The sequence below is a fragment of the Actinoplanes auranticolor genome, assembly GCF_018332655.1.
Classification (GTDB): domain Bacteria; phylum Actinomycetota; class Actinomycetes; order Mycobacteriales; family Micromonosporaceae; genus Actinoplanes; species Actinoplanes auranticolor.
The window spans coordinates 55,694-109,353 of sequence record NZ_BOQL01000036.1 but is presented as its reverse complement, the minus strand read 5'-3'; the positions used below and the strand labels follow the sequence as shown (position 1 = coordinate 109,353).

Here is a 53,660-nt window from a genome sequence, read left to right as displayed (position 1 = left end):
CGGCGACCGTGGCGATGGCCCCGGTCCGGCCGATCGAGCCCTTGAGGAAGCGGTAGCCGTCGGCGAACAGCGGCCAGTCCAGCACCGGGTCGAACGACCGGGCCAGCACCGTGAAGAAGCCCATGTCGATGACCTTGATGACGGTCAGCAGCCCCAGCCCGGCGCCGAGCACTCCGGCGGCGGCCCGGCGGGCGCGGGCCGGCAACGCCAGCAGCAGCGCGAGCGCGGCCAGCGCCTCCAACGGGATGCGCACGAACGCGGCCGGGACCGACGCGCCGGGCGGCAGCCGGGTGATCTGGTTGGGCACGACCAGCGCGAGGAAGACCAGAACCGCGGCCAGGACGGTGAGCGCCGCGGCGATGACGCGGCGCCGGCGCAAGCGCGTAAACAACGACAACCCGACGATCCTTACCCAGCTGCGGTGGAGCCCCCTGACGACTGCGAACTGTACCCACCGGCGCGGACACCGCCCGGCGCGCGTCGTGCCGGGCGGTGTCGGGTTGCGGTCAGACAGCCGGGTTCAGAGCAGGGCGGGCACCCCGGTGAGCCGGTCCAGCGTGCCGGTGAGGTCCAGCACCCGCCGCACGATCCCGCGCGGGTTGATCACCGTCAGCTGTACTGCCTGCGCGGCAGCGTCGGCCCGGGCCCGCAGCAGCGCGTCGACGCCGGTCGAGTCGCACAGGCTCAGCCCGGCCAGGTCGATGATCACCTCAGCCGGGCGGGCCGTGGTGAGCACCTCGCCGACCGCGTCGGTGAGCAGGTCGGCGGTGCCCAGGTCGAGCTCGCCGGACACGGCCAGCCGGATCACCCCGTCGTTGACCAGGTGGGTGTCGATGCGCATGGTGCTCAGCCCTTGATCTGCCGTGGGGTTCCGGAGCCGGCGGCCACGCTGATCCGGCGCGGCTTGGCGCTGTCCGAGACGGGGATGCGCAGGTGCAGCACGCCGCTGTCGTACTCGGCCTCGAGCTTGTCGGTGTCCAGTGTGTCGCCGAGGAACAGCTGCCGGGTGAAGACCCCCATCGGCCGCTCGGCGATGACGCTCTCCACGCCGTCGCGGTGGGTGCGCTGCCGCTGGGCGCGGACGGACAGCACGTTGCGCTCGACCGTCAGATCGATGGACCCGGGGTCGACGCCCGGCAGATCGAAGTAGACGTGGAACCAGTCACCGTCGCGCTCGGCGTCGACGTGCATCACCGCGGGGCCCGTCGCGGTGCCGGCGAGCCGGGCGAACATGCGGTCGACGTCGCGGAACGGATCCGTGCGCATGAGCATGGTCATCTCCTCCTTGGTGCTCCCTCACCAGGGTTCTTGAGTCCTGCCGACTCAACTTCCTCTGAGATACAACGACTCTCAGTGTGCTGTCAAGTACCCTGCGCACTTCGCTCACCATAAAACGCTTTGCCGCCGGCGGTCGCGCGCCCGTACCGTGACCGCATGAACCTCAGGTCTGTGACGACGACGCCGGGACGACCCGGCGGAGCATCGCGCTGATCTGATCTGCGACGACGCGGCCCCGGGCATCCGCCCGGGGCCGCGTCGCTGTCCCTGGGTGGTTGCCGGGACCCGGCAACCACCCAGGAGAACCCCATGAACGTCGACCACCGCAAACTCGGACGCGAGCTCGACATCTTCGACTCCGACCCGCTGATCGGCGCCGGCCTGCCGCTCTGGTTGCCGGCCGGCGCCGCCGCCCGCTACGAGGTCGAGTCCTACCTGCGCGAACTCGAACGGCGCGCCGGCTACCAGCACGTCTACTCGCCGGTGCTGGGCAAACGGCAGATGTACGAGCTGTCCGGGCACTGGCGCAACTTCGCCGACGACATGTTCCCGCCCATGCACCTCGGCGACGAACTCGTGCTGCGGCCCAGCCTGTGCCCGCACCACGCGCTGATCTTCAAGGCGCGGGCCCGTTCGTACCGTGATCTGCCATTGCGGATCGCCGAGATCGGCGGCATGTACCGCGCCGAACGCTCCGGGGTCCTCGGCGGGCTCAGCCGGGTCCGCTCGATCTGGCTCAACGACGCGCACACCTTCTGCCCGGTGGCCCAGGTCGGCCGGGAAGTCTCCGCCGTGCTGGAACAGATCGGCCGGGCCCACGCCGCGCTCGGCCTGAAGGTGTCGTCCTACCAGCTGTCGCTGCGCGGCGCCGGCGGCAAGTACGCCGGCGCGGACGCCGACTGGGACCAGGCCGAACGGCTGCTGCGCGAGGCCCTCGACGCCGCTCAGGTCCCCTACGCGGCGGTCGAGGGCGAAGCCGCCTTCTACGGCCCGAAGATCGACATCCAGATCGCCGATCCGGCCGGCCGCGAATCCACCCTGTCGACCATCCAGATCGACTTTCACCAGCCGGCCCGGTTCGACCTGGCCTACACCGACGCCTCCGGCGCGAAGGCCCGCCCGGTGATGGTGCACCGCAGCCTGGTCGGCTCGATGGAGCGGCTGTTCGCCACCCTGCTGGAGCTGCACGCCGGAGTGTTCCCGGTCTGGTACTCGCCGGTGCAGATCAGCGTGGTGCCGCTCGGGGCGCAGCAGCGCAAGGCCGCCGACGACTTCGCCCGCGAGGCGATCGAGGCGGGGCTGCGGGCCCAGGTCGACGGCGAGGGCACCCTCGGGGCGCGGGTCCGGGAGGCCGCCCGGCGCAGGATCCCGTACGTGGCGGTGATCGGGCCGCGGGAGGAGGCCGACGCCCAGGTGGCGCTGCGGCTGCGCGACGGACGGCAGTTGCCGCCGATGGGGTACGCGCGGGCGGTCGCACTGATCAGTGCGGTGGCGGCGGCGCGCTCGCACGAGCTGCTGCCGCTGGTGGTCAGGCCGTAGCCAGGGAGAACCGGACTCCGGTGAGGCGTTCGGAGACCTCCCAGAGCTTTCGCGCGGTGTCATCGTCGAGGGCCGCGCCGGACAGTTCTTCGAGGACGGCGGGGCCGCGTACCCCGAACCGGCTCGGTCCGCAGAAGCCGGCGCCGGGGACGTCGCCGACGGTGGCCAGCAGGGTCGGCCGGGCCCCGCCGTCGGGGCCCTGGGCCAGCAGCCGCGTTCCCAGCGCGAGGGTGCGGTCCAGGAGGCGCCGGCCCGTGGCCATGGTGAACCCGGTAGCCGCCCAGCCGGGGTGAGCCGCGGTGGCCAGGACCGCCGAGCCGGCACCGGTCAGGCGGCGCTGCAGTTCCCGGGTGAACAGCAGATTGGCCAGCTTGCTCTGCCCGTAAGCACCGAACGGCCGATAGGGCCGTCGCTGCCACTGCAGGTCCGCCAAGTCGATGTGGGCGCCGCGGTAGTTGGCGGACGACACGGTGACCACCCGCCGGGTGATCCGGTCCAGGAGCAGGTTCGCCAACGCGAAGTGCCCGAGATGGTTGACGCCGAGCTGGCTCTCGAAACCGTCGGCGGTGTGCCGCAAGGTGGCGGTCATCGCTCCGGCGTTGTTGATCAGGTAGTCGACGGGTCCGTCGACCGTGCGGGCGAACTCCCGCACCGAGGCCAGCGACCCGAGGTCGAGCGAGCGTGACTCGGCGCGTCCGCCGATCTCGGCGGCGGCCGCACGGCCGCGGGTCTGGTCGCGTACGGCGAGGATGACCCGTGCGCCTTTCGCGGCCAGGGCCGCCGCGGTGGCCCGGCCGATGCCACTGCTGCCGCCGGTGACGATGGCGGTCCGGCCGGTCTGATCAGGGATGTTCAAGGTCATGCGGCAATGACAGCAGCGGGCCGGCACGGCCGTCCAAGACCCGTTTCGTACGCCGTCATGCCGGAAACGCATAACGCCGCACTAGCCTGGGGGCATGCTGCCTGATCTGGACCTGCGGCTGGTCCGGTACTTCACGGTCGTCGCCGAGCACCTGAACTTCGCCCGGGCGGCCGAGGAGCTGCGGGTCGCCCAGCCCTCACTGAGCCGCCAGATCCAGCGCCTGGAGAACACGCTGGGCGTACGCCTGCTGGAACGCACCACTCAGGGCAGCCGCCTCACCGCCGCCGGCGCGGCCTTCCTGCCCCAGGCCCAGCAGCTGCTGCACCGCGCTCAGCAGGCGGTCCGCACCGCCCGGGCAGCCGCGCCGGAGCGCACGATCACCATCGGGTACGCCGACGATCTGGTCATCACACCCGCGGTACGCAACCTGCGCCACCGGTATCCCGGCGCCCACGTCCGTACCCGTCACCTCAGCTCGCCGGACGCCTCCGCACTGCTCGATCGGCAGGTCGACGCCCTGGTCACCCGCACACCGCTGCCACTCGCGGCCGATGACATCGACGTGACGGTGCTGTACGCCGAAGACCGCGTGCTGCTCGTGCCCGCGTCGCACCGCCTCGCCGGGAAGGAGTCGGTCACGGCCGACGACATCGCCGCCGAACCACTGGTGGGCTGCACCGGCATGGGTGAGCCATGGACCTCGTTCTGGCGGCTCGAACCCCGTCCGGGCAGCGGACCGGCGCCGGTGGGCCCCACCTTGGCCGAGACCTACGAGGACAAGCTCGAGGCCATCGCCGAGGGCACCGCCATCGCCGTCGTCCCGGCCGGCGACCGGCGCTCCAGCCTGCGGCCCGGCCTGGCCACCGTTGCGCTCGACGGGATCGAACCCTGCCACGTGGTCGTCGCCACCCGGACCACCGACACCGACCCGCTGGTCACCGAGTTCATCCGGTCGGCGAAGGAACTGCTGGTCGGCGCCACACCGACAGCTCGCGGTCGCAGCACGACGACCTGATTCGGGCGCGTGCGCTACCGGGGTGGACGCGGGAGAGCGGCCAGGGCCGTCTCCGCCATGCTCCGCAGGGCGTTCTCGTCGAACCCGGCCTTGCCGAGGGCCTCGATGCCCCGGTGCACGGCCAGCAGCAGGCCGGCGAGTTGCCGCGCATCAGCGGCGGGGTCGATGTCGCCGTTGCGCTGACAGGCTTCGAGGCCGGCGGCGAGGGCCAGCTGAACGTTCTCGAAGGTGATCAGCGAGCGAGCCGAGACCACCTCGTCGTGCTCGGTCAGCTCGGCCGTGGCCTTGGCCACCAGGCAGCCGTGCTGGCGGCGCTCGGCACAGGCGGTCGCGTGACCCAGCAGATAGGCGCTGAGTCGCTCGAACGCCTGCTCGTCGTCATCGGGCTGGCCATCGCGCGGCGGTTCGTCGCCGAGGGGGCGTCGGTCTTCTTCACCGGCCGCCGTCAGGCCAAGATCGACGCGACGGCCGCGGAGCTCGGACCGCAGGCTGTCGGGGTGCGGTGTGACGTGGGGAACCTGGCCGAGCTCGACGCCCTGTACGAGGTCATCAGGCGGCGCGCGGGCCGGATCGACGTCCTGGTGGCCAACGCGGGCGGCGCGGTGCCGGCCGTACTCGGGGACATCACCGAGGAACAGTTCGACAGCATGTTCGCCACGAACGTCAAGGGCGCGGTCTTCGGGGTGCAGAAGGCGATGCCCCTGCTGTCGCGGGGGGCCTCGGTGATCCTCATCGGGTCGAGCACGTCCGTGCGCCCCAGCCGGGGCATGGAGGTCTACGGCGCGACCAAGGCGGCGCTGCGCAACTTCGCCCGCAGCTGGACGCTCAACACCCGGGAGAACGGTTTCCGGGTCAACGTGCTCAGCCCGGGGGCGGTCCGGACCCCCGGCCTGCTCGGCCTCGTCCCCGAGGACCAGCAGGGCGATTTCGCCACGGTGATGGAGAGCGCGCTACCGACCGGGCAGCTCGGCGACCCGGACGACGTCGCGTCGGCGGCCCTGCTCCTGGCCTCGGGCAGCGCTACGCACGTCAACGGCGCCGAGTGGTTCATCGACGGCGGATACACGAGCGTCTGAGGACAACGACTCCTCGCTGTCTTTTTGCGACGACCTGTCGTATCGTTTGCGACAGGTCGTCGTCAAAACTGTGAGGAGCCGACATGGATGATCGCGCGGAGATCTTCGAGCTGATGAGCCGGTACGCCGACATCGCTGACCTGAAGCAGTTCACCGAACTACCCCGGCTCGTCTTCACCGACCCGGTCACCCTCGACTTCGAGTCGGTCGCCGGCATCCCGGAGATGACGTTGCCGGTCGACGTCTACGCGCAGAGCCTGGCCGGGACGTTCTCGGCCTTCGCCGCGACGCACCACGCGATCACCGGCCACGTCATCACGATCGACGGTGACCGGGCGACGATCCACACGCACGTACGGGCCGAGCACTGGCTGCCGGGCCAGCTGGACCGGTGGCTGGTGGTCGGCTTCTACGACAACGAGGCGGTGCGCACGCCGGACGGCTGGCGGCTGAGCCGCGTCAAGCTGACGGCGGCGCACCAGGAGAACGCTCACCTGCTGGCTGCCATGCAGGCGGGCTGACAGTGGCGGCACGCCCGTCCGGGATCAACCGGGATCGGTCGGCCCGGCCCGGTAAGGGAGGATGCCCCCATGCCGCGGATCCGGGGAGCCAGCATTGAGGAACACCACGAGATGGTGTGGACCGATCTGGCCGCGGCCTTACGGGAACTCCTGGCCGAACGCGACTACGACACCATCACGATGGGCCACATAGCGACCCGGGCCGGGCTGGCGCGCAACACGCTCTACAACTACGGCCGGGAAAAGACCGGGCTGGTCGTGGCCCTGACCGAGCGAGCCGGCCGGCCCACGACCGTACGGGTGACGGAGATCGCCGCCCGCGTGGACGAGCCTGCGGCGCAGCGGCTGCGCGAGATCATCGAGCTGGTGCTGGTGGCTTTCACCGACCGGTTGCTGCAGCTGATCTTCCGGCCGGGCGCCGCGCTGCCGGACGTCGCGGCGCCGAAAGGGCCGGACTCGCCGTTCCATGCGGTCGTGGTCGAGCTGGAGAAGGTCGTCCGGGACGGCATCGCACGGGGTGAGTTCCGCGATGTCGACGACGTCGCCCTGACGGTGGAGCTGTTGTCCGGTGTCATGCGGTCCGCGGCCGAACGCATCGGGCGGGACCAGGGCACGCTTACGGCCACCACCCACGCGGCTACGACAATCGTCCTGGGCGCTTTGACACCGGGGAAGGCGTAGCCGGCACCGAGCACCGGCAGCGCCAACGGACAGGCCCAGCCGTAGCCGCGACGCCGCGTGCCACCGCCCCGCGGTGTATCGATCCTGACCAGCGGTGCTGCTGATTCCGGGCCGATGACAACGCGGCGGCCGCGGAGGAACGAAATAGCGTCGTCACGCCCTACCGGCTTGTTTCTTGCTTCAAGAGGCCATCGTCGCGAGGGCCCCAGTCCTCAAGCGCCTGACCGCGTACCTCGGTTATGCGTAGCTGGCGCACGTCGCGCGGGGGACGCCGCCCGCCACCGAGGAGGACCGTGACCGCTACGTCGATCAGGTCTCGCCTGCTCACCGCCTCGGACGCCGGTCAGGAGCGGGTGGTGCCGTAGCGGTCATGTGACGCCACGAGGCTTTCCCTGGTGACCGGTCCGTATGATCCGGCGATGATCAGTGAGTCGTTGCGCCCCGGCCCGGCGGCCACCGGGCGGCGACCGCCCAGCATCACCGCCAGCGTGCTGCTGTTCGCGTTCTGGTGGGTGTACGTGCTTGCCGTTGACATCGCGCTCCTGGCCGAGGTCGGCGGCGCCGGGAACTGGCTCGCCCTGGGCGGCTGCACGGTGGCCGTCGGTGTCCTGCTCCGTGGCCTCCGGCGCGGGGGCCCGACCGTGTGGCGGGTGGCCCAGCGATTCGCCGTGGGCGTCGGGCTTGCTTTTCTCGGTGGTGCCGGGACGATGCTGCTGTTCGGGCCGCGGCTCGGGTCGCTGATCACGCCGCCGGTCGAACCCGTTGTCGTCGTGGGGATCCTGGGTGGGCTGCTGGCAGTGCTGGCCCTGCTCGTCAGCGGGCTGCTGCTCCGCACCGCTTCGGCCCGGGCCTGGTGCAATCGCTGATCGCCCATCGACCAGGATGGCGCCATGCACTCGATCTTCACCGGCCGGCTCCTGCTGCCCCTGCTGTCCCCGCTCCGGCGTACTGCCGCGGTCACCCTGGGGGACGGAACTCCGGTGGCGGTGCTGCGCCGGAAGTTCGTGTCCAAGCGGCACCAGTTCGACGTTCTTGATGGCGGAGCTACGACGCTGCTCGCCACCGGTGCCGCCACCAGCTTCGCGAACGACCATCACCGGCTGGTCGGACCGCGTTCCGAGGTCATCCTGGATTACCTGATCGACTATGCGGGTCGCCGGCGGGGGACGGTGACTCTGCCGGACGGCCGGGTCTTCACGACCGACGGCGACCGCAGTGCCCAGCATTTCACCATCACCGACCGGTCGGGTCGCCCGGTGGCCACGCTGGTGACCACGAGCAGCGCCTTGTCGATGCGGTCGGCGAACCTGGTGCTCGACGTCGGTGCGCCGGTGCTGACGCTGCTCGAAGCGATCGGCATGGCGCAGTGCCTGCTCACCGTGGTCAACTCCCGGAGGGGCGACGCGACCTGACCGGCAGTCGCCGCCGGCGACCTTCAACCAACCCCAGGGGTACGTCGGCGCGAACGCAGACAACCCGGTGGTACGCCCTCGGCAAACTCTGGCCCGAACGACCCGAGGTGAGGAGTGACCTCCTCCGCCATGTCCTCGTACGGCATCGGGGCGAACAGAATACCGCTGCCAGCGGCCGTCGGATCTCCCTGGCCGGCGCTACGCGGCGCTGACCAGGGCGAGTCACCCACCAGGCGGTTTCACTCAGAACATCGAACGTCAGTATCCCTATTTTGGGTCGAGTCTCCCAGGGATGAGCGGAGCCGCTCCAGCAACGGCGGGTCAGCAGGGTGGCCTTGCCGGGCAGGACCGCGGCGTCGCCCCTGCCCTCAGGGTAGTGCCGGTGAAGCGCAGGGGTGGCCGGCCGGTGACGTTCCTGGACGTCGGGATGGTCGGGCGGTTGGCGTCAGGCGCACGGGAATCGGCTGGCTGCGGTGTCGGCGGCGTGCCGGTAGGTGGTGAAACGGCGGATTACCTCGTCGAGGGCATGGGCGAAGGGGAACAGCTCGGTGGTGACGAGTTGGTCGGGGTGGTCGGCGGCGACTGGATGCCAGTACACACCGTCGGCGGTGACGGTGATCTCGGGTAGCAGGGTTTCGACGGTCAGGTCGACGCCGTCGTCGGCGAAGCCGCGGTGGGCGACCGGCCGGATGAGCTGGTCGTCGCGGGTGATGCCCAGACCGTCGAGCAGGTCGTGCAGGGCGGTGGTCTCGGCGCTGTCGTAGGCCGTGACGGTCGCGGCGACGCGGACGCGGAAACCTTCGTCGAGGGCGAGGCGGATGCCGGTCATGGCGCGCTGCCAACTGCCGTCTCCGCGGTGCCGGTCGTGCTGGGTGGCGGTGGCGGAGTCCAAGCTGATCTGTAGGGCGAGTCGGTCGCGGGGCATGGCCCGGAGCAGTTGCAGGCGGCGGCCGCGCCAGAGCATGCCGTTGGTCAGCAGCGTGGTGGGTAGCCGGTCGGTGCAGGCTTGTACGACGGCGTCGATGTCGGGTAGCAGGAACGGTTCACCGCCGGTCAGGAACACCTCCCGGACTCCGGCGGCGGCGCCCTCGGTCACCAGACGGGTGATCCGGTCGAGGCCCAGGGCACGGCGGGGCGCCTTCGGTGATGACCGGGAACAGCAGTAGTCACATGCCAGGTTGCAGTCGAAGTTGGTGTAGAGCCACAGCCGGCTCCCGGGACGGTGCTCGGTGGCGACATCGCGCACCGCCGGTCCCTCGTCGACGCGTCCCCGGCGCACCACGGCGAGTCCACCGGCGGTGGAGACCAGCTCGTTACCGCTGTGGGCACACCAGGCCGACACGATCGGTAGATCGGCGGCGGCGGCGGGCAGCTCGACGATGCCGCCCACCGGCGTCATGCCGAGCCGCTCCACGAGGTCGAGCACGATGCGGCTCACCAGCGTGCCGAGACCTGCTGGTCGCGGACGGCGTCGAACAGCGACTCGTAGCCTTCCAGCCTCGGCGGCACCCACCGGCGCAGACCCTCCAGCTCGAGGATGCGGCGATGGTGGGGGTCGTCCCAGGACATCGCCATCAGCTGCGCTACCCACGGGTCGGTGCGTTCGGCAGGCACGGACGGCAGGGTGGTGAAGTTGCAGTGCGAGTATTGCGGCGATCGCCAGAACTCCTGCAGGGCGCCGGGCATCAGCTCGTCGCGACCGATCGCCTCCCAGGTGGTGATGCCCAGCGCGGCGGCGTCGGCCCGGTCGTCGAGAACCGCCCGGATGGCGTCGAGTTCGCTGCGTCCCGTGTCACCGTGCTTGCCGAGGTCACTGTCGATGCGGAGGAGTTCGACGTCGTCGGCGATACCGGCCTGTCGTAGGTAGTGCACCGGCAGGACGGCTGCCTGCGCGGAGTCGCGGGAGCCGAGGGCGAGACGGCGTCCCTTGAGATCATCCAAACTGCGCAGGCCGGCCCCGGTGCGGGTGACGAAGACGGTGGCGAAGGTGGCGTCGGTGTCGCGCATGGCCAGGGCACGGCATGCGCCGTCGGTCTGCATCACCGTTCGGACCCAGGCCAGGTTGGTGTTCCAGGCGATGTCGACGTGTCCGGCGAGCAGCGCGTCGACCTGACGTCCGTAGTTGGAGAACAGCACGAAGTCCATCTCGGCCGGGCCGCCGGCGAAGTAGTCGCGGATGCCTTCCCAGATCGGTACGACGTTCGGGGTGTAAGCGACGGCGCCCACCAGCAGGGGTTGATTCACGGTAACGAGCCTTTCGGTGTACTTCGGCCAGGACGGAAGGAGACAGTGGTCAAGACGGGCGGGTCAGTGGCGTCAGAACAGGGGTTGGCCGGTGAGGGCTTTGCCGTAGAAGTCGTAGAGCACGTCGGCGGTGGGGGCCATGACGTGCCCGGCGCGGGCGTCGCGGAAGTAGCGGTCGATCTGGAGGTGGGCCGAGAACGCCGCACCGCCGCACATGCGCATCGCGGCGTCGGTGACGTGCAGCGCGGCGTCGTTGGCAACCGCCTTGACCCCCAGAACCTGCAGCATCGTCGTCTCGTCCGGCGTAGCCACACTGACGGCCGCGGCATCGACGTACGCCGTGGTGGCGGCCAGCTCCAGCGCGGCCTTGGCCAGCGCGGCCCGGATCGTCGGCAGAGCCGCCAGCGTGTCGCCGAGGTGTTCCAACTTCGCGCCGGTGACGTGCCGGGTGGCGGCGTCCAGCGCGGCACGGGCCAGCCCGACGCTGACGGCGGCGTTGCCCAGGTTGAACCACGGCAGCACGGCTTGCAGCATCAGGTCCAGACCCGTACCGGCGTCGCCGAGCCGGTCGCCGGCCGACACGGTGAGGCCGAAGGTCATGGGCGCCGAGGCATTGCCGCGTAGCCCGAGGCCCCGCCAGGCGCCGGTGACCTGGACGCCGTCAGCGTCGGCGGGCACGACGTACAGGTCGCACTGTTCCTGCGACGCGCCCGGGGTTCGGGTGGACACCACGTACAGGTCGGCGTACCCGGCAGAGGTCACCCAGCTCTTGCGGACCGTCAGCAGAATCCCGTCGTCGGTCGTCTCGCCCTGCGATGTCGGGGCCCAGAAGTGTGAGCGCGAACCGGCCTCCGACAGCGCCAACGTGGCCAGCAGCTCTCCACCGGCCAATCGCTTGAGCAGGTCGGGACGGCCCGACGGTGAAGCCGCCGCGGTCGCCATCGTGGCGCTGATGTGCATCAGGTAGACCATGGCGGTCGATCCACACTCAGCGGAAAGCCGGCGCAACACATCGACCAGCTCGACTGGTCCTGCGCCGAGGCCGCCGATGTCGGTGGGCAGGGTCAGGCCGAGCAGGCCGCTGTCGCGCAGCGCGGTCACCGCCTCGATCGGGAAACGGCCCTCGGAGTCGACCTGGGTAGACGCGCCGCGGGCAGCGGCCAGCACCGGCTCCAGTCGTTCGGAGAGATTCATCGGTTGCCTTCCTCATGGACGTTGTCGAGACGTGCCGAGGGCACCGGCCAGAGCCGGTCGGTGATGCCCACCGTGATCAGGCCGACTCCGAGGCCGAGCCACCACGCCACGGTGGAGCCGTCACCACCTAGTTCGTTACCGCCGTCGGCCCAACGCGCGACCTGGATCACGGCGGCCACCAGGAACCCGACGCCGGCGATCAGCGCCAGCACCGGGCGGGCGAGTCGGCCGGCGGTCACGGCCAGCGCCCCCAACAGCAGCGACACCGCCACCCCGGCACCGCGTATCTGGACGAACTCGAATGTGCCGCGCAGGAACACGAACGCCGCACCGGTCATGGCCACGACGCCGAGCGTCGCCGCCGTCCGGTCGAGGCTGGAGTAGGCGCTCACGAGGCACGCACCAGCAGCCGCGCCGGCTTGGTTCGTGAGCGCCGCCAGCGTGGCCGCAGCACGCCGTCGATGCCGGCGACGCGACCGGCTGCCGTGGCGAACACCGCAGCGTGCATCAGCAGCATCAGCAAGTACGACCAGGGCCACTCGTGGGGTGCGTTGAGCACCGACAAAGTGATGGCCAGAGTCTGTCCGATGCCCACCAGCGCCCACAGTCGGGTGGCCAATCCGATCAGCAGAAACGCGCCGAGGGACGCCTCGACGAGCAGGGTCGTCCAGCCGAAGAAACTGAAGTTCGGCAGTACGACATGCTCGGTCAACCATGCATACGGACCAAGGACCGGGAACTCCACCGCGTACGAGGTGAACTTGAACAACCCACCGGGCGGATCGCCTCGGCCGAAGTCCGGTGGCGTCTTCCACGATGCGTTCTGAATCCACAGCAATGCCAGCCCGACCCGGATCACGACGATCAGCCCCCGGTTGAGACGTGAGTCCAGCGGTGGCGCCGCAGGTTGCGGCGTAACAGTTTGCGCGACCATGACCGTCCCTAATGGCTGCGGCAGCGGTTAGGGCAAATTAAAGAGCAGACACCGGCGGGCTGGAAGATCGCGAGTCATTACGAACTACTGACATCCGACATCACCACCGGTGGCGACCTGGGCGTGGACGTGTCTCCTACATCTGAACCCAGGTCGCGCAGTCGTGACACGGCGGTGAGCGCGGCAGCGCGAACTCGTCCTGCTGGTCGCCGCCGGATACCTGCTTCACCCGTCGGCAACCATGCCTGGCCGTGGACGCCGTGGCCACCGCCTCGGAGCGCTGATCATCGATCCGGTCTTCAAGCTGCTGGTCGAACGCCTGCGTCCGGTCGTGGACACCCACAACGCGGCCGCAGCAGTGGCTGCGGCGCGTCCCGGTGACCGCCCGGCCGGCGAGCACGTCCAGGACGACGACATGGGCGGCCGGCACACACACGCCCAGGGACACCGCGTCGCGGTCCGGGCGAAGGCAACGGTGAGAAACGGAGCAGCACGACGTTTCCCGGCCGGTCAGGTCTGGGGCGGCCAGATCGAGGCGCCACCGCCACGCCGGCGGTGACAGCCGCTGCTGATCTCGCAGCCCGGTAGCGAACAGGCTGTCGAACTCCGCCGGCCGCAGCGGCCGCGCGGCTGCGGGCAAGGTGCACGCGTCGACCACCCACGCCAGGTCATCACTGGTTCATCCGCTTTCGATGAGATGCTTCAGCTTTGCCAGGTTTCCCGGCATCTCTCTGCGGGCTTCGCGGCGCACCACCATGGGAACAAGGATCCTGCCGATGCCGTGACCTTCGAAGTCGACGGCGATGGTCAGCCGCGATCGGTGGGTGCTGAGGGATTCGACGGTGAGGTCGACGGTGGCTCTGATGGGGCCGTCAATGCCGCGGATGCCCCACGTTGTCGGTGGGCTGAAGTGCGAGATCTCGGAGGCGCTCGTCCGATTGGCGCCGCCGATGCGCCGGGTGGTGCGGCAGATCGCACCCGGTTCGGGTTCACCCGGGGAGTCGAGGTTTCCGTCGACGACTCCGTTCTGCCATTCGTGGAAGCGGGTCGGGTCGGTGGCGTAGACGAATACGTCCAGAGCAGGACGGTCGATCTCAGCGCTCACGGTGATCGGCGGCATCACAGGTCCTGGGTGAACAGAGCGGCGTAGCGGGCTAGGTAGAGCGGCCATCCCTCGTCGTGGGCGACGCCATCGCGGACGGACTCCCAGCCGGGGCCGTGCCGGTCGAGGTGGCGGTGTTCGAGTTCGACGCGGGTGCGGTGCGGGGTCTCGGCGATGAACCGGACCTCGACCTCGCTGGTGTTGCCGGAATCGGTCTTCCCCTGCCATTGCGGGCTGATGTCCCAGCTGAACACGACCCGGTCCGGGGGCTCGTAGGCGAGCATCCGGGCCCAGCGGCACTCGGTGCCGTCGGTGGCACGGTCGTAGATGTAGCCGCCGACCTTCCGCTCGAACACGGTCTCGGCGATCGGCGTGCCGAGCAGGTTGTGTCCCGGCGGCTTGAAGTCGCCGAACCGCTCGGTGAACACGACGAAGGCACGTTCAAACGGTGCTTCGATGACGATTTGCCGCTGGACCACTACGGCCGCTGGCTCTGCCATGACTTTCTCCTCGCTCGCGTTGCCGTCGACCCCGGCCGGGTTGAGCCGGTAGACCCGGCGGGTGCCGGCCGCCTCGTCGGTGACCAGGCCGGCGTCTTTGCGCACCTTCAGATGCTGCGACACCGCGGGCCGGCTGATCGCCAGGTCATCGGCGAGTTCACCGACAGCCCGCGGCCGATCGGCCAGGCAGGTGACGATGGAACGCCGGGACGGGTCAGCAAGCACGTCCCAGCCATCACCCGCTCGGTAAGCTGCCACGAACGGTAAGCTACGGCTAACGGAGCGGCGGGTCAAGACAAGCCCATCAATGGCTGGCTCACCCGAGTTGCGGGACTGCGGCTCAGTCTTCTGAGGTGGCGAGGCGCTGGACGTTGCTGGCACGGGGGTTGACCAGCCAGTGGCCGGCGATGTGCACGGTGGGCACGGTTTCGTTGCCGTCGGCGACGGCCCGGACCGCGGCGGCGGCTTGCGGGTTCTGCCAGATGTCGATCTCGGTGAAGGTGACGCCGCGGCGGCGAAGTCCGCGGCGTAGCAGGTAGCAGTAGGGGCAGCCGGGCCGGCTGTAGACAGTCACCTCGGCCTGGCTCACCGCAGGCCACCGGAGGGCAAAGTGGCGACGCCACGGCTATGCGGGGAGGCGGGGCTGGTCGGGCCGTTCGGTGGGAATGGGAACCGGTCGAGGTGGTCCAGGGTGAATCCGGCGGCGGTGATGGCGGCGACGGTGTCGCGGCTGGTGTGGCAACCGCCGAGCAGCAGCGGCCAGAGGGTGGCGTCGGCGATCTTCTGGGCGCGGCGCAGCGCGCCGGGCCGTTCGGCGCGGACGTGTTCGAGGAACCGTAGTTGGCCGCCAGGGCGTAGGGCCCGGCGGATCTCGGCGAGCGCGGCCGGCTGGTCGGGCACGGTGCACAGCACAAACGCAGTGACGGCGGCGTCGAACTCGCCGTCGCCGGCGGGCAGCGCGTCGGCGACGCCGTCGATGACCCGGATCGGCACCGGCGCGGACCGGGCGGCGGCCTCAGCGGTGGCACGAAGGCGGGGTTCCGGCTCGACGGCGAGGACCTCGGTCACCGTGGCCGGGTAGTGGGCGAACATCAGGCCGTTGCCGGCGCCGACCTCGATCACCCGCCCATGCAGTCCCGCTACCAGGGTGCGGCGGTGTTCGGCGGCTCCGGCGCGGTCCATCTGCACGCTGAGCTTCTCATAGACGCGGGCGAAGATCGGATGTCGCATCGGCTCGTCTCCAACGGTTCGGGATCGGTACGCTACCCACCGGAGGGTATACATAGTGAATGGCATACACAATCTGTCGGCCGGTTGTCCCGAATTCCCGGCCGTGCTGGAGCGGGTGTTCGGGTTCGCGGCGTCGGTGCAGCAGTACATGGAGGCGGGGCTTGCGGCGCACGGGTTGAGCCGGGCCCGGGCGACGGTGGTGTGGCTGGTGCACCGGGGCGGCCCGCAGACGCAGCGCGCGCTGGCGAAGGCGATCGGGGTGACGGCGCGCAATATCACCGCCCTGGTCGACGGACTGGAGGAGTCCGGCTTCGTGCGGCGCACCGCGCACCCCGACGATCGGCGGGCGCTGCTGGTGCAGCTGACCGATCAGGGCAAAGCGGTGACCGCCGGGCTGGCCGCGGAGTACGAGCGGCACTCGGCCTATCTGTTCGCCGGACTGTCGGAGGAGCAGGTGCGGCAGTTCGTGGCCACCATGGACACGGTCATGGGCCGGCTGGCGCAGGTCGCCACGGCGACCGCGGATCGGTGAGCACCGCCGCGCCGACCGGCTGCACTCCGTAGGTGGGGCGTTCGCCGGGCACGGGTCCGAGGTAGGTGTGGCCGGTCAGGTGGCACCAACCGGCAGGTCCAGCGGTGCGGCCGGGTCGGTGGCGATCAGGTGGATGACCGTGTCTGCGGGCACGGTGGTGATCAGCCGGCGCAGTTCGAGCAAGAGCAGCACGCAGCGGCGGTCGCCGCCGTCGAGGACGACCGGCCTCACGCGACGATCGGCAGCTGGTCGCGGCGCCATTCGAGCATGCCGTCGGCGAGCCGCACCGCCGGGCGGCCGTGGTCGGTGAGCAGCCGGACCGCCTCGTGGGAGAGCACGCAGTAGGCGCCCCGGCAGTAGGCGACGACCTCGACGTCGGCGGGCAGTTCGGTGATCCGCTCGGCGAGCTGATCCAGGGGGATGGAGACGGCGCCGGGGATGTGGCCGGCGGCGTACTCCTCGGCCGGGCGCACGTCCACGGCGATCACGTCTCCGGCGGCGAGGCGGCGGCGCAGTTCGTCGCGGTCGACGGCCTCGGTGTCGGCAGGGCCGAGGTAGGCGTCACGGGCGGCGGCCGCTTCGGCGTTGCGGGCGCCGGCGACGTCACGCAGCAGGGCGTAGAGGGCGGCTACGTCGGGTCCGGCCAGTCGGTAGTGGATCTTCGTGCCGTCACGACGGGTCGCGACCAGACCTGCCTGGCGCAGCGCCTGCAGGTGCGCCGAGCAAGTGGTCAGGCCCAGCCCGGCCGCGGTGGCGAGGTGCTCGACGCTGCGTTCGCCCTGCGCCAGCAGGTCCAGCAGTTCCAGGCGCTTGCCACTGCCGAGGGCCTTACCGACGCGGGCCAGCGCGTCGAACAGCGTTGCCTTGTTAGCGGGGTCACCCATCTTGCGCATCCTCCAATGTTTCATGGAATAGTGTAGGAGATCGCGAGGGTGATCGCCACACACGAGGGAGGGTGTCATGCACCTGGTGCCACTGATCGACGAAGGCTTGGGCAACAGCGCCTACCTGCTCGACGTCGGCGACGGCCGCGCCCTAGCCGTGGACGCCCCTCGCGACCTGCGCGCACTGCGCGCCGCAGCCGACCGGTGCGGGCTTAGCATCACGTGGGCGGCCGACACCCATCTGCACGCCGACTTCCTGTCCGGTGCGGTGCAGCTGGCCGCCACCGACGGCGCGCAGATCCTCGCCTCGACCGCCGGTGCACGCGCCTTCGAGCACCGGGGCCTGGCCGACGGCGACGACGTCGACCTCGGCGGCCTCACCCTGCGGGCGCTCGCCACTCCCGGGCACACCGACGAACACCTGTCGTTCCTACTCCTGGACGGGAACACGCCGGTGGGGGTGTTCACCGGCGGCTCGCTGATCGTCGGGTCGGCCGCGCGGACCGACCTGCTCGGCGACGAACGCACCCGGGAACTCGCCCATGCCCAGTACGCCTCGCTGCACCGGCTCGCCGCTCTGCCCGACGCGACCGCGGTGTGGCCCACCCACGGCGGCGGCTCGTTCTGCTCGGCCGTGCCCGGCGCCGCGCGCACCAGCACCATCGGCGCCGAGAAGGCCGGGAACCCGCTGCTGACGGCACCCGATGCCGATACGTTCGCCGCCCGGCTGCTGGCCTCGCTCGGTTCCTACCCGGCCTACTTCCGCCGGCTCGGCGAGATCAACCGGCAAGGTCCCCCCGTCGTACGCACCGCCCCGGTCCTGCCGAGCCTGTCCGTCGAGCAGGTCCGCCGTGCCGCCGCCGCGGGCGCGCTCATCGTCGACGTGCGCCCGGTCGCCGACGTCGCGGCCGGGCACATCCCCGGTGCGGTCGCGATCGCGTTGCGCGACCAGTTCGCCACCTGGCTCGGCTGGATCATCGAGCCCAGCATCCCGATCGTCATCGTCCGCAACCCGGACCAGGACCCGGCCGACATCCTGTGGCCGGCGCTGAACATCGGCGTCGACACCCTGATCGGTGAACTCGCCGGCGGCGTCGGCGCGTGGACCGCCGCCGGCGGCACGCTCGCCAGGACCCCGCTGGTCTCCCCCGACCAGGTCGGCGGAGCGGTGCTCGACATCCGCCAGGACAGCGAATACGCCGCCGGGCACCTCCCGCACGCCCTCCACATCGAGCTCGGTGGCCTCCCCGCCGGCGCTGACCGGATCGCGCCGGAGCCGACCGTGGTGATGTGCGGGCACGGCGAACGTGCCATGACCGCCGCGACTCTGTTGCAGCGCGCCGGTCACCCGGCCGTCTCGGTCCTCGACGGCGGCGCCCACGGCTGGGCGCAGGCCACCGGCACCCCGCTGGAGCAGCAATGACCGGCAACGCCACCAGCCGTACCGGGCTTGCCGGGATGCCGGTCTACCTGGACCACAACGCCACCACCCCGGTCGACCCGCGCTCGACGCAGCCTGACCCTCGCGTCACCCCGCGGGCATGTGCTGAAGCCTGCGCGCGGCGGCGATCCACCTCTCGGCACCATTCATGACCGCCCGGCCACGAGACGAGGAGATGTGGTGCAACCCCGGCACCATCGAGGAGAAAGGACCGTGACCACCATCCGGCTGGGGTTGGCCGCCAACGCCGCCCAGTTCACCCTGCTCGTCGTCGTCAACGCCCTCGTCGGCGGCGTGCTGGGCTCCGAACGCACCGTGCTCACCCCACTGGCTGAACGCGAGTTCCACCTCGACGGCTACACCGCGGCGCTGACCTACATCCTGGCGTTCGGCATCACCAAAGCCGCCACCAACTTCTTCGCCGGCACCCTGTCCGACCGGTACGGCCGCAAACCCGTCCTGCTCGCCGGCTGGCTGGCCGCCATCCCGATCCCCGCCATGCTGATCTGGGCACCGAACTGGGGCTGGATCGTCGCCGCGAACATGCTGCTCGGCGTCAACCAGGGCCTGGCCTGGTCCACCACCGTCATCATGAAGATCGACCTCGCCGGCCCGGAACGTCGCGGCCTCGCCATGGGCTTGAACGAGGCCGCCGGCTACCTCGCCGTCGCCGCCACCGCGATGGCCACCGGAGCCCTCGCCGCGCAGCACGGGCTACGCCCAGTGCCGTTCCTGCTCACCGCCGCCTATATCGCCCTCGGGCTCGGCCTGTCGCTGTTCTTCGTCCGCGAGACCCGCGGCCACGCTCGCCAGGAGGCCGCCACCCGCGCCACCGCCGGCGGTGACCTGGCCACGTCACAGGTGTTCGCGCTGACCAGCTGGCGTGAACCGGCCCTGTCCTCGGCCAGCCAGGCCGGCATGGTCAACAACCTCAACGACGGCCTGGCCTGGGGACTGTTCCCCCTCATGTTCGCGGCCGCCGGGCTGTCGCTCACCCAGATCGGCGTCCTCGCCGCCCTCTACCCCGCCGTGTGGGGCCTCGGCCAACTCGTCACCGGCCCCGCCTCCGACCGGTACGGCCGCAAACCGTTCATCGTCACCGGCATGCTCGCCCAAGCCGCCGCCCTCGCGATCTTCGCGGTCGCCGACACTTCCGGGATGTGGTCGCTGGCCGCGGTACTGCTCGGCGCGGGCACGGCAGCGGTCTACCCGACCCTGCTCGCGTCGATCTCGGATGTCGCCCACCCCGGCTGGCGGGCCCGCGCCGTCGGCGTCTACCGGCTCTGGCGTGACGGCGGCTTCGCCGTCGGTGCCCTGCTCGCCGGGATCGTCGCCGACCTCGCCGGCATCCGCGCCGCCGTCTGGACCGTCGCCGCCCTCACCGCCGCCTCCGGGCTGCTCGTCGCCGCCCGCATGTACGAGACCCATCCCGCAACAGCAAGGAACACTCCCCGTCATGACTTCCACCGATACCCCCGTCACCGCGACAGCTGAACAACAGGATGCCGTCCAGCGGCGCACCCTCGCGGTCGTCATGGGCTCCCAGGTGTTCAGCGGCGCCGGCCTGGCCGCCGGCGCTACTGTCGGTGCCTTGCTCGCCGCCGACATGCTCGGCACCACCACCCTGTCCGGACTACCCACCGCACTGTTCACCGCCGGATCCGCGGCAGCCGCACTGCTCGTCGGACGCCTGTCGCAGCGACTCGGCCGCCGCGCCGGCCTCGCCGCGGGATACGCCACCGGAGCCCTCGGCGGCGCCGGTGTGGTCCTCGCCGCCACCCTGGACAACGTTCTGCTGCTGCTCGCCTCACTGCTCGTCTACGGTGCCGGCACCGCCACCAACCTGCAGGCCCGCTACGCCGGCACCGATCTGGCCCACCCCTCCCGCCGCGGCCGGGCCATCAGCTCCGTCCTGGTCGCCACCACCATCGGCGCCGTCGCCGGTCCCAACCTCGTCGGCCCCGCCGGCACACTCGCCGAACACTGGGGCATCCCGGCGCTGGCCGGACTGTTCGCTCTTGCCGCGATCGCCTACGCCATCGCCGGCACCATCCTGTTCCTGCTGCTACGCCCCGACCCGCTGCTGTTCTCCCGCACCGCACTACCACCAGCCGCCACTACCGCGGGCACCGGACGTGACCGCGGTCGCCGTTTCGCCGGCACCGTCACCGCCGGGACGGTCACCATGGTCCTGACCCAGCTGGTGATGGTTGCCGTGATGACCATGACCCCGGTCCACATGCGCGCCCACGGCCACGACCTGCACGCCACCGGTCTGGTCATCGCCGTGCACATCGGCGCCATGTACCTGCCCTCGCCGATCACCGGCATCCTCGTCGACCGCATCGGCCGCATCCCGGTCGCTGTCGCCGCCGGCATCACCCTGCTCGCCTCCGGCGTCGTGGCAGCCACCACACCCGAGGACTCTGTCGTGCTGCTGACCCTGGCACTGGCCCTGCTCGGGCTCGGCTGGAACCTCGGCCTGGTCGCCGGCACCGCCATGATCACCGACAACGCGCCCAACCACACCCGCGCCAAGACCCAAGGCACCATCGACGTCAGCGTCGCCCTCGCCGGCGCCGGCGGGGGCCTCGCGAGCGGCATGGTCATGGCCGCCACCAGCTACGCCACTCTGTCCATCGTCGGCGGCCTACTGGCACTCGCAGTGATTCCCTTCGTAGCGTTCGGGGCACGGCGGAACTAGGTAGCCGGCCGTCGGAGGCCGCGCAGGAAAGAGGGCCGGCGATCCGTCAAAGGCCGGCTGAATGGTTTGTCGGTGACGTCGACGGCCATGTGTCGGTGACCACCGGCACCGGCCTGCGGCACCGGTGTTCCCGTCAGCGTCCTGCCGCTCGGGGCGCGGCGGCGCAAGGCGGTCGAGGCCGGGCTGCGGGCGCAGGTCGACGCGGAGGGAACCCTCGGAGCGCGGGTCCGGGAAGTGGCCGACGGCTGGGTGGCGCTGCCGGCGATGTCTCGCGGAAAGCGGTGGAGTTTGGTGCGCGCGGTGGCCCAGGCATGCTCACACGAGCGGCTACCGGCCGACCGTCGGTTCCAGACTCCGCACGTTGGCACCAGCGTCTGAGTCAGCGATGCCTCGTGAGGTAGGCGTGTACCGCATCCAGCAGGCCGGGATTGTCTTCCACGGCCCACGTGACCAGATTGCATCGGTGGCATAGCAGCTGGCGCACTGCCCCTGTGCGGTGGTCACGGTCGACCGCCAACCGGCGAGGCCGGCCGCCGCGACCCAGAACCCGTTCGGCCTTGCCGCAGATCGCGCACAAGCCGTCCTGCTCCGCCAGCATCGCGTCGTAGTCTGCGGGCGTTAGCTGATATTTGTCCCGTAATACCTGAGCGTGCGAGATTCGGTCGCCTCCGTTGGTGGCGTACCGGGCTCGCTTGCTCTCCGAGATGCACGTCTTGCACGGCCGTCTCGGTTGAGTGGTGTGCCGAAGGTCGTAGAACGCCGACCGCGGCTTCGTCTCCCCACATCGTCCGCACAGGACGAACTCTTCCCCCATGCACTACACCATACAACTAGTGTGGAAGCACCACATAACTGTCATTATGATGTAGCGATGTTTTGTCCGATTCCATGTGAGCGAGCCAATTAGTGTATTGCCGTTAATAGTAATTCGTTAATCTGGCCAGGCGGCGGTGGCGGGAGCGGGCGGCTGAGGAGCTTCCGCGTTCGGGCCGGCTCGGCGCCGATCCGTGGGCGCGCTGGCCGACTCCGACGGCCCGGCCACCCAGGGTCCGGCGAAGTGGACCACCTGGGCCTGCAGCCGTGAGCGCCGCCCTGCTCGCCGGGATCGCCGGCCCGGCTCTGCTCGACGCGCTGAATCCCGCCACGATCGCCGGGTGGCGTTGCTGCTGCTCGCCCCCATGGCCCATCCCGTACGGGCGGCGGCCGGGTTCGTGGCCGGCGCCTACCTCACCGTGCTCGGACTCGGGGCCATCGTCTACATCGGCGCCGACGCCGCCGGCAACAGCCTCGTCTGGGTACGGCGGGTGGCGGCCGTGGCACTGGCGGTGGCCGGCATCCGCCGCCTGCGGGCACGGGTCCGCCCGGCCGTCACCGTGCCCGGCTGGGTCAACCCGCTGACCGCAGCCCAGCTCGGTCTGGTCATGACCGGGGCGGACCTGCCCAACGCCTTTCCGTACTTCATCGCCATCGAACGCATCGTCAACGCCGACGTCGGTACCACCCGCGCACTGTTGATCATCGCCGGCGTCGCCCGTGGTGATCGGGTCCGCCGCCGCCTCGGCACGCTCTACGAACGCCTCGGCGCGGAGAAGAAGCAGCCGCGCAGCGTGCCGATCGCGGCGGGCTACCTCATCGTCACGCCGGCGTACTGACCATCGCCGTGCCGGCGTGACGCAGGGGGCCTACGACATCGCGCCGAACCAGCGGGAGAGCTGCACGTCGAGCTCCCCCTGGTCGTCGCCGATCCAGGCGACGTGGCCGTCCGGGCGCAGCAGCAGGCCCGGCACGTCCACCGCCGCCGTCCGATCCCCGAGGTAGTCGACCCGGTCCGACCAGCCACCGGCCCTCAGTCGTCCGGTGCGGTCCAGCAGCAGGCCGCGGCCGCGGTGCAGCAGACCGTAGAGGCTGCCCTGCTGCACCGCGATGTCGCGCAGGCGGCGCCCGAGCAGGTCGGGGCCCGCGCCGAAGTCGTAGCGGATGCCGATCGCCGTGATCTTGCCGATCAGGTGGCGGTTCACCTCGTCGAAGTCCATCAGCTCGGTGAGCAGCCGCCGTACCGCCCGCGGGCCCGGCTCGGGCGACGACAGCTCGATCTGGGCGCGGGTGTTGTCCAGCACGTCCTCGGCCACCGGGTGACGTTCGGCGTGGTACGTGTCCAGCAGCGTCTCCGGCGCCCAGCCGCGAATCTGCGCCGCCAGTTTCCAGCCGAGGTTGACCGCGTCCTGTACGCCCAGGTTGAGGCCCTGTCCGCCGGCCGGTGGGTGGATGTGCGCCGCGTCGCCGGCCAGCAGCACCCGGGCGACCCGGTACCGTTCGGCCAGCCGGGTGGCGTCGCCGAAACGGGACAGCCAGCGCGGCGAGTGCACGCCGAAGTCCGTGCCGGCGATGGTGCGCAACTCCTGCCGGAAGTCCTCGATGGTCGGCGGGTCCGCGCGGTCGCTGACTCCCGCGGCGGGGACCACGACGCGATGGATGCCGTTGCCGAAGGGCTGCACGCTGAACGCTTGATGGGTTTCGCGGACGGCGGCCACCGTGGTGGCGATCTCCTGCGGAGGTACGCTGACGTGCATCTCGCCCATCAGCGTCTCGGTCCGTGCGGGCTCACCGGGGAAGCCGACGCCGAGCAGTTTGCGCACGGTGCTGCGGGCGCCGTCACAGCCGACGAGATAGCGCGAGCGCAACCGTTCGCCTTCGGCCAGCTCGACGGTCACCCCGTCGTCGTCCTGCGCGACCCCGGCCACCGCGCACCCGCGCCGGACCTGCGCCCCCAGGGCGATCGCGTGGTCTTCGAGCAGCTGCACGATCACCGGCTGCGGAATGCCCAGCAGGTAGGCGTGGGCGGAATCCAGGTCTTCGGGCGCGGGTTTGTCGATGGCGGCGAAGTAGGCCCCGGCCGGACGCTGCCGGGCGTGCGGGCGTACGCGTTCCAGCAGCCCGCGCATGGCCAGCAGCTCGATGCTGCGGATGTGCAGACCGACGATGCGGACGAACGAGACGGGTTCGGTTTCCCGCTCCAGGACGAGGACTTGTACGTCGTGCAGCCGTAGTTCGGCGGCCAGCATCGCGCCGGTCGGCCCGCATCCGGCGATGATCACGTCGAACTCGCGGGGCGTAGAAGGTGAAGAAAGCACAGGTGGCGCCTTTCGGGAGTGCCGTGGTGGCGAGGCGCTCCCGGCGACACCTACGTCGATCGCCCGGCCGTGACGGACAGGGGGAGCACCCACATCGATCCAGCGTTCATGGGTCTCACCTCCTCGGGCCGTGTCACGTCAGTGGCAAGTTACAGCAGCCCGGCCAGCCGGTCCAGGCCGCTCCTGATCAGCTGCCCGTAGTCGTCGTCGCCGAGGCCCGCCCTGGCGAGTTGCAGCTGCTCGCGGGCGCGTCGGTGTTCGTCACCGGGAAGTTCTGAAATCGGTGGGCTGCGCGTGTCGAGAACGTCAGGGCGGCTGCGTCCCAGGGGACACAGCGGCCGGCGAGGCCCGCCACGACCAGAGAAGGACGACCATGCGACCGGACGAGATCACCGAGGTGCTGCACCGCCCGCTCAGCCAGGAACTGCTGGCCCGCGATCTGACCCGCCTGGCGTACGTCGCCAAGGACGGCACGCCCCGCAACGTGCCCATCGCGTTCACCTGGAACGGCTCGCACATCGTCATGTGCACCACCAAGAACGCCCCGAAGCTCGCGTCGCTGCGGGCCGACCCGGCGGTCGCGCTGACCGTCGACACCGAGGTGCACCCGCCGAAGATCCTGCTCATCCGCGGCCGGGCCGAGCTCGACGTCGTCGACGGCATCCCGCAGGAGTACCTGCAGATGAACGGCTCGTACACGATGACCGCCGAGCAGCGGGTGCAGTGGGAGGCGGAGGTCCGCTCGCTGTACGACGGCATGGTCCGCATCGTGGTGACGCCGACCTGGGCCAAACTGATCGACTTCGAGACGACGTTGCCCAGCGCCGTCGAGGAACTGGTGCGTCAGCGTGAGGAGAGGCAGCGGGTCTGAGCACAATGGGCCCTACTGCCTCAAGGAGACGATGATGGCCAGATATCTGCTGCTCAAGCACTACCGCGGCGCACCGGCGCCGCCCAACGACGTGCCCATGGACCAGTGGACCCCGGAGGAGGTGTCCGCCCACCTGCAGTACATGCGCGACTTCGCCGCCCGGCTCGAGAGCACCGGCGAGTTCGTCAGCGAGCAGGCGCTCTCCCCGCAGGGCACGTTCGTGCGCTCCGACGGCGAGGGGCGCCCGCCGGTCACCGACGGCCCGTTCGCCGAGACCAAGGACCTGATCGCCGGCTGGATGATGATCGACGTCGACAGCTACGAGCGGGCGCTGGAGCTGGCCGCCGAGTTGTCCGCGGCGCCGGGGGCGGGCGGGAAGCCGATCCACGAGTGGCTCGAACTGCGCCCGGCCTACGGTGAGCCCGAGACCATCACGGAGTGAGATGTGGACGAGGCCCTGCTGCGCAGCCTCACCCCCGCGGTGATCGGCGTTCTGGTCCGGCGGGGAGCCGACTTCGCCGCGGCCGAGGACGCCGTGCAGGACGCCCTGCTCGAAGCCGTACGCGGATGGCCCGGCGACCCGCCCCGCGACCCCAAGGGTTGGCTGGTCACCGTGGCCTGGCGCAAGTTCCTCGACGCGACCCGCGCCGACGCGTCCCGGCGGCACCGCGAGGTACGCGTCGAGGCCGAGCCGCCGTCCGGTCCCGGCAAGGCGGCCGACGACACGCTCCAGCTGTACTTCCTGTGCGCGCACCCGTCGCTGACCCCGGCGTCGGCGGTGGCGCTCACGTTGCGGGCGGTCGGCGGGCTGAGCACCCGCCAGATCGCGCAGGCGTACCTCGTGCCGGAGGCGACCATGGCCCAGCGGATCAGCCGGGCCAAGCGGACCGTCTCGGGCGTGCGGTTCGATCAGCCCGGCGACCTCGCCACCGTGCTGCGGGTGCTGTATCTGGTCTTCAACGAGGGCTACTCCGGTGACGTGGACCTCGCGGGCGAGGCGATCCGGCTCACCCGCGAACTGGCCGCCCGCACCCTGGACGAGGAGGTCGCGGGACTGCTCGCGCTCATGCTGCTGCACCACGCCCGCCGCCGGGCGCGCATCGGGCCCGGCGGCCGGCTGGTGCCGCTCGTCGAGCAGGACCGCAGCCGGTGGAACACCCGGCTGATCACCGAGGGCGTCGACGTGCTCCAGGCGGCTCTGGCCCGCGACCGGCTGGGTGAGTTCCAGGCCCAGGCGGCCATCGCCGCGCTGCATGCCGACGCCCGTACGGCTGAGGAGACCGACTGGGTGCAGATCGTCGAGTGGTACGACGAGCTGGTGCGCCTCACCGGCAGCCCGGTCGCCCGCCTCAACCGGGCTGTCGCGGTCGGTGAGGCCGACGGTCCGCGCGCGGGACTCGCCGCCCTGGCCGAGCTGGACCCCGCGTTGCCGCGCCACGCGGCCGTCGCGGCGTACCTGCACGAGCGTGACGGTGACCGGGTCGCCGCGGCGCGGCTTTACGCCGCGGCGGCCGAGGACGCGGCCAGCCTCGCTGAACGCGAGCACCTCACCCGGCAGGCCGCCCGGCTCAACGCCTTGCTGCGCGGCTGATCAGCTTTGCGTCGCCGCCGGGCGGCCCGCTGGTTGCAGCGAACCGGGGATTTCAGCGCGGGTCGCCGAATCCGCTGCTGGCGGCGCGGATGGCGGTGATGAAGGCGGCCACCGCCGGGTGGGTCGCGGCGCCGCGACGGTACGCGATCCGGGTCCGCCGGCGCGTCTGCAACGGCACGAGCCAGACGCCGGTGGGTGGGTTCGCTGTGGCCAGTTCGGGCACCAGCGACACGCCCTGGCCGGCGGCGACCAGCGCGAGCACCGTGGTGAAGTCGTCGGCCTGGTGCCGGGCCCGGGGTGTGAAGCCCGCCGCCCGGCACACGTGCAGAGTCACGTCGTGGCACAGCGTCCCGGGGCTCGCCATGATCCAGTCCGCGTCGCGCTGGTCCCGCAGCGATCCCGCGCCGGTGGACGGCAGCGCCAGGTAGACCGTCTCGTCCAGCAGCGGCACGGCGTCGAGCATCGGGTCGGGCTTGACCGGGACGACGTCGTAGTCGTGCAGCAGGCCCACGTCGAGCCGGTGCTCGCGCAGCGCGTCCGGGACGGCCGCCGGGTCCAGCTCGGTGACCATGAGTTCCAGCCCGGGGTGGCGTTCGGCCAGAGCGACCAGGGTGGCCGGCAGCAGGGTGCGGACCGCGGTGGGGAACGCGCCGATGCGCAGCGGCCCGGACAGGCCGGTGGCCAGCGCGGCTATCGCGGTGGTCGTCTGCTCCAGCGCGGCCAGCACGCTCTCGCCGTGCTGGACCAGGACCCGGCCGGCCGGGGTGAGGGCGACGCGCCGGCCGGTGCGTTCCAGCAGCGGCAGGCCGACTTCGCGTTCCAGGGCCGACAGCTGCTGGGAGACCGCGGACGGCGTGTACATGTGCGCCTGCGCGACAGCGTTGATCGTGTCGAGGCGGGCGAGGTCGCAGAGCAGGCGCAGGCGCCGGACATCCAGCATCAGCTGAGCTTACGGTTCTGCGCAGAAATGTGAACTGGACCTTATGGCATTGGGTGCCAGAGGCTGGGCTCATGACCTTCACCGGTGTGTACGTTCCGCTGATCACCCCGTTCGGCGCCGACGGGTCGGTGGCCCTGGACGCGTTGGAGTCGCTGGCCCGGCAGGTGCTGGCCGACGGTGCCGCCGGTCTGGTGGCGCTGGGCACGACCGGGGAACCGTCGTCGTTGAGTGCGCAGGAGCAGCGGGCGGTGCTGGACGTGGTGGCGCGGGTCTGCCGCGAGCGCGACGCGACCCTGGTGATCGGGGCGAACTCGGTCGAGGCGGTCCGCGCGGTCCGGGACCAGCCCGCGGCCGGTGCCGTGCTGAGCCTGGTGCCGCCGTTCGTCCGGCCCGGGGAGGCGGGTGTGGTCGCGTACTTCGAGGCGCTGGCCGCGGCGAGCCCGGTGCCGGTCCTCGTCTACCACGTGCCGTACCGGACCGGGCAGGTGGTGCCGGCCGCGACGCTGCGCCGGCTCGCGGCGATCCCGAAGGTGGCCGGGGTGAAACTGGCGGCGGGCGGCATCGACGCGGCGACGGTGGAGCTGATGGCCGATCCGCCCGCCGGGTTCGCGGTGCTGGGCGGCGACGACGCGTTCGTTTCGCCGCTGCTGGCGCTGGGGGCGCACGGCGGCATCCTGGCCTCGGCGCACGTGGCCACGGATCGCTTCGCCGAGCTGGTGCGTTCGTGGCGGGCCGGCAACGCGGTCGCGGCGCGGGCGGTGGGTCATCGGCTGACCGGGCTGGCGCTGGCGTTGTTCGCCGAGCCGAATCCGACGGTCATCAAGGGCGTGCTGCACGCGCAGGGGCGGATTCCGACTGCCGCCGTACGGCTGCCGTTGCTGCCGGCCGGCGCCGGCAGTGTCGAGGCGGCGCTCGAACAGCTCTAGCCGAGGGCGTCGCGGACGGCGGCGACGAGGCGGCGCCCGCGCCGGGGATCTCGGCGGTGAGCAGGGCGGGATCGTTCCAGCCGTGCGGTTCGTCCAGGCCGGGGAAGGCGAACGCGCCGTTCATGGTGACCATCCGCATGATCAGCGTCTCCGGGCCGGGCATCGGCGGGCGGCCCGGCGCCTCGCTCAGGCGGGCGAGCCCGCCGAGTTCCTCGCGGGGTACGCCGATCCAGGTCCGCACGCCACGCTCGACGGCGACGGCCGCGCGGAAGTAGGCGCCCGGGGTCAGCCCGGTGATCCGCCGGATCAGCTCACCGAGCCGGTGCGTCGAGGTCGAGGCGGCCCTGCTGGGCAAGCAGGTGGGTGCAGATGCTCACGACGGCCTTGGCGCAGGAGAACACCGGTACGACGGTGTCGCGGGTCCACGCCCGGCCGGTACGCTCGTCGGCGACGCCGCCCCACAGCTCCACCACCTTGCGGCCGCCGGCGTACACGGTGACGCCCGCGCCGAGCTCCTCCCCGTCGTCGAAGGCCCGGGTGAAGACGTCGGCCACCGCGCCGAAGCGCTCGTCGGCCTCTCCGCTGATGTCCACAGCGGGACACGGTAGGCGGCCAGGCCCGGCGCCTCCACCGATGTGGCGCCCACGCTCAGCGGATCAGGGCCAGTGCCTGCTCGGCCAGGCCGTCCGGCGCCGAGTGCGGCGAGCCGGCGGTGAACGGCGGGTCCGGGTCGTACTCCATGGCCAGCTGGACGGCCTGCGCGGTCCGGTCGTCGCGCTCGCGTGCGAGCAGGGTCAGGGCCATGTCGATGCCGGCCGAGACGCCCGCGGCGGTGATCACCGGGCCGTCGGTGACGACGCGCTGCCCGACCGGCTGCGCCCCGAACGCGGCGAGCCCGTCGCGCCAGCCCCAGTGGCTGGTGGCCCGGCGCCCGTCCAGCAGCCCGGCCGCGGCCAGCACGAACGAGCCGCTGCAGACCGAGGTCATCCATCGGGGCCGGGCGGCCAGGAGCCAGTCCCGCAGCTGCGGGTCGCGCATCGCCTCGGCGGTGCCGGGGCCGCCGGGCACGACGATGACGTCGGGGTGCGGCAGGTCGGCGTAGCCGGCGGTGGCCGTCAGGGTCAGGCTGCCGAGGTCGTCGGTGACCGGGCCGGGCTGCGCCGCCACGAAGGTCACGCTGACCTGCGGGGCGAAGCCCAGCACCGTGTACGGGCCGACGGCGTCCAGGGCGGTGAACCGGGGGTAGAGCGGGATGGCGACGTGCATGTCTCAGGCCTCTCTGTGCTGGAACCGGCGGCGGTAGTCGGCCGGGGAGATCCGCCAGCGGCGCCGGAAGGTGCGGTACAGGGTCTCGGGCAGGCCCAGGCCGCAGTCGCGGGCGACCCGGGCCAGCGGCGCGTCGCTGGACTCCAGCAGGCGGCGGGCGGCGTCGGCGCGGCTGTGCTCGACGTAGCGCCCGGGTGACATGCCGATCTCGCGGGTGAAGACGCGGGAGAAGTGCCGTTCGCTCATCGCCGCGCGCCGGGCCAGCGCCGGCACGCTCAGGTCCGCGGCCGGGTTCGCGTCGATGTAGGCGCGCAGCTCGCGCAGGGGCTCGCTGCGGGGGACGCCGGTGCGCATCGGCGTGCTGAACTGGCTCTGCCCGCCCGGGCGGTGCAGGTAGACGACCAGGCCGCGGGCGACGTCGGCGGCCAGGGCGGTGCCGTGGTCGTCGGCCACCAGCGCCAGCGCGAGGTCGATGCCGGCGGTGACCCCGGCCGAGGTCCACACCGTGCCGTCGCGCACGTAGATCGGGTCGGCGTCGACCTCGACCCGTGGATAGGCCGCGGCCAGGTCCTCGGCGACCAGCCAGTGCGTGGTCGCGCGGCGCCCGTCGAGCAGCCCGGCCTCGGCCAGCAGCAGGGCGCCGTTGCACACCGAGGCGACCCGCCGGGCGCGGGCGGCCAGCCCGGCGATCGGGCCGGCCAGGTGCAGGTGCTGCGGCGCGGACAGCCCGCCGGTGACCAGCAGGGTGTCGATGTCGGTGAGGTCGTCGAAGGCGACCGCGGTGGTGGTGACGCCGTTGTGGGCGCGGACCGGGCCGGCCTCGGCGGCCGCCACGTCGAGGCGGTAGCCGCCGCGGGCGATCAGCGCCGCGGTGGCGAACACGTCGGCCGGGCCGGCCAGGTCGAGCAGCTGAAAGCCGTCGTAGACGACGGCGGCGATGCGGCGGTCCCCCATGACGTCGATGATCGGGGGGTGACGGCGGTGGCGTCCACGCCACGACCATGACGATTCCGGCCATCGAAGGCTCAGCCCAGGATGCGGCGGGCCTCCGCGAGCACGGCCGGGGAGGCCAGGGGCGCCCAGGCGGCGAACAGGGCGCGGAAGTAGGCGCCGTGCCGGGTGACGAAGGTGGGATCCTGCTCGGCGACGTCGAGCTCGTTGACGATGCTCAGGTCGGTGAACGGGCGGACCTGCTCGGGGGCCAGGGCGTGGCTGCCGCCGGTGAAGCGGTCCCGGACCTGGCGGGTGTCGGGCAGGGCCGGCCAGGTGCGGGAACGGTCGCAGGCGCCGTACAGGTAGACCAGGTTCTCGGCGCGCTCGCCGACCAGCTCGCGCAGCACGGCCCGGTCCGCGACGGCCAGCAACCTCAGGTCGAAACCGTCGGTGCCGTAGACGGCGTGGGCCAGCCCGGCCAGCTGCACCTGCGGGTCGTGGCCCAGCGCACCGAGCCGGTCGTGGACGCGGCCCAGGTGGGCGTAGAGGGTGCCGCCGGGGTGCTCGATGCTCTCGGCGCCGCGCTCGCGCAGCCAGGCCCGCACGTCCTGCTCGGTGCTCATCGGGCCGCCGCCGCGCTGGTCAGCACCGCGACCTTGCCGATCTCCAGCGCCACCCACAGGTCGCCGTCCGGGCCGATGGTCAGGCCGTGCGGCTCGGACTTCGGGCTGGGCAGTTCGTGCTCGGTGACCGTGCCGTCGGCGCTGAGGTGGGCGACGCGGTTGGCGCCCCATTCGGTGAGCCAGCAGCCGTCGTCGCCCGCGACGATCGCGTGCGGGCGGCAGGCGCGGTCGGGCAGCGCGAACTCGCTCACCGAGCCGTCGGTGGTGATCCGGGCGACCTGCCCGGCGCCGATCTCGACGCACCAGAGCGCGTCGCTGCCGGCGGTGATGCCGACCGGGGCGGCGGCCGGGGTGGGCAGCCCGTGCACGGTGACCGTGCCGTCGGTGGTGATCCGGCCGACCGCGTTCGCCTGGTTGAGGGTGAACCACAGGGCGCCGTCGGGGCCGGTGGTGATGGTCGAGACGAACGCCTGCGAGACCGGCAGGGTGAATTCGCGCAGGTCGCCGGCGGGGGTGAGGCGCCCGATCCGGTCGGCGTTCATCTCGGTGAACCAGAGCGCGCCGTCGGGGCCGGCGGTGATGCCGTACGGCCCGCAGCCCGGCGCCGGCAACGCGAACTCGCTGAGCTCGCCGTCGGTGGTGATCCGGCCGATGCGGTCGTCCTGGGTGCGGGTGAACCACAGCGCGCCGTCCGGGCCGGCGGTGATCAGGCTCGGCCGGCAGGCCGGGGCGCCCAGGTCGTAGGTGCGCAGCTCGCCGGTGGTGCTGAGCCGGGCGATCCGTCCGGCGTGGACGAGGGTCAGCCACAGCGCGCCGTCGGGGCCGGTGGTGATGCCGTACGGGCCGGCGTCCTCGTCGGCGACGGTGATCTCCCGGATGTCCATGCCACCCACCTCTCCTGGGTCAGGGGATCTCGGGGTCGGGCGGGCGCCAGCCGCGGCGACGGCCCCGGCGCACGGCGGCGGCGGCCACCACGACCAGCACCACCACGCCGGCGCCGATGGCCGCGACCAGCAGGGACAGCTCCTGCGCGCGGTCGCGCCGGACGGCCAGGGCCACCGTGGCGGGGTCCTCGGTGTGCACGACCGCCGGTGCCGGCGGCGGCGGGCTCTCCGGCCCGAGGGTCTCGGTCAGCGCCCGGTACGGGTTCAGCACGCCGAAGCCGTACAGCTCGCTGCGCCGCCCGCCGGGGGCCGGGTCGGTGGTGGCCAGGATCCGCCGGGTCACCTGGGCCGAGGTCAGCGACGGGAACCGCTGCTTGAGCAGCGCGGCGGTGGCGGCCACGAACGGTGTCGCGTAGCTGGTGCCGTCGCCCTGGGTGTGCCCGGAGCGGCGGGCGGCGAAGGTGACCGCGACGCCGGGGGCCATCACGTCCACGTAGTCGCCGTGCTGGGAGAAGTCGCCGGCCACCCCGTTCGGGCCGATCGCGCCGACGCCGATCACGTCTGGATAGGACGCCGGGTACGGCCGCGGGTTGCCGTCGTCGGGCCGCCCGTCGTTGCCGGCCGCGGCGACCACGACGACCCCGGCGGCCACGGCCCGGGCGACGGCGGCCCGCACGCGGTTGTCGTCGGTGGTCATCACCAGCGACATGTTGATGACGTCGGCGCCGCCCTCGTCGACCGCCCAGTCGATGGCGGTGGCGAACTTGGCCGGGCTGACCGGCTCGCCGGCGTTCCGGTCGGTGTCGGTCTGCTCGCTGACGCGCACCGGCACGACGGTCGCGTCCGGGGCCAGCCCGCGCAGGCCGGCGCCCTCGACCGGCTCGGCGGCGATGAGGCTGGCCACGGCCGTGCCGTGCCCGACGCAGTCCTGGCGCCCGGACGCGTCGCCGTGCAGGAAGTCACGGCCGGCGGCGACCCGGCCGCGCAGCTGCGGATGGCCGGCGTCCACGCCGGAGTCGATGACCGCGACCCGCACGCCGGCGCCGGTGGCGAACGGGGCGAGGCGGTCGGGGGCGAACAGCTGCGTCTCGTACGGCTTGGCCGCGCTGACCTTGGCCGCACCGGGCAGGGTGGGGCAGACGAAGGCCCGGGCCTGGGCGGGCACGGCCGGCAGCAGCACGGCGACCGCCGCGGTCAGCGCCCCCAGCGCCGCCGTCACCCCGGGCAACCTCATCGCCACTCCCCCGCACCACGACCGGCTTGGATGTTACCGAGCCGGGCCCGGCGGCGGTGACCCGGCGCACCGCGGGCTCGATTGACCGGCTCCGGCGGGCGCCGCTAGGTTGTGGGGACCATCTGCGGCGTCGTGAGGGAAACCGGTGAGAATCCGGTGCGGTCGCGCCACTGTGAACGGATTCCCCCGGGGTTCCGTGAGTCAGGACGCTCACACGTACGCAGGCCTGTTGAACGGGACGCGTCATCCCGGTAGGAGGTCTGACCCAGTCATGTCGAACCCCACTCAGTCGGTACGCCCGCTGAACCCGCCCGCTGTCTCACCGCGGGTGCTCTGGACCGCCGTCAGCGCCGTCACCCTGCTCCTGCTGCTGGCCTACCTGGTCGCCTTCGACCAGGGCGCGGTCTCGCAGAGCGGCATGTACCTGCACGAGCTCATGCACGACGGCCGTCACCTGCTCGGCGTGCCGTGTCACTGAGCTCGGCCCGCACCACCCCCTCCTACGGCGCCATCCTGCTGCGGGGCCTGCTGGCCGGCCTGATCGCGGGTCTGCTGGCGGGCGTCTTCGCGTACGCCACCGGTGAGAGCCGGATCGACGCCGCGATCGCCATCGAGGAGGCCGCGGCCCACGCGGACACCGCCGGGGCGGCCGACGACGGACACCACGACGAGGAGCTCGTCTCGCGCAACGGCCAGAAGGGCGGGCTGTTCCTGGCCACCGCCCTGTACGGCGTGGCGATGGGCGGGTTGCTCGCGACGGCGTACACGTTGCTGCGCCGGCGGCTGCGCACCTCCAGCGACACCCGCGCGGCGTTCGGCCTGGCCGGGGCCGCTCTGCTGGGCATCGTGCTGGTGCCGTTCGTGAAGTATCCGGCCAATCCGCCCGCGGTCGGCGATCCGGCGACGATCAACCAGCGCACCATCGGCTGGCTGTCGATCGTGGTGATCGGCATGGTCGCGGTCTGGGCCGGGGTGCTGGCGTCCCGGTCGCTGCGCGCGGGTGCGCCGGAGTGGCTGCGGGCCACGGCGGCGCTGGCGGGGTTCCTGGTGGTGGTCGCGATCGGCTATGTGCTGCTGCCCTCGTTCGACGAGGTCCCCGACACGTTCCCGGCGAGCCTGCTGTGGACGTTCCGGCTGGCCTCGCTGGGCACCCAGGTCACGTTGTGGGTGGCGCTCGGGCTGGCCTTCGCCGCGCTGCTGCACCGGCTGGGCCGCGAGGTGCCGGCCGAGCGGGCCGGGGCTGAAGCTGTGGCCGGGTGAGCGGCGTACGGCTGCTCGCCGCGGCCACCACGCCGTCGCTGCGCCGGGCGGTCTTCGGTGGTGACGACGACGATCTCGACGAGGGCGGCCTGCGGGCCGCTCTCGCCCTGTGCGACCCGGACGGTCCGGCCGACCTCGGCGGCCGCGGCGATCTGTGGGTGTGCGCGCCGTCGCAGGCGGCGTTGCAGACCGCGCGGGCGCTGGGCCACGACGACCCGGTGGTGGAGAAGGCTCTGGCCGACCCGGGTTACGGCACGTGGAGCGGGCTGGGCCTGGGCGACGTGGCCGGCACCGATCCGGACGGCCTGCAAACCTGGCTGAGCGATCCGGGCGCGGCCCCGCACGGCGGCGAGTCGCTGACGGCCGTGCGGCAGCGGGCCGGCGCGTGGCTGGATTCGCAGCGGGAGCAGCGCACGGTCGCGGTCGCGCATCCGGTGGTGATCCGGGCGGCGCTGACGCACGCGCTGGGGCTGCCGGACGCGGCGGTGTGGCAGCTGGACGTGGCGCCGTTGTCGCTGATCCGGCTGACCCATCGCACCAGCCGCTGGCACGTGTCGTTCCCCCCGGCCGGGTAGCGGTGATGTCGCCGGAGGAGGCGCGCATCGTCGACGAGGTCGCGCGGCTGGGGGTGGCGGATCTCGACCAGCCGTGGGACCGGGCGGTGTTGGAGTTCCGGGCGCTGTCCGGCTCCGCGGAGTTCGGCCGCAGCGTGTACCGCGGCGGCGACCAGCTGGAGGACTTCCCGCCGGACGGCTCCATCTCTCCCCTGTTCGAGCTTCGCCGGCTGATGTACGTCCCGGGGGCGGGAACGTGGTTCAGCGTGGAGGTGGACGTGACGCCGGATCTGCGGGCCGCGACCCGGTTCGGCTACGACACCGAGCCCGCGTGGTACCTGCCCCGGGACGACGAGACGTACGTCGACGACCTCGCGCTGTTCCCCCGGGACGAGGAGCACCTGCCGGACTGGTTGCGGCAGAAGGTGGTCCGGGCCGGGAGCGAGCGTGAGCTGGACTGGTCCGGCCTGCGGTTCCAGGCATCCTTCACCCGGGACGGGCGCCTCTCGACGAGCCTGGACTTTCATCCGCCACCCGGCGCCGGACGCTGGGCGGCGGACATCGTCGGCAGGCTCGCGGCGCAAGGGATCCACGCTCGCGTCGGCCACAGCGTCGACGACGAGAGCGGCGTGACGTACCCGGATGTGCGCGTCCGGCTCGGCGACGGGTACTGCAGCGTGGCGTTCTGGGCGGACGACATCTTCTGGTCGGTCGACGTGGCCGCCTCCCAGTCGGACCCGCACACCGCGCGCCACGCTGTCACCGCCGTGCGTGAGGTGGTCGGGGACGTCACGGGGTGGACCTTCGTCGACGCCAAGGTGACCACCGGCTACGAACGCGCCATGCTCGGTCTGCCGCGATAGCCGCCGTCAGCGGGGGTCAGTCCAGGGCTTCGCGGGCCCAGCGGGTCACCTGGGCCAGCACCGGGGCCCGGCCGGCGAAGACCTCGGCGGTGTCCCGGGAGTCGTAGGCGCCGCGGTTCCTGCCCTGGGCGGCGGCGATCAGCATCCGCGGCGCCAGCCAGTAGTACTTCGCCGCGCCGGTCAGCTTGATCGCCCGGCTGATCGTCGTGTCGTCCAGCACGCCGCCCAGCCCGCGCCGGTAGCCGTCGGCGACCGCGGCCGTCACGTCGTCGATCAGGTTGATGTCGATCAGCCCGTCGAAGAACGTGTCCAGGGTCAGGTTGGCCACGTCCTCACCGATCGCGCCCGGCCCGGTGAACGCCCAGTCCAGCAGGACCGGCCCGGCCGTACCGATGATCAGGTTCATCGGCCACAGGTCGTGGTGGCACAGCGTGCGCGGCAGCGTGTCGGCGGCGGCGAGCAGCCGGGTGCGCCGGTGCCACAGCGTGCGCAGTTCCTGCCGCAGCTGCGGGGGCCAGCCGGCGACCGCGGCGGGATGGTCCCAGTCGGGTTCGGCGCTGACCGGCTGGGCGCTGGTGTAGTCGCGCAGGAAGTCGCGGGCCAGCCAGGCGTCGGTGGGCGGGCGGCCGAGCCAGCGGGCCTGCCCGGCCCCCATCCGGTACGCGACCTCGCCCAGGTCGGCGCTGCCGCAGGCGGTGCCGGCCGTGCCGGTGACGTGCTCGAGCCACATGGCCACGGAGCCGTCGGCGCGTTCCTCGGTGCCGAGCAGGGCGGGCGCGCTCAGCCCGGCGTCGGCGAAGGCGGTGTACGCCAGCCCGCTGCGGTACGCCAGCAGCTCACGCCGCCAGTAGTTCCAGTGCCCGGGCTCGTCGGAGGCCTGCAGGTGCGGCGCCGCGTCGCTGCGGCCGGGCGTGGAGATCTTCAGTACCGCGTCGGTGCCGTCGCGGCGTACCCGCCAGATGCCGCCGGTGGCGCCGTTGCCGGCGTTGTGGGGCAGCTCCTGGGCGGTGCCGGGCTCGGTCACCAGGTCGTCGGGAGGGGTGCGCACGCCGGTGAGCGTACCCCTGGACAAACTTTTTTGTCGGTGGGAGAGTGGGCGCCATGGAAGACGTCGCAGTCATCGAGGACCCGGCCGCGGCCGAGGTCAGCCTGGACCCGATCCGCAGCCGGCTGCTGGCCGCGCTGGCCGTGCCGGGCTCGGCGACGATGCTCGCCGCGCAGGTCGGCCTGCCCCGGCAGAAGGTCAACTACCACCTGCGCACCCTGGAACAGCACGGGCTGCTGGAGCTGGTCGAGGAACGCCGCAAGGGCAACGTCACCGAGCGGGTGCTGCAGGCCACCGCCGCCTCGTACGTCATCTCCCCCACCGCGATGGCCGCCGTCGCCCCGGATCCGTCCCGGGCGCCGGACCGGCTCTCGGCGCGCTGGCTGCTCGCGGTCGCCGCCCGCCTGGTCCGCGACGTCGGCGAACTGATCACCGGCGCCGGCAAGACCCGGCAGAAGGTCGCGACGTTCGCCATCGACGGCGAGATCCGCTTCGCCAGCGCGGCCGAGCGGGCCGCGTTCGCCGAGGAGCTGACCGTGGCGGTCACCGCGCTGGTGAGCCGCTTCCACGACGAGGACGCGCCGAACGGGCGCAGCCACCGGCTGGTCGTGGCCGTGCACCCGACCGTGACCCGGGAGCAGCGCTGATGGGCAAGGACTTCGAGGCCCGCCTGGACGCCGACGTGCCGGCCACCCCCGAGCAGGTGTGGGACGCGGTCGCCACCGGGCCCGGGATCAGCTCCTGGTTCGTCGGGCGCACCGAGATCGACGGCGAGACGGTCCGCACCTCGTTCGGCGCGGGCGCGATGCCGGCGGGCACCGTCACCGTCGCGCAGCCACCGCACCGGTTCGCGTACCGCCATGAGACCGGCGAGGACGGGCGCTTCGTCGCCTACGAGTATCTGATCGAGGGCCGCGCCGGCGCGGCCACCGTCCTGCGCACGGTGACCAGCGGATTCCTGCCCGGCGACGACTGGGCCGAGGAGTACGAGGCCATGCGGTACGGCACCGAACTGTTCTTCCACACGCTGACTGAATGCCTGCGCTGGTTCCCCGGCCGCCTCGCGAGCCCGCTCACCGCCTTCGGCCCGCCGGTCACCGACTGGCCCCGCACCTGGCAGGCCCTGCACCGGGCCCTGGGCCTGGGCACTGCGCCCCGCGCCGGCGACCCGGTGCACACCGCGATGATCCCGGACGGCGTCGTGTCGTTCACCAACCCGCACACGCTGGCCGTGCGCGGACCGGACGCCATCTACCGCTTCCTGCGCGGCTTCCACGGCTCCCTGGTCGTGGCGCACGCGCTGTTCTCCCCCGCGGATCACCGGAACTGGCCCGCCTTCCTGGACTCCCTCGACAGCCACGACTGAAGGACCACCACCATGCCTACCGTCACCTCCGCCGACGGCACGACCATCGCGTACGAGACCACCGGCACCGGCCCGGCCCTGATCCTGGTCGACGGCGCCATGTGCTACCGCGGGCAGGGCCCGGCACGCGGGCTGGCCGCCGCGCTCGCCGACACCTACACCGTGTACCTCTACGACCGTCGCGGCCGCGGCGACAGCGGCAACACCCTGCCCTGGTCACCGCAGCGCGAGATCGAGGACCTGGCCGCGCTGCTCGCGGCGGCCGGCGGTACGGCGTACCTGCTCGGCTGCTCCTCCGGAGCGGTCCTGGCCGCCGACGCCGCCCACCACCTGCCCGGCTTCAGCGGCATCGCCCTCTACGAACCGCCGTTCATCGTCGACGACACGCACGCACCCCGCCCGGACACGTTCCTCGCCGAGACCGAGGCGCTGATCGCCGCCGGCGACACCGGCGCCGCGGTCAAGAAGTTCCTGCGCTCGGTCGACATGCCCGGCTTCGCGGTGCAGATCCTGGCGCTGCTCCCCCCGTTCCGCAAGATCAAGGCGGCGGCCCCCACGCTGCCCTACGACCTGCGCCTGCTCGGCGACACCGGCCGTGGCGTGCCGCTGGACCCGCAGCGCTGGTCCGGCGTGACGGTCCCGGCGCTGGTGATGGACGGGGGCAAGAGCCCGGTCTACATGCGCAACGCGGCCCGGGCGCTCAGCGAGGCGTTGCCCAAGGCCGAGTACCGCACGCTGCCGGGACAGACCCACTTGGTCAAGCCGGCGGCGATCGCCCCGGTGGTCAAGGAGTTCTTCGGCGGCTGAGGGCTCAGGACGGCCGGTTTCAGGGCAGGGCGGCGGTCAGGTCGGCTGCGGTGTCGAGGGCGGTGGCCGCCCGGGCGGTCTGGTCCGGGCTCAGCGGCACGCTGCGGGCGCGGGTGAGCATCGCGGCCGCGGTGGCCGGGTCGTCCAGAACCAGCGCCACCTCGGCCCGGTAGACCAGGACCTCCACCCGCGTCACCGGATCGTCGTCGTCGCCGGGGCGGGCCAGGGCACTGTCGAGGATGCGGGCGGCCTGGCCGGGGTCCCCTTTGGAGTCGGCCAGCACGACAGCGTTGGCCAGGTCCTTGGCGAGGCGTCCCACCGGCGCCGGTGCCGGCTCGGCTTGGCCGTGCTGCACGACGCGGATCCAGTTCCCGCCGGGGTCGACGACGCTGAAGCCACTCATCCCGTCGTAGTTCTTGCGCGGCCGCGGACGGGTCATCCGCGGCGTGCCGGCGACCAGCACCTTGCCGTAGGCGGCCCGCATCCCCGCCGCGAACGCCCGGTGCAGCTCGCCGATGTCGGAGGTCAGCACCAGGCACGAACCGTAGGACTGCGCCGGGTCGAAGCCGGCCATCTCGAAGAAGTGCAGATTCAGGTCCTCCCGCCGCATCGCCGCGTACGGGTTCGGCTTGCGCTGGCGGTACGTGGTGCGAAAGCCCAGCACCTCGTAGAAGGCGACCATGTCGTCGAGGGAGGCGCAGGGCAGCAGGGGGACGGTGACTTCGTTGCTCATGTGCTCTTCCTAGCCCTCGCCGGCATCATGACGCCCATGGAAATGGCCGAACGGCGGCGGTATGCCCCCGAACGGCCGGTGCGCGCGGGAACGTGGCGGTGGTCCGGCGCGGTGGCGGGACGTTGCCGGTGGTGGACGTTAGGGTCGGTCCGCGATGGTGGATGACGACACTTCCCTGACGAGCGACCCGCTGATGACCGGCCCGGCGGCCGGCGATCCGGTGCCCGAGACGCGCCCGTGTGCCCACTGTGGGCGGCCGGTGCCGCAGCGGGCCGCCGCCGGCCGGCCGTTCCGCTACTGCCGCGACAACGACGGCGAGTGCCAGCGGGCTTCGCGCAACGTGCGGATGCGGCACCGGTCCTCGCCCGGGCTCGCCGGGCAGGTGGCCCGGACCTGGGAGGCCGTCGACCGGCTCGACCAGCTCGTCGGCACGCTCAGCGAGGCCCTGCACGCCGAGATGTCGCCCGCCGGGGTGGAGCGCCAGGTGGCCGAGGTGCGGGCGGAGACCTCCCGGCAGATCGCCGCCGCGCACACCGAGCGCGACGACGCCCGCCGCGACGCCGACCGGGCCGCCGAGGCGGCCGGGGCCGCGGCGCAGGAGGCCGCGGTCGCGCGGGCCGAGCGTGACGACGCGCAGCAGGCGGCGATGCAGGCCCGGCGGCTGGCCGAGGCCGCGGCCCAGGACGCCCGGCTGGCTGTCGCCGGCCGGGACGAGGCGCAGGCCGCTGCCAGTGCCGCTGCCGCGCTGCGGGAGCAGGCCGAGACGGAGCGGGACCGGGCCCGGGCGGAGACGGTCGCGGTCCGCCGTGAGCTCGAAACGCAGGCCCGCGAGCTGGACAGCGTCCGCCGTGATGCCGAGGCCCGGGCCCGGGAACTGGAAGCCGCGCGCCGCGACGCGCAGGCCGCTGAGGTGAGCGTGCAGACGGTGACCCGTGACCTGGCCGCCGCGCGCGAGCAGGGCGAGGCGTTGGCTCGTGACCTCGCTGCGGTCCGCGAGCAGGGCGACGTGTTGGGCCGTGATCTTGCGGCGGCCGGGCAGCGGAGTGAGGCACTGGGCCGCGAGCGGGACGCCGCCCGGGTCGAAGCGCAGCAGGCAGTGCGCGATCTCACTGCCGCGCGCGCCGACGCGGTCCGGGAAGCCGAAAACGCCGAGCGCGCCGCGCGGGAAGTCGAGGCGCTGCGGCGTAGCCTGGATCAGGAGCGGGCGGCGCTCGTCGCGGCCCGCAGCGACGCGGATGCCGCGCACACCCGGGTGGCTCAGCTGTCGGCGCAGGTCAGCGACCTGGCTTCGGCGCTGGCGTCGCTCGGCCCGGCCCGGGCAGTCCCGGCCCAGACGCCGGGCAACGGCTCCGGCAACGGGTCGGCCGCCGGAGCGGGAGCCGACTCGGCGGGCGGGCAGCACGGCGAGCACGGCGGCGGACAGGGCACCGGGACCGCCGGACCGGCCGTCGCTCAGGCGCGGTGACCGACATCGCGCTATCCGCAGATCTCGCAAAGTCCCGTAAAGTGGACCAAGGTCCACTTCAGGACGGGGCTGAGTCGGCCGATAGGGGACCCGGGCGGTTACGCTCGAAGCGTTAACACCGTCGACATACGGCGGTCGCGGCAGGAATCTCGCGACCGCCCCTTTCGTTACACCAACGGAAGCAGCACCACGAGCGAGGGGAAAGCCGATCATGGGCGAACGCATGCTGCGTGGCAGCCGTCTAGGCGCAGTCAGCTACGAGTCCGACCGCAACACGGAGCTGGCGCCCCGGCAGACCCGCGAGTACCTGTGCGTGAAGGGTCACCAGTTCGAGGTGCCGTTCGCCGTCGACGCCGAGGTGCCGATCACCTGGGAGTGCAAGTTCGACGGCAGCGTCGCACGACTGGTCGACGGCAACGAGCCGGAGCAGAAGAAGGCGAAGCCGCCGCGTACCCACTGGGACATGCTGCTCGAGCGCCGGTCGATCTCGGAGCTGGAGGACATCCTCAACGAACGGCTTCAGGAGGTCCGCACCCGCCGGGGTCGCTGACCGCAGGTAGCAACGTCGATCGCCGTCCCGCTCAGCGAGCGGGACGGCGATTCTGTGTGCGTGCCGGGTTGTCCTAGCGGACGATCTCGCCTTCGACGACCTCGCCCTGCACGATCTGCCCGGGGGCGCCGAACGACGCGGGCGCGGACGGGGCATCGGTGGCCGGCTCGTCGACCGGGGCGGACTGGCGCACCCGCACGTGGCGGGGGCCGAACAGGTCACCGGCGACCGCCGCCGACACCCGCCGCTCGGTGGCGCGTTCCACGCCGCGGCGGGCCAGGATCCGCCCGGGCGGCAGGACCAGCAGCAGCCCGGCGACCGCGGAGATGAAGCCGGGCACGGCCAGCAGCAGCGCACCGAGCAGACCGACCAGGGAGTTGCTCACCTGCGGGCCCGGCGGGCGGCCGGCCTCGGCGGCGGCCCGGAACGCGCGCCAGCCGCGGATGCCCTCCCGGCGCAACAGCGCCAGCCCGGCCACACTCGACGCCGCGATGATCAGCAGCGCCCAGCCGGCGCCGAGCGCATGCACCACGGCCACGAACACGAGGATCTCGGCCACCGCGAGCAGGAGCAGCCCCAGCGGCAGCAGAGCCAGACTTCGGCGCATCATCCACAACCTTCCGGCGTCCCTTCGACGCCCACGGCAAGCATGACACGCCGATGCCCGGTCACGGCCAGGTCGAACCCTGCCGCGGCTTGCGCCCGAGCCGGGACAGGACGGCGTCCTTGCGCGCCGACACCCCCCACACAGTGACCCTGAGCAGCTGTTCCTTGAAAATGTTGCCGCTCATCTTGCTGACGCCGTGTTCGCGCTCGGTGAACGTGATCGGCACCTCAGCCATCCGGAAACCCTGCCGGTAGGTGCGCCAGGCCAGCTCCACCTGGAACGAGTAGCCGGTCGAGGCGACCGCGGCGACGTCGATCGCGTCGAGCACGGCCATCCGGTACGCCCGGTAGCCGCCGGTGGCGTCCTTGAACGGCATGCCCAGCGCCATCCGGATGTAGATGTTGCCGCCGCGCGAGAGCAGCAGCCGGTGCAGCGGCCAGTTGTGCACGCTGCCACCGGGGATGTACCGGGTGCCCAGCACCGCGTCGGTGTCGCGCAGCACGTCGAGCAGCTTGTGCAGCTCCTCGGGGGCGTGCGAGCCGTCCGCGTCCATCTCCACGACCGCGTCGTAGCCCTTGTTCTTGGCCCAGGCGAACCCGGCGACGTAGGCGGCGCCGAGGCCTTCCTTACCGGCGCGGTGCAACACGAAGACGTGGTCGTCGGCGGCGGAGATCTCGTCGGCGATGTCGCCGGTGCCGTCGGGCGAGTTGTCGTCGGCGACGAGGATGTCGACGCTCGGCACGGCCTCGCGGACCCGCCGCGTGATCAGCCGGATGTTGTCCGCCTCGTTGTAGGTCGGGATGACCACGAGGACACGTCCGACCCCCGGGTATCCTTCCGCGCCCGAGACCGTCGGGTTCGCGTCGCTCACCGTTCCTCCGTCGTCGACTCTGCGGCCGCCCGGTCGCCGCGCCGGCGCCGCCTCATGGGGGCTGCCGCCACGAGGACGAGCACGGCCAGGGCCACGGCCGCCAGCTCCGGCCAATGCCCCGAACGAGTCGCCAGCGTACGCGGTCCGTCCACCCGCATGTCACGCAGGACCACACCCGGCTCGTTGAAACCGGTGGACGAGTACACCTGACCGGCCGTGCCGACAAAAGCGGACACTCCGACCGTCGACACCATCAGCGCCTCCCGGCCGTGCTCGACCGCGCGCAGCTGCACCATGGCCAGCTGCTGGCGGGCCTCGGCCTCGTTGAAGGTGGCGTTGTTGGTCTGCACGGCCAGGATCTGCGCCCCGCCGGTGACCGTGTCCCGCACGATCGAGTCGTAGGCGACCTCGAAACAGATGACGTCACCGATGGTCGCCGCCGGGGTCCGGACGACGCCGGGGGTGTCCCCGGGGACCATGTTCTTCACCAGGTCGACCTTGTCGCTGACCACCCGGGCGATCGGGCGCAGCGGCATGTACTCGGCGAACGGCACCGGGTGCCGCTTGATGTAGATCTGCTCCAGGTCGGGGCCGGTGACCGGCTGCCACAGGATGCCGGCGTTGCGGATCTCGCCCTCGACGTCGCTGCGCAGCACCGCCCCGAGCAGGATCGGCACGCCGATCGCGGTGGCCGCCCCGGCGATCTGCTGCGCCGCGTCGGGGTTGCGCAGCGGGTCGATGTCGCTGGCGTTCTCCGGCCAGATCACCAGCTGCGGCTGCCGCTGACGGCCGGCGCGGACGTCCTCGGCGAGTTTCTCCGTCGCCCGGACGTGGTTGAGCAGCACCGCCGCCCGTTGGGCGTTGAAGTCCAGCCCGAGCCGCGGCACGTTGCCCTGCACGATCGCGACCGTGCGGGTCGCCGCGCCGGGCTGGGCCACCGGCACCAGTGCGGGCCCGGCCATCATCGCGGCGGCCACGACGGCGAACCCGGCCGCCGGCAGCCACGTGCGGGGACTGCCCCAGCGCCGCCAGGCCAGCGCGACCAGGGCGCCCCCGGCGATCCCGACCGCGAAGGTCACCAGCGGCGCGCCGCCGAGCACCGCCAGGCGCACCGACGGGGCGTCGCCCTGGCTGAACGCCAGCCGTCCCCACGGGAACCCGCCGAACGGCGCCCGGTCCCGCAGTGCCTCCTGTGCCACCCACAGCAGCCCGGCGGTCAGCGGCCACAGACCCCGCAGCCGGTCGTGCAGCGGCGACAGCCACGCCCCGGCCAGGCCGAGCAGCGCCAGGTAGCGGCCTGGGCCGACGACAGCAGGATCCACGGCAGCCAGCCCGCGGTCAGGTTCGTCCAGTCCAGCAGCGGCACGAAGAACACCAGCCCGGCGATCATGCCGATCCCGGCGCCGCCGCGCAGCCGGCGGCGGTGTGTTGCCGCGGCCAGTACCGCCACGGCCACCGGCGCCAGCCACCACAGCCCGTACGGGGGGAACGACACCAGCAGGGCCACCCCGGCGGCCAGCGCGAGCAGCACAGACACCCACAGGCGCAGCGGCCGGGGCGCGGCCGCGGCGACCGGGTCCGGCGCCGGCGCGGGCGTTGGCTGAAGCGTCAATAAATCCACCCGCGGAAGGCTACCTGTCGGTGGTCACAAAACTGTCGCACACACTTCCCGCACACCGGGCGGCGCACATACGTCGGGGCGCGGCCCGCGAGCCGCGCCCCGATTGCACCTTGAGATCCGTCCGGGCCCGGTGCGACACGACGGCGCGTGACCTTCGGACCGACGCGGCGCGGGCTGGCTGCCCCCGACGTGCCGTTGTCTACTGGCCACGAGTCGCCCTGACCGACACCGGAACAGCGCGGCCGGTCCGCGCCGCCCCGCCGACCCCCACCCCCTGGACCTGGCGTACGCGGGCACCCCGGGGTGCGGGTGCGGGCGTGGCCAGTGGGCGAAGGAACGAAGCGAACAACAGCCGCTTCCCGGATGAGGACTTGAAGACGGTACGTCGCACCCCCGGCCGTCTGTCAACCGGTGTCCCCGTGTCCGGGCGTGTCGCATTTCCCGGGCGTGTCCCTGCCGTTCACCCGCAGGACCACAGCGCGTCAACCAGAGCGGCCGCCGCCCGCGGATGCTCGGCGGCGAGCAGCCCCGCCGCGGCCAGCACGTACTCGGTGTCGACGGCCCGCCGAGCCCCCGCCGGCGCCGCCCAGCCACCGGCCGTGTCACCCAGCACCGCGTCCAGGACCGCGTCGCCGCCGCCGTGGCGCAACACCCCGCCGGAACCCACCACCAGCCGCACGTCCCGCAGATCCCGGCCGCCGGTGCGCGGCTGGCCCGGCCCCGCCGACGAACCCCGCGCGTGGCGCCGCAACGCGATCATCGCCGCCGTCGCCGCCAGCTGCCGGTCCGTGGCCGCGTCGTACGGCCGGCCACCGGCGATGTCGGGCACCGGCAGCTTCTCCGCCGCCGCGGCCGCCACCACCCCGCCCGCACCGACTCCGACACCCAGGTCGCCCTCGACGGTCCGCGAGCGCCACAGCGTCCCGGCCACGTCGCGGCGCGGGCCCGTCTCGGCCTCGGCGTCCGGCACCAGCGCCGAGTACACGTCCGTGGTGGCGCCACCGACGTCGACGACCAGCACCCCGGCGCCGCTGCGGTCGGCCAGCAGCTCCACCCCGGCCAGCACCGCGTCCGGGGTCGCCGCGCGCACCAGCGACGCGAACCGCGACCCCCGCGACAGCCGCTTGCCGCCGATCACGTGCCGCAGGAACACCTGCCGGATCGCCAGCCGCGCCGGACCCGGGTCCAGCACCCCGATGCGGGGCAGCACGTTGCCCGTCACGGTCACCGGGATGCCCCGCCCGGTCAGCACCGCGGCGGCCTGTTCCCGCACGTCGGCGTTGCCGGCCAGCACCACCGGCACCCGCAGCCGCGAGGTGCCCAGCCGGCCCGCGTTGTGCAGCAGCACCTCACCGTCGCCGCCGTCGGTGCCACCGACCAGCAGGATCACATCCGGACGGGCCGCGCGCAGCGCCGCCACCGCCCGGCCGTCGAGCCGACCCGCGGCCACGTGCACCACCTGCGCGCCGGCCGACAGGCCGACCCGGTGCCCGGCCTCGGCGGTGACCAGCGACTCGTAGCCGATCACGGCCAGCCGCAGCCCGCCACCGGCCGACGAGCACACGAACACCTCGCCCGTGCCGCCCAGCGCGGCCACGGCGGCGTCGAGACCGGTCAGCACATCCGAGCCGGACGTCGTCGGCACCTCCGAGCGCCGCACCAGCCGCCCGTCGTCCAGATCGACCAGGCAGCCCTTGGTGTACGTCGACCCGACGTCGACACAGACCGCGAAGGTCATCCCCTGGCCGGCACGACCACCGTGCCCGTGGCGGTCACCGCGACGATCGGCTCGGCCAGCACCGCCGCCGCCGACCCGCCCGTACCCCGGCACACCACCACCGACCGGAAGTCGATCGTCCGCGACCGGGTGCCCATCCGCGTCACCGTCGCGGTCACCTCCAGCACGTCACCGGCCTGCACCGGCGCCGTGAACTGCACGTCGGAGTACGACGCGAACAACCCCTCGTCCCCGTCGAGCCGGATGCACACCTCGGTGGCGACATCGCCGAACAACCCCAGCGAGTACGCGCCGTCGACCAGATTGCCCGCGTAGTGCGCGTGCGCGTACGGCACGTACCGGCGATGCGTCACAGTGATCATGATTGGCCTTCAGTCCTTTCAGGGGCGGCGGCGGGGTGGTTGGACGGGCCCACGAGTGCGTGTACCAGGTACGAGGCGACCTCGCGTGGCGTCGTACCCCGGCCGAAGATCCGGTCCACGCCCAGCTCACCCGCCATCAGTTCGTCGAACCGCGGCCCGCCCACGATCAGCAGCGGCCGCTTGCCGGCCGGCATCGCCTCCCGGAACGCCGCCGTCATCGCCCGGGTGTTCTGCAGGTGCGCGTCGCGCTGGGTCACCACCTGCGACACCAGCACCGCGTCGGCCTTGCGCGCCCGGGCCTCCTCGACCAGCTCCGGCACCGACACCTGCGCGCCCATGTTGGTCACCGACAACTCCCGGTAGTACTCCAGGCCCTTCTCCCCCGCGACCCCCTTGACGTTGAGGATCGCGTCGATGCCCACCGTGTGCGCGTCGGTGCCGATGCACGCGCCGACCACGTTCAGCCGCCGCCGCAGCCTGCGCTTGATCACCGCGTTCACCTCCTTCGCGCTCAGCAGCGGGAAGTCCCGCTCGACGACCTGCACCTTGTCGGTGTCGACGAGATGACTCACCCGCCCGTACACCACGAAGAAGGTGAACCCGTCACCCATCGCCTTGGCGTGCACCAGCAGCGCCGGGTCCATGCCCATCCTGTTGGCCAGCTGCACCGCCGCACCCTCGGCGCGCTTGTCGTGCGGGATCGGCAGCGTGAACGACAACTGCACCATCCCGTCACCGGTGGTGTCCCCGTAGGGCCGCACGATCGTCATGACTCCAGCGCCTCCGTCACGGGGTTGTAGTAGCCGTCCTCGTGACGGGCGACCCCGTCCAGGCCCTTGCCCCGGTCCGCCGGCCGCTTCATGATCCCGAACGTGCCGTCGGCGATCGCCGTCAGCATCGTGTCGTCGACGATGCGTTCCAGCAGCTCGATCGCCTCACCGAGCACCGCATGGGCCCGCGACTGGATGAACCCGCCCGGCGCCGGCACGAAATCCTCGTGCAGGTTGCCGGCCCCGTTCAACACGTACCGCACGTTCTGCAACGCGATGTCACGGTCGGACAGCCACGGCGTCACCACCGCCTCGGTCATCATCCCCACCAGCAGGATCCCCTGCCCGGTCAGCGCACCGACCAGGTTGAAGAACCCGTCCAGCAGATTGCCGCGGAACACGTCACCGGTCATGTGCTTGGTCGGCGGCATCCACTTCAGCGGCGCGTCCGGGAACAACTCCCGCGCCAGCAACGCGTGCGCCAGCTCCAGCCGGAACGACTCCGGCAGCTCCGGATTGATCTCGAACGCGTGCCCCAGCCCCAGCTGCCAGTCCGCCAGCCCCGCCTCGTGCGCGAAGAACTCGTTGAGCAACTGCGACACCGTCACCGTGTGCGCCGCCTCGACCGCGTCCGCCGTGGTCAGGTAGTTGTCCTCACCGGTGTTGATGATGATCCCGGCCCGGGCGTGCACCTGCCGCGAGAACCGCTGATCCACGAACGTGCGGATCGGGTTGATATCGCGGAACAGGATCCCGTACATCGAGTCGTTGAGCATCATGTCCAGACGCTCCATCCCGGCCAGGGCCGCGATCTCCGGCATGCACAACCCCGACGCGTAATTCGTCAGCCGCACATAACGGCCCAGCTCCTTCGACGTCTCGTCCAGCGCCGCCCGCATCAGCCGGAAGTTCTCCTGGGTGGCGTACGTGCCCGCGAAACCCTCCCGGGTCGCCCCCTCGGGCACATAGTCCAGCAGCGACTGCCCCGTCGAGCGGATCACCGCGATCACGTCCGCGCCGGCCCGCGCCGCCGCCTGCGCCTGCGGAATGTCCTCGTAGATGTCCCCGGTCGCCACGATCAGATAGATCCACGGCCGCTGCTGCGGATCCCCGTACCGCTTGATCAGCCGGTCCCGCTCGGCCCGGCGCCGGTCCACCAGCTTCAGGCCCGCGTCGGTCGCCCGCCGCGCGGCCCGCCGGGCCGCCGCCACCTCGGCCTTGGACTCCGGTACGGCGAAAGTCACCGCCCCCGCCGCGGCCTTCTGCGCCAGCACCGTCACATCCTCCACGCCATGGGTAGCCAGGGCATGGAACACCGGCAACGCCACCCCCCGGCCCAGCGGAACATCGGCACGCACCGCGTCGACCAGCCGGTTCACCCACGGAATCCCGTCCGAATCGGCCCCCGACACCCCGGCCAGACGCAGCACCGCCCGCTCCACCGACACCGTCGTGTGCGAGCGCGCCAGGTCCACGACCGGCTGCCCCGCCCGCGCGGCGAGCGCCCTGGCCCGCCGCACCACGTGCGGATCCAGCCCCAGCTTGTCCACGTCACTCCTCGAAGATCGTCTCGCCGTGCAGCACCGTGCGCCGGCACACCGGCCGCGCCGGCACCACCCCGTCCACCCCCGGCAACAGCACCGGCAGGCCCCCGTCCACCCCGCCCGGGGTCTCCCACACCGCGAACGTCGCCGACCGGCCCGGCGTCAGCACCCCCACGTCGTCCACCCCGGCCGCCCGCCAGCCACCGCGCGTACTCGCCCCGAACGCCGAACGCACACTCATTCGGTACGCCGGATTGCGCGGCGCCGCCGCAGCCACCACCGCCGCCCACGGATCCAGCGCCGTCACCGGCGAATCCGACCCGAACGCCAGCGACACCCCGACCGCGTACATCGCCCCGATCGGATTGGTCGCCATGGCCCGCTCCACCCCGAGCCGCTGCGCGTACATCCGGTCCGGGCCACCCCACAACGCGTCGAACACCGGCTGCACGCTGGCCACCACCCCGAACTCCACCATCCGGGCGATCATCGCCTTGTCGATCAGCTCCACGTGCTCGATGCGGTGCCGGCCCTCCCGCAACCGGTCCACGCCCACCCGCCGCGCCGCGATCGCGAACCCGTCCAGCACCGCCTCGATCGCCGCGTCCCCGATCGCGTGGAAACCGCCCTGCACCCCCAGCTCGATGCACTCCAGCAGATGCGCCCCGGCCTGCTCCGCCGACACGAACGCCTCACCACAACCGCCACCGTCGGCGTACGGCACCCGCACCGACGCCGTCCGCGACCCCAGCGCCCCGTCCGCGTACAGGTCACCGGCCGCACCGACCGCGCCCAGCTCCTTGGCCCGCGCCGCACCACCGAGCTCACCCCAGTAGCCGAACACCTGCGGCAGCCCCGCACCCGACAACGCCAGCACCGACCCGAAATCGGCCTCGCTGGAGGTCCCCGGCCCCGCACACTCGTGCACCGCCGCCACCCCCCGCGACGCCGCCAGCCGCAACGCCGAGGTCTGCGCCGCCGTCCGCTGCGCCACCGTCAACGAACCCAGCGCCACCGCCCGCACCGCGTGATGCGCCTGCTCCCGCAGCCAGCCCGACGCGGCGTACCCCGGCACCCCCTCGATACCGGGGCACGCCGCCAGCAACGACCGCGACGCCAGCGCCGAATGCACCGACGCCTGCGACAGATACACCCGCCGGCCGTCCGCCGCCCGCTCCAGCACATCGGCCGACGGCGGCTCCTGCACCGCCCACGTCGACTCGTCCCAGCCGTGGCCGTGCACCACCCCGTCGACCGGCCGCGTCCGCGCGAACGCCGCCACCGCCTCCAGCAGCTCCGCCGCCGACCGCACCCCGGACAGGTCCAGCCCGTCGGCCGCCAGCCCGGTGTCCGTCGCATGCAGGTGCGCGTCCACGAAAGCCGGCGTCACCAGCGCACCGCCCAGATCCACCGTCACGTCCGCCGACGGGGCATCCGCCGCCGCGCCCAGCCACGCGATCCGCCCGTCACGCACCAGCATCGCCGACGCCCGCGGATCCGCCGCCGAGTAGAACCGACCGTTCGCATACACCACCGAAGGGGAAATCATGACCGTCAGTGTGCCGCGATCCGCGCCTCGAACAGAGCCCGCACGGCCGGAGTGCGCCGCACCACATCCAGCGCGAACGCCGCATGCCCCGGCACGTACCCGTTACCGATCAGCATCGTCACGTCCGCCGCCAGGCCCTCGGCCCCCAGCGCCGCCGCCGGGAAACTCGTCGCCATCGAGAAGAACACCACCGTGCCGCCCGCCGCCGTCGCCAGGATCGCCCCGTGCTCACACCCCGGCACATCCACACACACGACCGTCACCGTCGCCGGCGCACCCAGCGCCGCCACCACCGCCGACGACACCGCGAGGGGATCACGGGCATCGGCGACCGCGACGTCATCGGCCAGCCCGGCAGCCTGCAGCGCGTCGCGCTCGGCGTCCGACACGACCACCCCGACCGTACGGGCCCCGGCCAGCCGCGCCGCCGTCAACGCCAGCGAACCGCTCTTACCGGCCCCGCCGAGCACCGCCACCGACACCGGACCGGCCGCCGCATGCCCGCGCACCACCCGGTCGGTCAACGCCGGCGCCCCGCACACGTCGAACACGGCGAGGGCCAGCTCCGGAGCCAGATCATCGGGCAGCACCGCCACCACCGAACGGCCGAACAGAATCGCGTGACCGGCCGCCGGCACCTGCTCACTGCGCCCGTCCCAACCGGCCAGCCCGTCGGTCACCGCAAGCGGGGTCAAGGTCAGCGACACCAGCGTGGCGACCCGGTCACCCCCCTTCACCGGCAACGGCGAGCGCGGCCCGACCTCGTCGACGACCCCGATCAGCATGCCGCCCGAACCGGTCACCGGGTTGTGCATCTTGCCCCGCGTACCGATGATCTCCAGCACCTCGGCCCGCACCGCCGCGCCGTCCCCGCCGTGCTTGCCCGACAGCTGCCGGAAGCTCGCCGCGTCCAGATTCAGCCGCTCCAGCCGGATCCGCACCTCGTCCGCGCCGATCTCCGGGCGCGCGTCCAGCCGCCACGCCGCCTGCGGCAGCACCCCTGCCGGTTCGAGCACCCGAGCCAGACCCACCGGGAACGACATGCCCACCATCCTCACAAGAAACAAACTGTCATGCGGCCGTCACACCGTAAATCCTCCGGGCCGACGGTTACTAGACCGCAGATTCTCCAGTATCGTCGATCACGATCACCCCCGACCCCAGGAGGCCCCGTTGACCGAGCTGAAGAACGACGCGGCCACCACGGCCGGGCAGCCCTACAACTACCAGCGCCGCCCCCTCGTCGAGCCCGACTGGACCCGCTTCCCCGGCTGGAGCAAAGTCACCACCCAGCAATGGGAATCCGCCCAGTGGCAGCGCGTGAACTGCGTCAAGAACGTCAAACAGCTGCGCGCCGTCATGGGCGACCTGCTCGACGACCGCTTCTACGCCGACCTCGAAACCGACATGCAGCGCCTGGCCACCATGTCCATGCTGGTGCCACCGCAGATGCTCAACACCATGGTGCCCGACCGCACCCCCGACACGGAGTCGTTCTACGCCGACCCCATCCGGCGCTACATGATCCCCGTGGCCACCGACCGCCACCTCGACTGGCCGTCCCACCCGCACGCCACCCGCGACTCCCTGCACGAACACGACATGTGGGTCGCCGAGGGCCTCACCCACCGCTACCCCACCAAGGTCCTCGCCGAACTGCTCAGCACCTGCCCGCAGTACTGCGGCCACTGCACCCGCATGGACCTCGTCGGCAACAGCACCCCCACCGTCGACAAGCTCAAGCTCACCCTGAAACCCGTCGACCGCTACGACGCCCACCTGGCCTACCTCAAGGCCCACCCCGGCGTCCGCGACGTGGTCGTCTCCGGCGGTGACGTCGCCAACGTGCCGTGGAAACAACTCGAGACTTACCTCATGGGCCTGCTCTCGGTCCCCACCGTCCGCGACATCCGGCTGGCCACCAAAGCCCTCATGGGCCTGCCCCAGCACTGGCTGCAGGGCGACGTCGTCGAAGGTCTCAACCGCGTCGCGATCACCGCCGAACGCCGCGGCGTCAACCTCGCCGTACACACCCACGTCAACCACGTGAACTCACTGACCCCGCTGGTCGCCCGGGCCGCCCGCATGCTGCTCGAAGTCGGCGTCCGCGACGTCCGCAACCAGGGCGTACTCATGCGCGGCGTCAACGCCACCACCGCCGACCTGCTCGACCTCTGCTTCGGCCTGCAGGGCGAAGCCGGCATCCTGCCGTACTACTTCTACATGTGCGACATGATCCCCAACGCCGAACACTGGCGCGTCCCGGTCTGGTACGCCCAGCAACTCCAGCACGACATGATGGGCTACCTGCCCGGCTACGCCACCCCGCGGATCGTCTGCGACGTCCCCTTCGTCGGCAAGCGCTGGGTCCACATGCTCACCGAGTACGACCGCGAGCACGGCATCT

Annotated in this window: 62 protein-coding genes, 1 pseudogene and 1 riboswitch (2 of these 64 running past the window's edge); of the genes and pseudogenes, 26 read left to right on the top strand and 37 right to left on the bottom strand. The window is 72.2% G+C overall.

Annotation, left to right across the window (positions count from 1 at the left end):
• From Aau02nite_RS22805 to Aau02nite_RS22795, 3 genes are all read right to left on the bottom strand, one after another.
• Positions 1-397: the beginning of an alkaline phosphatase family protein gene (locus Aau02nite_RS22805; protein ID WP_246595367.1), read on the bottom strand. Its footprint begins 1,283 nt before the window's first position; 397 of the gene's 1,680 nt are visible here — the first part of the coding sequence; the start codon lies at positions 395-397; its stop codon lies off the left edge, out of view.
• A gap of 123 nt (positions 398-520) precedes the next feature.
• Positions 521-841 (bottom strand): STAS domain-containing protein, encoded by a 321-nt coding sequence (locus tag Aau02nite_RS22800; RefSeq protein ID WP_212990568.1) that lies wholly within the window; start codon positions 839-841, stop codon positions 521-523.
• A gap of 5 nt (positions 842-846) precedes the next feature.
• Positions 847-1,272: an Hsp20/alpha crystallin family protein gene (locus Aau02nite_RS22795; protein ID WP_212990567.1), complete on the bottom strand. Its 426-nt coding sequence runs from the start codon at positions 1,270-1,272 to the stop codon at positions 847-849.
• 315 nt (positions 1,273-1,587) lie between these two features.
• On the opposite strand from Aau02nite_RS22795, the gene thrS reads away from it, so the two are divergent.
• On the top strand, positions 1,588-2,817 hold the full coding sequence (thrS, locus tag Aau02nite_RS22790) for a threonine--tRNA ligase (protein ID WP_212990566.1): 1,230 nt from the start codon (positions 1,588-1,590) through the stop codon (positions 2,815-2,817).
• On the opposite strand, the gene Aau02nite_RS22785 is transcribed toward thrS, so the two are convergent.
• Positions 2,807-3,679: an oxidoreductase gene (locus Aau02nite_RS22785; protein ID WP_212990565.1), complete on the bottom strand. Its 873-nt coding sequence runs from the start codon at positions 3,677-3,679 to the stop codon at positions 2,807-2,809. The two genes, thrS and Aau02nite_RS22785, sit on opposite strands and share 11 nt — an antisense overlap.
• 94 nt (positions 3,680-3,773) lie before the next feature.
• Here Aau02nite_RS22785 and Aau02nite_RS22780 point away from each other — a divergent pair, with 94 nt between their 5' ends.
• Positions 3,774-4,694 carry a LysR family transcriptional regulator gene (locus tag Aau02nite_RS22780; protein ID WP_212990564.1) on the top strand — a complete coding sequence of 307 codons (921 nt, stop codon included), beginning with the start codon at positions 3,774-3,776 and terminating at the stop codon, positions 4,692-4,694.
• A 14-nt stretch (positions 4,695-4,708) separates the two neighbouring features.
• On the opposite strand, the gene Aau02nite_RS22775 is transcribed toward Aau02nite_RS22780, so the two are convergent.
• Entirely contained in the window at positions 4,709-5,035 is a 327-nt protein-coding gene (locus Aau02nite_RS22775) for a TetR family transcriptional regulator C-terminal domain-containing protein (protein WP_438841166.1), read from the bottom strand.
• Between Aau02nite_RS22775 and Aau02nite_RS22770 the strand changes: the two genes are divergently transcribed.
• The 5 genes from Aau02nite_RS22770 (at position 5,027) to Aau02nite_RS22750 (ending at position 8,384) form a co-directional block, all read left to right on the top strand.
• On the top strand, positions 5,027-5,770 hold the full coding sequence (locus tag Aau02nite_RS22770) for an SDR family NAD(P)-dependent oxidoreductase (RefSeq protein WP_212990562.1): 744 nt from the start codon (positions 5,027-5,029) through the stop codon (positions 5,768-5,770). The genes Aau02nite_RS22775 and Aau02nite_RS22770 overlap by 9 nt on opposite strands.
• 83 nt (positions 5,771-5,853) lie before the next feature.
• Positions 5,854-6,291 (top strand): nuclear transport factor 2 family protein, encoded by a 438-nt coding sequence (locus Aau02nite_RS22765; RefSeq protein WP_212990561.1) that lies wholly within the window; start codon positions 5,854-5,856, stop codon positions 6,289-6,291.
• Positions 6,292-6,360: 69 nt separating this feature from the next.
• Positions 6,361-6,972, top strand: coding sequence for a TetR/AcrR family transcriptional regulator (locus Aau02nite_RS22760; protein WP_212990560.1), 612 nt, complete (start codon positions 6,361-6,363; stop codon positions 6,970-6,972).
• A 419-nt stretch (positions 6,973-7,391) separates the two neighbouring features.
• The gene (locus tag Aau02nite_RS22755) at positions 7,392-7,838 is read left to right on the top strand and encodes a hypothetical protein (RefSeq protein WP_212990559.1); all 447 of its coding nucleotides are present in this window, start codon (positions 7,392-7,394) and stop codon (positions 7,836-7,838) included.
• A gap of 24 nt (positions 7,839-7,862) precedes the next feature.
• On the top strand, positions 7,863-8,384 hold the full coding sequence (locus Aau02nite_RS22750; RefSeq protein ID WP_212990558.1) for a hypothetical protein: 522 nt from the start codon (positions 7,863-7,865) through the stop codon (positions 8,382-8,384).
• A 445-nt stretch (positions 8,385-8,829) separates the two neighbouring features.
• On the opposite strand, the gene Aau02nite_RS22745 is transcribed toward Aau02nite_RS22750, so the two are convergent.
• From Aau02nite_RS22745 to Aau02nite_RS22695, 10 genes are all read right to left on the bottom strand, one after another.
• Entirely contained in the window at positions 8,830-9,822 is a 993-nt protein-coding gene (locus tag Aau02nite_RS22745; RefSeq protein WP_212990557.1) for an Rv1681 family radical SAM protein, read from the bottom strand.
• Positions 9,819-10,628 carry an Rv1680 family SBP-like protein gene (locus Aau02nite_RS22740; RefSeq protein WP_212990556.1) on the bottom strand — a complete coding sequence of 270 codons (810 nt, stop codon included), beginning with the start codon at positions 10,626-10,628 and terminating at the stop codon, positions 9,819-9,821. The genes Aau02nite_RS22745 and Aau02nite_RS22740 overlap by 4 nt, the downstream gene beginning before the upstream one ends.
• Before the next feature lie 72 nt (positions 10,629-10,700).
• A complete protein-coding gene (gene fadE16, locus Aau02nite_RS22735; protein WP_212990555.1) occupies positions 10,701-11,822 on the bottom strand; it encodes an Rv1679 family acyl-CoA dehydrogenase in 1,122 nt (373 codons plus the stop codon).
• The gene (locus Aau02nite_RS22730) at positions 11,819-12,214 is read right to left on the bottom strand and encodes an Rv1678 family membrane protein (RefSeq protein WP_212990554.1); all 396 of its coding nucleotides are present in this window, start codon (positions 12,212-12,214) and stop codon (positions 11,819-11,821) included. The genes fadE16 and Aau02nite_RS22730 overlap by 4 nt, the downstream gene beginning before the upstream one ends.
• Positions 12,211-12,756, bottom strand: a complete 546-nt coding sequence (locus Aau02nite_RS22725; RefSeq protein WP_212990553.1) for a DoxX family protein — start codon at positions 12,754-12,756, stop codon at positions 12,211-12,213. Before Aau02nite_RS22725 ends, Aau02nite_RS22730 begins: the two co-directional genes overlap by 4 nt.
• A 136-nt stretch (positions 12,757-12,892) precedes the next feature.
• Positions 12,893-13,414, bottom strand: coding sequence for a hypothetical protein (locus Aau02nite_RS22720; protein WP_212990552.1), 522 nt, complete (start codon positions 13,412-13,414; stop codon positions 12,893-12,895).
• A 21-nt stretch (positions 13,415-13,435) separates the two neighbouring features.
• Positions 13,436-13,876 carry an SRPBCC family protein gene (locus Aau02nite_RS22715; RefSeq protein WP_212990551.1) on the bottom strand — a complete coding sequence of 147 codons (441 nt, stop codon included), beginning with the start codon at positions 13,874-13,876 and terminating at the stop codon, positions 13,436-13,438.
• The gene (locus Aau02nite_RS47785) at positions 13,876-14,652 is read right to left on the bottom strand and encodes a metalloregulator ArsR/SmtB family transcription factor (protein WP_246595366.1); all 777 of its coding nucleotides are present in this window, start codon (positions 14,650-14,652) and stop codon (positions 13,876-13,878) included. The genes Aau02nite_RS22715 and Aau02nite_RS47785 overlap by 1 nt, the downstream gene beginning before the upstream one ends.
• 46 nt (positions 14,653-14,698) lie before the next feature.
• Positions 14,699-14,947: a glutaredoxin family protein gene (locus Aau02nite_RS22700; RefSeq protein ID WP_212990550.1), complete on the bottom strand. Its 249-nt coding sequence runs from the start codon at positions 14,945-14,947 to the stop codon at positions 14,699-14,701.
• Positions 14,944-15,588, bottom strand: coding sequence for a class I SAM-dependent methyltransferase (locus Aau02nite_RS22695; RefSeq protein WP_212990549.1), 645 nt, complete (start codon positions 15,586-15,588; stop codon positions 14,944-14,946). Before Aau02nite_RS22695 ends, Aau02nite_RS22700 begins: the two co-directional genes overlap by 4 nt.
• 55 nt (positions 15,589-15,643) lie before the next feature.
• On the opposite strand from Aau02nite_RS22695, the gene Aau02nite_RS22690 reads away from it, so the two are divergent.
• On the top strand, positions 15,644-16,120 hold the full coding sequence (locus Aau02nite_RS22690; protein ID WP_212990548.1) for a MarR family winged helix-turn-helix transcriptional regulator: 477 nt from the start codon (positions 15,644-15,646) through the stop codon (positions 16,118-16,120).
• A gap of 75 nt (positions 16,121-16,195) precedes the next feature.
• Here the strand turns inward: Aau02nite_RS22690 and Aau02nite_RS22685 are convergent, their stop codons facing one another.
• Together Aau02nite_RS22685 and Aau02nite_RS22680 are read right to left on the bottom strand one after the other, a co-directional pair.
• Positions 16,196-16,351, bottom strand: coding sequence for a hypothetical protein (locus tag Aau02nite_RS22685; RefSeq protein WP_212990547.1), 156 nt, complete (start codon positions 16,349-16,351; stop codon positions 16,196-16,198).
• Positions 16,348-17,004 (bottom strand): ArsR/SmtB family transcription factor, encoded by a 657-nt coding sequence (locus Aau02nite_RS22680; RefSeq protein WP_212990546.1) that lies wholly within the window; start codon positions 17,002-17,004, stop codon positions 16,348-16,350. The genes Aau02nite_RS22685 and Aau02nite_RS22680 overlap by 4 nt, the downstream gene beginning before the upstream one ends.
• A gap of 76 nt (positions 17,005-17,080) precedes the next feature.
• Between Aau02nite_RS22680 and Aau02nite_RS22675 the strand changes: the two genes are divergently transcribed.
• From Aau02nite_RS22675 to Aau02nite_RS22665, 3 genes are all read left to right on the top strand, one after another.
• Positions 17,081-18,427: an MBL fold metallo-hydrolase gene (locus Aau02nite_RS22675; protein ID WP_212990545.1), complete on the top strand. Its 1,347-nt coding sequence runs from the start codon at positions 17,081-17,083 to the stop codon at positions 18,425-18,427.
• Between the two features lie 231 nt (positions 18,428-18,658).
• Positions 18,659-19,939: an MFS transporter gene (locus Aau02nite_RS22670; RefSeq protein WP_212990544.1), complete on the top strand. Its 1,281-nt coding sequence runs from the start codon at positions 18,659-18,661 to the stop codon at positions 19,937-19,939.
• Complete coding sequence (locus Aau02nite_RS22665) at positions 19,902-21,149, top strand: MFS transporter (RefSeq protein ID WP_212990543.1); 1,248 nt, start codon at positions 19,902-19,904, stop codon at positions 21,147-21,149. The genes Aau02nite_RS22670 and Aau02nite_RS22665 overlap by 38 nt, the downstream gene beginning before the upstream one ends.
• A 379-nt stretch (positions 21,150-21,528) precedes the next feature.
• Here the strand turns inward: Aau02nite_RS22665 and Aau02nite_RS47430 are convergent, their stop codons facing one another.
• On the bottom strand, positions 21,529-21,963 hold the full coding sequence (locus Aau02nite_RS47430) for an endonuclease domain-containing protein (RefSeq protein ID WP_212990542.1): 435 nt from the start codon (positions 21,961-21,963) through the stop codon (positions 21,529-21,531).
• Between the two features lie 340 nt (positions 21,964-22,303).
• On the opposite strand from Aau02nite_RS47430, the gene Aau02nite_RS22655 reads away from it, so the two are divergent.
• On the top strand, positions 22,304-22,801 hold the full coding sequence (locus Aau02nite_RS22655; protein WP_212990541.1) for a hypothetical protein: 498 nt from the start codon (positions 22,304-22,306) through the stop codon (positions 22,799-22,801).
• Between the two features lie 30 nt (positions 22,802-22,831).
• On the opposite strand, the gene rox is transcribed toward Aau02nite_RS22655, so the two are convergent.
• A complete protein-coding gene (gene rox / locus Aau02nite_RS22650; protein ID WP_281421010.1) occupies positions 22,832-24,280 on the bottom strand; it encodes a rifampin monooxygenase in 1,449 nt (482 codons plus the stop codon).
• A gap of 373 nt (positions 24,281-24,653) precedes the next feature.
• On the opposite strand from rox, the gene Aau02nite_RS22645 reads away from it, so the two are divergent.
• From Aau02nite_RS22645 to Aau02nite_RS22635, 3 genes are read left to right on the top strand one after another with little or no spacing between them, the layout of a single operon-like run.
• Complete coding sequence (locus tag Aau02nite_RS22645; RefSeq protein ID WP_212990540.1) at positions 24,654-25,151, top strand: pyridoxamine 5'-phosphate oxidase family protein; 498 nt, start codon at positions 24,654-24,656, stop codon at positions 25,149-25,151.
• 34 nt (positions 25,152-25,185) lie between these two features.
• A complete protein-coding gene (locus tag Aau02nite_RS22640) occupies positions 25,186-25,593 on the top strand; it encodes a YciI family protein (protein WP_212990539.1) in 408 nt (135 codons plus the stop codon).
• Between the two features lie 3 nt (positions 25,594-25,596).
• Positions 25,597-26,742 carry an RNA polymerase sigma factor gene (locus Aau02nite_RS22635; protein WP_212990538.1) on the top strand — a complete coding sequence of 382 codons (1,146 nt, stop codon included), beginning with the start codon at positions 25,597-25,599 and terminating at the stop codon, positions 26,740-26,742.
• A 52-nt stretch (positions 26,743-26,794) separates the two neighbouring features.
• On the opposite strand, the gene Aau02nite_RS22630 is transcribed toward Aau02nite_RS22635, so the two are convergent.
• Positions 26,795-27,682 carry a LysR family transcriptional regulator gene (locus Aau02nite_RS22630; RefSeq protein ID WP_212990537.1) on the bottom strand — a complete coding sequence of 296 codons (888 nt, stop codon included), beginning with the start codon at positions 27,680-27,682 and terminating at the stop codon, positions 26,795-26,797.
• 71 nt (positions 27,683-27,753) lie between these two features.
• On the opposite strand from Aau02nite_RS22630, the gene Aau02nite_RS22625 reads away from it, so the two are divergent.
• Positions 27,754-28,608, top strand: coding sequence for a dihydrodipicolinate synthase family protein (locus Aau02nite_RS22625; RefSeq protein WP_212990536.1), 855 nt, complete (start codon positions 27,754-27,756; stop codon positions 28,606-28,608).
• Positions 28,609-28,919: 311 nt separating this feature from the next.
• On the opposite strand, the gene Aau02nite_RS22620 is transcribed toward Aau02nite_RS22625, so the two are convergent.
• The 6 genes from Aau02nite_RS22620 to mycP form a co-directional block, all read right to left on the bottom strand.
• The gene (locus Aau02nite_RS22620; RefSeq protein ID WP_212990535.1) at positions 28,920-29,201 is read right to left on the bottom strand and encodes a serine hydrolase; all 282 of its coding nucleotides are present in this window, start codon (positions 29,199-29,201) and stop codon (positions 28,920-28,922) included.
• Positions 29,202-29,256: 55 nt separating this feature from the next.
• Positions 29,257-29,874: a DJ-1/PfpI family protein gene (locus Aau02nite_RS22615; protein ID WP_212990534.1), complete on the bottom strand. Its 618-nt coding sequence runs from the start codon at positions 29,872-29,874 to the stop codon at positions 29,257-29,259.
• Between the two features lie 3 nt (positions 29,875-29,877).
• The gene (locus Aau02nite_RS22610) at positions 29,878-30,828 is read right to left on the bottom strand and encodes a GlxA family transcriptional regulator (protein ID WP_212990533.1); all 951 of its coding nucleotides are present in this window, start codon (positions 30,826-30,828) and stop codon (positions 29,878-29,880) included.
• A 71-nt stretch (positions 30,829-30,899) separates the two neighbouring features.
• Positions 30,900-31,430: a DUF6817 domain-containing protein gene (locus Aau02nite_RS22605; RefSeq protein ID WP_212990532.1), complete on the bottom strand. Its 531-nt coding sequence runs from the start codon at positions 31,428-31,430 to the stop codon at positions 30,900-30,902.
• Positions 31,427-32,314 (bottom strand): Vgb family protein, encoded by an 888-nt coding sequence (locus tag Aau02nite_RS22600; protein WP_212990531.1) that lies wholly within the window; start codon positions 32,312-32,314, stop codon positions 31,427-31,429. The genes Aau02nite_RS22605 and Aau02nite_RS22600 overlap by 4 nt, the downstream gene beginning before the upstream one ends.
• Positions 32,315-32,333: 19 nt before the next feature.
• On the bottom strand, positions 32,334-33,548 hold the full coding sequence (gene mycP / locus Aau02nite_RS22595) for a type VII secretion-associated serine protease mycosin (RefSeq protein WP_212990530.1): 1,215 nt from the start codon (positions 33,546-33,548) through the stop codon (positions 32,334-32,336).
• 137 nt (positions 33,549-33,685) lie between these two features.
• A riboswitch (cobalamin riboswitch) is annotated at positions 33,686-33,758 on the top strand.
• A gap of 61 nt (positions 33,759-33,819) precedes the next feature.
• Between mycP and Aau02nite_RS22590 the strand changes: the two genes are divergently transcribed.
• Genes Aau02nite_RS22590 through Aau02nite_RS22575 form a run of 4 tightly spaced genes read left to right on the top strand, consistent with a single transcriptional unit; the run spans position 33,820 to position 36,225 of the window.
• A complete protein-coding gene (locus Aau02nite_RS22590; protein WP_212990529.1) occupies positions 33,820-34,026 on the top strand; it encodes a CbtB domain-containing protein in 207 nt (68 codons plus the stop codon).
• Positions 34,017-34,808 (top strand): CbtA family protein, encoded by a 792-nt coding sequence (locus tag Aau02nite_RS22585; protein WP_246595364.1) that lies wholly within the window; start codon positions 34,017-34,019, stop codon positions 34,806-34,808. The genes Aau02nite_RS22590 and Aau02nite_RS22585 overlap by 10 nt, the downstream gene beginning before the upstream one ends.
• The gene (locus tag Aau02nite_RS22580) at positions 34,805-35,383 is read left to right on the top strand and encodes a histidine phosphatase family protein (protein WP_212990528.1); all 579 of its coding nucleotides are present in this window, start codon (positions 34,805-34,807) and stop codon (positions 35,381-35,383) included. The genes Aau02nite_RS22585 and Aau02nite_RS22580 overlap by 4 nt, the downstream gene beginning before the upstream one ends.
• A 5-nt stretch (positions 35,384-35,388) precedes the next feature.
• Complete coding sequence (locus Aau02nite_RS22575; RefSeq protein WP_212990527.1) at positions 35,389-36,225, top strand: hypothetical protein; 837 nt, start codon at positions 35,389-35,391, stop codon at positions 36,223-36,225.
• Positions 36,226-36,241: 16 nt separating this feature from the next.
• On the opposite strand, the gene Aau02nite_RS22570 is transcribed toward Aau02nite_RS22575, so the two are convergent.
• Entirely contained in the window at positions 36,242-37,273 is a 1,032-nt protein-coding gene (locus Aau02nite_RS22570; RefSeq protein WP_212990526.1) for a phosphotransferase, read from the bottom strand.
• 53 nt (positions 37,274-37,326) lie between these two features.
• Here Aau02nite_RS22570 and Aau02nite_RS22565 point away from each other — a divergent pair, with 53 nt between their 5' ends.
• From Aau02nite_RS22565 to Aau02nite_RS22555, 3 genes are read left to right on the top strand one after another with little or no spacing between them, the layout of a single operon-like run.
• Positions 37,327-37,917 carry a winged helix-turn-helix domain-containing protein gene (locus Aau02nite_RS22565; protein WP_212990525.1) on the top strand — a complete coding sequence of 197 codons (591 nt, stop codon included), beginning with the start codon at positions 37,327-37,329 and terminating at the stop codon, positions 37,915-37,917.
• Positions 37,917-38,636, top strand: a complete 720-nt coding sequence (locus Aau02nite_RS22560) for an SRPBCC family protein (RefSeq protein ID WP_212990524.1) — start codon at positions 37,917-37,919, stop codon at positions 38,634-38,636. Before Aau02nite_RS22565 ends, Aau02nite_RS22560 begins: the two co-directional genes overlap by 1 nt.
• Before the next feature lie 12 nt (positions 38,637-38,648).
• A complete protein-coding gene (locus Aau02nite_RS22555; RefSeq protein WP_212990523.1) occupies positions 38,649-39,443 on the top strand; it encodes an alpha/beta fold hydrolase in 795 nt (264 codons plus the stop codon).
• Between the two features lie 19 nt (positions 39,444-39,462).
• On the opposite strand, the gene Aau02nite_RS22550 is transcribed toward Aau02nite_RS22555, so the two are convergent.
• Complete coding sequence (locus tag Aau02nite_RS22550) at positions 39,463-40,176, bottom strand: bleomycin resistance protein (RefSeq protein WP_212990522.1); 714 nt, start codon at positions 40,174-40,176, stop codon at positions 39,463-39,465.
• A 154-nt stretch (positions 40,177-40,330) separates the two neighbouring features.
• Here Aau02nite_RS22550 and Aau02nite_RS22545 point away from each other — a divergent pair, with 154 nt between their 5' ends.
• Together Aau02nite_RS22545 and Aau02nite_RS22540 are read left to right on the top strand one after the other, a co-directional pair.
• The gene (locus Aau02nite_RS22545) at positions 40,331-41,641 is read left to right on the top strand and encodes a coiled-coil domain-containing protein (protein WP_438841165.1); all 1,311 of its coding nucleotides are present in this window, start codon (positions 40,331-40,333) and stop codon (positions 41,639-41,641) included.
• A gap of 211 nt (positions 41,642-41,852) precedes the next feature.
• Positions 41,853-42,191 (top strand): RNA polymerase-binding protein RbpA, encoded by a 339-nt coding sequence (locus tag Aau02nite_RS22540; protein WP_015622005.1) that lies wholly within the window; start codon positions 41,853-41,855, stop codon positions 42,189-42,191.
• A gap of 73 nt (positions 42,192-42,264) precedes the next feature.
• Here the strand turns inward: Aau02nite_RS22540 and Aau02nite_RS22535 are convergent, their stop codons facing one another.
• The 9 genes and pseudogenes from Aau02nite_RS22535 to kdd form a co-directional block, all read right to left on the bottom strand.
• Positions 42,265-42,798 (bottom strand): FxsA family protein, encoded by a 534-nt coding sequence (locus Aau02nite_RS22535; protein WP_212990521.1) that lies wholly within the window; start codon positions 42,796-42,798, stop codon positions 42,265-42,267.
• Between the two features lie 61 nt (positions 42,799-42,859).
• Entirely contained in the window at positions 42,860-43,669 is an 810-nt protein-coding gene (locus Aau02nite_RS22530; protein WP_212990520.1) for a polyprenol monophosphomannose synthase, read from the bottom strand.
• Positions 43,666-45,281, bottom strand: a pseudogene (gene lnt / locus Aau02nite_RS22525) (apolipoprotein N-acyltransferase). The gene Aau02nite_RS22530 and the pseudogene lnt overlap by 4 nt, the downstream one beginning before the upstream one ends.
• Positions 45,282-45,750: 469 nt before the next feature.
• A complete protein-coding gene (locus Aau02nite_RS22520; protein ID WP_212990519.1) occupies positions 45,751-47,028 on the bottom strand; it encodes a glutamate mutase L in 1,278 nt (425 codons plus the stop codon).
• Positions 47,025-47,390 carry a 3-aminobutyryl-CoA ammonia lyase gene (kal, locus tag Aau02nite_RS22515; RefSeq protein WP_212990518.1) on the bottom strand — a complete coding sequence of 122 codons (366 nt, stop codon included), beginning with the start codon at positions 47,388-47,390 and terminating at the stop codon, positions 47,025-47,027. The genes Aau02nite_RS22520 and kal overlap by 4 nt, the downstream gene beginning before the upstream one ends.
• Positions 47,387-48,160: a lysine 5,6-aminomutase subunit beta gene (gene kamE, locus Aau02nite_RS22510; RefSeq protein WP_212990517.1), complete on the bottom strand. Its 774-nt coding sequence runs from the start codon at positions 48,158-48,160 to the stop codon at positions 47,387-47,389. The genes kal and kamE overlap by 4 nt, the downstream gene beginning before the upstream one ends.
• Positions 48,157-49,710 (bottom strand): lysine 5,6-aminomutase subunit alpha, encoded by a 1,554-nt coding sequence (gene kamD, locus Aau02nite_RS22505; protein ID WP_212990516.1) that lies wholly within the window; start codon positions 49,708-49,710, stop codon positions 48,157-48,159. Before kamD ends, kamE begins: the two co-directional genes overlap by 4 nt.
• A 1-nt stretch (position 49,711) precedes the next feature.
• Positions 49,712-51,253 (bottom strand): amidohydrolase, encoded by a 1,542-nt coding sequence (locus Aau02nite_RS22500; protein WP_212990515.1) that lies wholly within the window; start codon positions 51,251-51,253, stop codon positions 49,712-49,714.
• 5 nt (positions 51,254-51,258) lie between these two features.
• A complete protein-coding gene (kdd, locus tag Aau02nite_RS22495) occupies positions 51,259-52,296 on the bottom strand; it encodes an L-erythro-3,5-diaminohexanoate dehydrogenase (RefSeq protein ID WP_212990514.1) in 1,038 nt (345 codons plus the stop codon).
• A gap of 130 nt (positions 52,297-52,426) precedes the next feature.
• Here kdd and Aau02nite_RS22490 point away from each other — a divergent pair, with 130 nt between their 5' ends.
• Positions 52,427-53,660: the 5' portion of a KamA family radical SAM protein gene (locus Aau02nite_RS22490; protein ID WP_212990513.1), read on the top strand. 143 nt of this gene lie beyond the right edge of the window; 1,234 of the gene's 1,377 nt are visible here — the first part of the coding sequence; the start codon lies at positions 52,427-52,429; the stop codon falls past the right edge of the window.

Excerpts from the sequence above, each read along its gene's own strand:
- Aau02nite_RS22800 (WP_212990568.1), bottom strand. The coding sequence starts at position 841 with ATGCGCATCGACACCCACCTGGTCAACGACGGGGTGATCCGGCTGGCC.
- Aau02nite_RS22795 (WP_212990567.1), bottom strand. The coding sequence starts at position 1,272 with ATGCTCATGCGCACGGATCCGTTCCGCGACGTCGACCGCATGTTCGCC.
- thrS (WP_212990566.1), top strand. The coding sequence starts at position 1,588 with ATGAACGTCGACCACCGCAAACTCGGACGCGAGCTCGACATCTTCGAC.
- Aau02nite_RS22785 (WP_212990565.1), bottom strand. The coding sequence starts at position 3,679 with ATGACCTTGAACATCCCTGATCAGACCGGCCGGACCGCCATCGTCACC.
- Aau02nite_RS22780 (WP_212990564.1), top strand. The coding sequence starts at position 3,774 with ATGCTGCCTGATCTGGACCTGCGGCTGGTCCGGTACTTCACGGTCGTC.
- Aau02nite_RS22765 (WP_212990561.1), top strand. The coding sequence starts at position 5,854 with ATGGATGATCGCGCGGAGATCTTCGAGCTGATGAGCCGGTACGCCGAC.
- Aau02nite_RS22760 (WP_212990560.1), top strand. The coding sequence starts at position 6,361 with ATGCCGCGGATCCGGGGAGCCAGCATTGAGGAACACCACGAGATGGTG.
- Aau02nite_RS22755 (WP_212990559.1), top strand. The coding sequence starts at position 7,392 with ATGATCAGTGAGTCGTTGCGCCCCGGCCCGGCGGCCACCGGGCGGCGA.
- Aau02nite_RS22750 (WP_212990558.1), top strand. The coding sequence starts at position 7,863 with ATGCACTCGATCTTCACCGGCCGGCTCCTGCTGCCCCTGCTGTCCCCG.
- fadE16 (WP_212990555.1), bottom strand. The coding sequence starts at position 11,822 with ATGAATCTCTCCGAACGACTGGAGCCGGTGCTGGCCGCTGCCCGCGGC.
- Aau02nite_RS22725 (WP_212990553.1), bottom strand. The coding sequence starts at position 12,756 with ATGGTCGCGCAAACTGTTACGCCGCAACCTGCGGCGCCACCGCTGGAC.
- Aau02nite_RS22715 (WP_212990551.1), bottom strand. The coding sequence starts at position 13,876 with ATGCCGCCGATCACCGTGAGCGCTGAGATCGACCGTCCTGCTCTGGAC.
- Aau02nite_RS22695 (WP_212990549.1), bottom strand. The coding sequence starts at position 15,588 with ATGCGACATCCGATCTTCGCCCGCGTCTATGAGAAGCTCAGCGTGCAG.
- Aau02nite_RS22680 (WP_212990546.1), bottom strand. The coding sequence starts at position 17,004 with ATGGGTGACCCCGCTAACAAGGCAACGCTGTTCGACGCGCTGGCCCGC.
- Aau02nite_RS22675 (WP_212990545.1), top strand. The coding sequence starts at position 17,081 with ATGCACCTGGTGCCACTGATCGACGAAGGCTTGGGCAACAGCGCCTAC.
- Aau02nite_RS22665 (WP_212990543.1), top strand. The coding sequence starts at position 19,902 with ATGACTTCCACCGATACCCCCGTCACCGCGACAGCTGAACAACAGGAT.
- Aau02nite_RS47430 (WP_212990542.1), bottom strand. The coding sequence starts at position 21,963 with ATGGGGGAAGAGTTCGTCCTGTGCGGACGATGTGGGGAGACGAAGCCG.
- Aau02nite_RS22645 (WP_212990540.1), top strand. The coding sequence starts at position 24,654 with ATGCGACCGGACGAGATCACCGAGGTGCTGCACCGCCCGCTCAGCCAG.
- Aau02nite_RS22640 (WP_212990539.1), top strand. The coding sequence starts at position 25,186 with ATGGCCAGATATCTGCTGCTCAAGCACTACCGCGGCGCACCGGCGCCG.
- Aau02nite_RS22630 (WP_212990537.1), bottom strand. The coding sequence starts at position 27,682 with ATGCTGGATGTCCGGCGCCTGCGCCTGCTCTGCGACCTCGCCCGCCTC.
- Aau02nite_RS22625 (WP_212990536.1), top strand. The coding sequence starts at position 27,754 with ATGACCTTCACCGGTGTGTACGTTCCGCTGATCACCCCGTTCGGCGCC.
- Aau02nite_RS22615 (WP_212990534.1), bottom strand. The coding sequence starts at position 29,874 with ATGCACGTCGCCATCCCGCTCTACCCCCGGTTCACCGCCCTGGACGCC.
- Aau02nite_RS22610 (WP_212990533.1), bottom strand. The coding sequence starts at position 30,828 with ATGGGGGACCGCCGCATCGCCGCCGTCGTCTACGACGGCTTTCAGCTG.
- Aau02nite_RS22605 (WP_212990532.1), bottom strand. The coding sequence starts at position 31,430 with ATGAGCACCGAGCAGGACGTGCGGGCCTGGCTGCGCGAGCGCGGCGCC.
- Aau02nite_RS22600 (WP_212990531.1), bottom strand. The coding sequence starts at position 32,314 with ATGGACATCCGGGAGATCACCGTCGCCGACGAGGACGCCGGCCCGTAC.
- mycP (WP_212990530.1), bottom strand. The coding sequence starts at position 33,548 with ATGAGGTTGCCCGGGGTGACGGCGGCGCTGGGGGCGCTGACCGCGGCG.
- Aau02nite_RS22590 (WP_212990529.1), top strand. The coding sequence starts at position 33,820 with ATGTCGAACCCCACTCAGTCGGTACGCCCGCTGAACCCGCCCGCTGTC.
- Aau02nite_RS22575 (WP_212990527.1), top strand. The coding sequence starts at position 35,389 with ATGTCGCCGGAGGAGGCGCGCATCGTCGACGAGGTCGCGCGGCTGGGG.
- Aau02nite_RS22565 (WP_212990525.1), top strand. The coding sequence starts at position 37,327 with ATGGAAGACGTCGCAGTCATCGAGGACCCGGCCGCGGCCGAGGTCAGC.
- Aau02nite_RS22560 (WP_212990524.1), top strand. The coding sequence starts at position 37,917 with ATGGGCAAGGACTTCGAGGCCCGCCTGGACGCCGACGTGCCGGCCACC.
- Aau02nite_RS22555 (WP_212990523.1), top strand. The coding sequence starts at position 38,649 with ATGCCTACCGTCACCTCCGCCGACGGCACGACCATCGCGTACGAGACC.
- Aau02nite_RS22550 (WP_212990522.1), bottom strand. The coding sequence starts at position 40,176 with ATGAGCAACGAAGTCACCGTCCCCCTGCTGCCCTGCGCCTCCCTCGAC.
- Aau02nite_RS22545 (WP_438841165.1), top strand. The coding sequence starts at position 40,331 with ATGGTGGATGACGACACTTCCCTGACGAGCGACCCGCTGATGACCGGC.
- Aau02nite_RS22540 (WP_015622005.1), top strand. The coding sequence starts at position 41,853 with ATGGGCGAACGCATGCTGCGTGGCAGCCGTCTAGGCGCAGTCAGCTAC.
- Aau02nite_RS22535 (WP_212990521.1), bottom strand. The coding sequence starts at position 42,798 with ATGCGCCGAAGTCTGGCTCTGCTGCCGCTGGGGCTGCTCCTGCTCGCG.
- Aau02nite_RS22520 (WP_212990519.1), bottom strand. The coding sequence starts at position 47,028 with ATGACCTTCGCGGTCTGTGTCGACGTCGGGTCGACGTACACCAAGGGC.
- kal (WP_212990518.1), bottom strand. The coding sequence starts at position 47,390 with ATGATCACTGTGACGCATCGCCGGTACGTGCCGTACGCGCACGCGCAC.
- kamE (WP_212990517.1), bottom strand. The coding sequence starts at position 48,160 with ATGACGATCGTGCGGCCCTACGGGGACACCACCGGTGACGGGATGGTG.
- Aau02nite_RS22500 (WP_212990515.1), bottom strand. The coding sequence starts at position 51,253 with ATGATTTCCCCTTCGGTGGTGTATGCGAACGGTCGGTTCTACTCGGCG.
- kdd (WP_212990514.1), bottom strand. The coding sequence starts at position 52,296 with ATGTCGTTCCCGGTGGGTCTGGCTCGGGTGCTCGAACCGGCAGGGGTG.